Raw genomic sequence first — 57,671 nt, forward strand, 5'->3', positions numbered from 1 at the left:
AAGTTAAGTCCCTCATGGCCAATGGTACTTGGGCCTTGTCCCTGGGAGAGTAGGTAGCTGCCGTATTTATCTTAAAGAGGCTGTATCAAAAGCGATTTTGATGCAGCCTTTTAATTTTGGGGTATTGGGTTCAGGATTTTTTATTTTCTATGATTTTGGAGGGAGATTTATTTAAGACAGGCTTTTTATGCTGCCATTTTAAAAGTATTTTCTTTGTTTTTGCCCTTTGTGAACTTTTGAAGGTTGTGTGTCATAGCTATCAGGCCTATTTCGATGGATACTTTTTGATTGCCACGCAGTCTGAACCGCCGGAAGCCTTTATTCTGCTTCCAGTTGGCAAATACTGGTTCCACATCTGCACACCGCTTTTTGCGTTTTGTATTCCTTCTTCACTTCGCAGCCGTTGTGCTGCCTGTTGTTTTAACCAGCGAAGAAGTTGTCAATGCTCCTTTTCTTCGCCTGTGCATTTCTCCCAAATTTCAACTTTAGTACAACCTGTTGAAATTAACTCCTGTATGACTTTCTGTTTCTCTTCTTCAGTAAAATATTTACCTGCTTTTTTTATGATTTTTTTGTCCATGTTTTACACTTTTTGGTGTAAACCTATTTTAGGAAAAGACAAATTAATTTGTTTCATTTAATAAAACAAGCATCTACTCTTTTTCCCCATTATATCCATTGTAAATTAGCTTTGTTTTTTGGGGAAATATAATTCAGGTCATTTTTTTGTAAAAAATCTGCAATTATGGAAGGATGGAACTTTACTACTTCTCCAACAACGATTATAGAAGGATTTGTAAGTCCTGCATATTGTGATTTTAAGTAAATATCCTTTACTTTTCCAATAATAATTTTTTCGCTTTCAGTAGTGCCATCTTGAATAATTGCAACAGGAGTTTCGTTTTTTCCATAACTTGAAAAAATTTGCATGATCTTTTCCAGTTTACTCATTGCCATTAAAATAACGACGGTTGCAGTTGACTGTGCAGCCAATTTTAAATCGGGCGAAATTTTTCCTGCTTTATTTGTACCGGTAGTTACCCAAAAGCTTTCATTAATACCCCGGCTCGTGAGTGGTATCATTTGTGATGCAGGTACAGCAAGTGCACTGGATATGCCTGGAATCACCTCTACCTGAATGCCTGCATTGCGGGCAGCATCAATCTCCTCTTGTGCACGACCAAAAACAAAAGGATCTCCCCCTTTAAGTCTTACTACCTTTCCATGTGAAAATGCATATTCAATAATGAGATGATTAATTTCTTGTTGAGAAAGAGAATGGCATCCATATCGCTTGCCAACAAATTTTTTGACGGTATTTGATTTTGCATATTGCAACAATGTTTCATTTGCAAGCGCATCATATAATATAACGTCTGCAGACTTAAGTGCATTGATTGCTTTTAATGTAATTAGTTCAGGATCTCCAGGCCCCGCCCCAACTAATAATAAATAAGGATTAGGCATAAAAATAACATTGTAAATAAAAATATATAATATTTTTTATCAAAAATAACTAATTATTTAATCATTTTGATTATTTTTATCTACTAAATGATAATTTTTTTGATAAAATAATCATCTTTGATAATATTCTATCACATAAAATTACAAATAATACGATTGTTGCCATTTTTATAAGTTCCTTTTTAATGACCTAAAATCGTTTAAAATGAAAATAATAATTATTGGCAATGGTATGGTTGGTTATAAATTCTGTGAAAAGCTGCTGAAAAAAGCAAAACAAAATCAATTTGAATTAACAGTATTCGGAGAAGAACCAAGACCTGCTTATGATCGCGTTCATCTAACTGATTATTTTTCCGGCACGTCTGCGGCAAATTTATACTTAGCGCCATCTGACTGGTACAGAGAGAATAATATCCAACTGCACTTAGCTGACCCCATAAAAAGCATAGACAGAAAAAACCAAATCGTGTATTCGCATAAGGGTATCAAGAGCTCTTACGATTATCTGGTTATTGCTACGGGATCATCGCCCTTTATTCCAGACATTCCCGGTATAGAAAAAAAGGGGGTATTCATGTATCGAACGATAGAAGATCTGGAATTAATGAAGGATTTTGCAAAAAAGGCAAAAAATGGTGCAGTAATTGGCGGGGGACTGCTTGGTCTTGAAGCAGCAAAAGCAATGATTGACCTCGGCATAGCACATACACAGGTAATTGAATTTGCACCCCGACTTATGCCACGACAAATTGATGATATCGGTTCAAAAATTCTTCAATCAAAATTAGAAGCAATTGGTTTGAAAATTCAAACGAATAAAAATACAAAAGAAATTATTGGCGATGATTGTATACAAGGAATGATCTTCTCAGATAATTCAAAAATTGACGTGGATATGCTGGTAATTTCTGCCGGAATAAAGCCAAGAGATGAACTTGCCAAACAGGCAGGTCTTGAAATTGGTTTACGTGGAGGGATTGTTGTGAATAATAATTTACAAACCAGTGACGCTCGAATCTTTGCTATCGGTGAATGTGCTTTATATAACAATATGATTTACGGTTTAGTTGCACCTGGTTATGAAATGGCAGATGTTGTAGTATCATACCTTACCAATGGTAATAAAATATTTAATGGCTATGACATGAGCACCAAATTAAAATTAATTGGCATTGATGTTGCCAGCTTTGGTGATCCTTTTATTCAATCTACTGATTGTTGTTCGCTTGTATATGAAGATACCCTAAAAGGTATATATAAAAAAATAAATATAACTGCAGATGGTAAATACCTTTTAGGTGGTATATTAATTGGAGAGGCAGAAACATATAACATGTTGTTGCAAACAACAAAAAACAAACTTGTATTGCCTAAAAATCCTCAAGATATACTTTTAGGGCCGGGCAGAAGTGAACCTGGAGCCGGACCAGGTGTTTCAGGCCTTCCAGATGAAGCTTTAATATGCAGTTGCGAAAGTGTTACCAAAAAAGATATACGCCATTCAGTATTGCAGGGATGTGAAACGATAGACGCAATAAAACAATGTACAAAAGCAGGTACCGGCTGTGGAGGATGTATGCCAATGGTAAAAGACTTGATGCTCCATGAAATGAAAACACAAGGCAAGTATATTCGAAATGTTATATGCGAACATTTTAATTATTCGCGTCAGGAATTATATGATTTAATCAAACTAAAAAACCTTAAATCATTCGACGAAGTATTGGATGTTTTGGGTAAGGGTGATGGATGCGAATTATGCAAACCGCCTGTAGCTTCAATATTAGCAAGTTTATGGAATGAAATGATATTAAAAAAAGGAAATGACACTGCGCAGGATTCTAACGACCGTTATCTTGCGAATATTCAAAAAGGCGGTACTTATTCAGTAGTGCCAAGAATTCCGGGTGGAGAAATTACACCAGATAAATTAATTGTGATTGGTGAAATTGCAAAAAAATACAATCTCTATACAAAAATAACGGGTGGGCAGCGAATTGATATGTTTGGTGCCCATTTAAATGACTTACCAGAAATATGGAAGGAACTGATTGAAGCGGGTTTTGAAAGTGGTCATGCATATGGGAAAGCACTTCGAACAGTAAAAAGCTGCGTTGGTTCAACTTGGTGCAGATTTGGCCTGCATGACAGTGTAAGTTTTGCAATTGAAATTGAAGAAAGGTATCGTGGATTACGTTCACCGCATAAACTGAAAGGTGGTGTAAGCGGCTGTATCCGTGAATGTGCTGAAGCACAATCAAAAGATTTTGGCATTATTGCTACAGAAAAAGACTGGAATCTATTTATTTGTGGCAATGGCGGCTCTAAACCCCAGCATGCATTACTCCTTGCAACTGACATTGATAAAGAAACATGCATAAAATATCTTGACAGGTTTCTTATGTTTTATATAAAAACAGCTGATCCATTAACACGAACTGCAACCTGGCTTAATAAAATGGAAGGTGGAATTGATTATTTACGTAATGTAATAATTAATGATAGTCTTGGTATTAATCAGCAATTAGAGCAAGAAATGAGCGTACTGATCAACAGCTATAAATGCGAATGGAAAGAGGTGGTCGAATCACCTGAATTGCGTAAACGCTTCTCGCATTTCGTGAATGCACCTTCTGAAAAAGATCCTACTGTTCAATTCGAAAATTTGAGAGAGCAGAAAAAAGCAGCAAATTGGAAATATTAAAAACAAATAAATATTAAAATATGAATGTAACAACTACAGAAATTTCACATCCTCAAACAGAGCTGGAGGAAAATAGTGTTATATGGCTACCCGCTTGTCATAAAAATGACGTCCCTTTAAATGGCGGTGTATGTGTTAAATATGAAAATGAACAAATTGCATTGTTCCATTTCAGCAGACGTGGTGAATGGTATGCAACACAAAATCTATGCCCACACAAACACCAAATGGCATTAAGCAGAGGAATAATTGGAACTCAAAACGATGAACCAAAAGTGGCTTGTCCTTTTCATAAAAAAACATTTTCGCTGATTGATGGGCGTAGTATGAACCAAAGCGAAGATTGTAATATTAGAACTTTCCCTGTTAAACTGGAAAACGATTTTGTATACATAGGTTTCATCAATAAACACAAGGAAAATATTATATGAAAGCATTCAAAATATAAAGCCTGGTAGATTGCACCCTGCCCAGGCTCTATGTTTTAAATAAATACGTTCACTTAAAACCAAACGAATTTACATGAAAAAAAAATTAATTGCTGTGGGAATTTTTGGTATAATCTTTTTGTTTGATTTCTTACCATTACAAGCCCAATTTTCGCTTTCTGGTCAAATAAGGCCAAGATCTGAGTTCAGAGATGGTCAGGGTGCGCCTTTGTCTAATGGTTTAGCTCCTGCTTTCTTCATTTCGCAACGCACACGACTTATTGCCGGTTTTAAATCTTATCGGTTAAAATTTGGGTTGTCTTTACAGGATGTTAGGCTATGGGGGCAGGATGTATCAACAATTAACCAAACGACCACACAAAACAACAATGGATTAATGCTGCATGAAGCATGGGCTGAAATACTACTTACTGACACTACCCTAAAAAACAAAGCACTAAGCTTAAAGATAGGCAGACAGGAATTAGTGTATGATGACCAACGCCTCATTGGAAATCTCGATTGGCTTCAACAGGCCAGAACACATGACGCTGCTGTTTTGAAATATGAAACATACCAATGGATGATACATTTAGCTGGTGCATTTAATCAAAATACTTCAAATTCTTCAGGTACAATTTACTACAGCACCCCGCCGGGTAATTATGCTGCTAACACCAATGGCGGCAGCATGTATAAAAGTATGGAATTCTTATACATAGGTAAAAAATTGGCAAATGGAAATGTTTCGTTCCTGTTTTTTACAGACCAATTCAATAAGTATACTACAGATAGTAATGCAACAAAAATATTCCAAACTGGTGTATGGGGAAGAGCCACTACCGGCCTCTATTTTAATGACCTCTTTTTAAATAGTGTTGCTGTAACTGCTTCTACCTATTATCAATTTGGTAAAAATGCAACAGGCCAACCATTGAGTTCTTATTTACTCAGTGGTTTTGCAAAATATATTTTTAATAAAAAGATTAACACTGGAATTGGAATTGATTATACATCCGGTGGTAAAAGCGGTAATACAAGCAATACTTTTGATCCTTTGTATGGAACCCCCCATAAATTCTGGGGTCTCATGGATTATTATTATGCAGCAAGTCCATTTGGTAAAGGTGGATTGGTTGATGTTTATTTAAAAACTAAATACACGCCCTCAGAAAAGTTTTGGATTACAGCAGATTTACATTCATTCTCAAGTGCAACGAGTATTGTTAACCCTAATAACCTGAGTAGTAATAAAAAGGGATTGGGCACTGAGTTTGACTTTGTAGGTTCTTATAGTATTACAAAACAAGTTAATATAGAGTCAGGTTATTCTCATTATTTTAGCACGGCTTTACTTACCTCACCTAATGTAAAAAATATAGCAAATGCCAGATCAGGAGCAAACTGGGCTTATCTTATGTTAGATATAAAACCTGAATTCTTTTTCAAATAAAAACCCAACGCTTCCTAATTACTATTATCTATTTTAAGCAACTAAAATATTATTTATTATGCAAGTTTCTCCAAATACAAAACCACTTAATCGATTAAATATATTCAGTATCAGGGGTGTTCAAATGCGCAGTTTTCACATTACCTGGCTAATGTTCTTTGTTTGTTTCTTTGGCTGGTTCGGTCTTGCACCTTTAATGCCAACCATTCGTACTGACCTACACCTTACAAAATCACAGATTGGCAATCTGGTTATTATTTCTGTCTCTTCTACTATCATTGCCCGATTAATTATAGGAAAATTATGCGATATATGGGGCCCCCGATTAACAGCTGTCTTTTTACTCATATTTGGATCCATACCGGTTTTCCTTGTTGGTTTATCAAAAGATTATACCAGTTTTTTATTATTTAGAGCAGCAATCGGGATAATAGGCGCTTCGTTTGTAATTACCCAATTCCATACTTCCCTTATGTTCGCTGGTAACATCAAAGGTACCGCTAATGCTATAGCGGGAGGATGGGGAAATTTAGGAGGTGGGGTAACAAATATGTTAATGCCTCTGATTTTTGCTGCAATAGTTGCTGCTGGTTTTACAAAACATGAAGCATGGCGATATGCCATGATAATTCCGGGAACCATGATGCTGTTAGTAGCCATACTCTATTACCGATATACTAAAGACACTCCGGAAGGAAATTTTTCTGAACTCAACAAAGCTAAAAATTCGAGAAAAAAAACAGATTGGTCAGTGATTCGAGATTGGCGGATATGGACACTTGCATTGGCTTATGCTATGAGCTTTGGTATGGAAATAACTTTCGACAATGTGGCTTCCCTGCACTTTGTTGATACATTTAAATTATCACAATCTTCTGCCGGTTTTTGGGCAGGTATCTTTGGCTTTATGAATTTGTTTGCCCGTGCGCTGGGAGGAGTTGCGTCTGATAAAATAGGAAAAAAGTTCGGAATGAAAGGGAAAGGGTGGCTTTTAGCCATGATGCTTTTGCTGGAGGGTATAGGCATTATCATTTTTGCGCATGCAGGCACTTTATTTTTTGCAATTATTTCCATGCTTTCATTTGCATTATTCCTAAAAATGGCAAATGGTGCAACCTATGGTATTGTTCCTTTTGTCAATGAAAAAAATGTAGGACTTATTAGTGGTATTGTTGGAGCCGGAGGCAATGTAGGAGGTATGTTATTTGGATTTTTATTTAAATCAACGAATATTTCTTATGTACAGGCTTTTACCTATATCGGATATATGGTAATTACAGTTGCAGTTGTAGTTTTTATAACTCGTTTTTATAAGGTGGTAAAGTCTGAATCTATTCATCCAAATACAGAATTAGCTATAGCATAAAATTGTATTATAAACAAGGCAAGTTAAAAAAAACAGAAAGAAATAAGGACAATTCATGCCTGAACAAAAAGACATAAAAACAAATTATAGCTTATTGAATAAGTCAGCAATGAAAACAACATGTTGCTATTGTGGCGTGGGGTGTGGTATTGTAATAAATAATGACCAACATGGAAACATAATTGTTGAAGGCGATAAAGAACATCCGGTGAACAAAGGTATGCTTTGCAGTAAAGGTATGAATCTGCATTATACAGTAATGGATCAGAGTGACAGACTTTTATATCCTGAAATGCGGTATAATAAAAACCAATTACGACAGCGAGTATCGTGGGAGCAGGCCTTAAACAGGGCCGCCGCAGTTTTTACATCAATTATTGAAAAATATGGACCGGACTCAGTTGCTTTTTATGCCTCCGGACAATGCCTCACAGAAGAATATTATGTAATCAATAAATTGATGAAAGGATTTATTGGCAGCAATAATATTGATACCAATTCCAGGTTGTGCATGAGTAGTGCAGTAACCGGGTATAAAATGAGTTTGGGGCAAGACAGTATGCCTATTAGTTATGATGATATTGAAATTGCTGATTGTATTTTTATTGCCGGTGCAAATCCTGCATGGTGTCATCCTATCTTATGGCGAAGAATCGAGGCAGCTCTTGAAACAAATCCTAATTTGAAAATTATTGTTAGTGATCCGAGAAAAACTCAAACTGCAACTAAAGCAAGTTTATACCTGCAATTAAATCCCGGAACAGATGTAGTATTGCATCATGCCATAGGTAGGGCTTTAATTGAACAAGGAGATATCGATATCAATTTTATAGAATGTAGTACGGAGGGTTTTGAACAATACCGAAATAACGTAATGCAAAGAACAATTGCTGAAGCTGCAATTATCTGTGGTCTGGAAGAAAAAGAAATTTATTTGGCAGCTTCATTTATTGGTAATGCAAAAGGATTTATTTCAATGTGGGCGATGGGACTGAACCAAAGCGTTATTGGGGTTAACAAAAACCTAAGTCTAATTAACCTTAATCTTATTACAGGCCATATTGGGAAGCCGGGTTCCGGACCATTTTCGCTAACCGGCCAACCTAATGCAATGGGAGGAAGGGAAGTTGGTGGCATGGCCAATCTGTTACCCGCACACCGGGATTTAGCCAATGCAGCACACAGAATTTATGTACAGAATTTTTGGAAAGGAAAGCAAATATCTCCTAAACCCGGGTACACAGCAACGGAAATGTTCGAAGCATTAAACGATGGCAGACTGAAGGCAATATGGATTGTATCCACCAATCCATTGGTTAGCCTGCCTAATGTTCGATTGGCAGAAGATACACTAAAAAAAGCAAAATTCGTTGTAGTTCAGGAAGCGTCTAATAAACCGGAAACTTTACTATATGCAGATATTGTGCTTCCTGCAGCCACATGGGCTGAAAAAGAAGGAACAATGACCAACTCTGAAAGACGAATTTCTTACTTGAACAAAATTGTAGATGCCCCGGGAGAAGCCTTACCAGATGCTGAAATTATTTGCAGGTTTGCGCAAAAAATGGGTTATAAACAGTTTAACTATAAAACATCATCAGAAATTTTTGATGAGCATTGTGCACTTACTAAAAATACAAAAATTGACATTAGTGGTTTAAGTTATAATATATTAAAAATACAAAATGGGGTACAATGGCCCTACCCCTCTGGTGAAAAAGGGAGTGGTACTAAACGATTGTTTACAAACCATCAGTTTGATACACCTTCTAAAAGGGCAATTATACATACCATTAATGATCATATTGAACTGGAGAAGCCGGATGAAATTTTTCCTTTAATACTTACTACCGGGCGTATCAGAGATCAATGGCATACCATGAGTAAAACAGGAAAAGTAAATAAACTCAAACTTCACATTCCTGAATCATTTTTAGAAATACATCCTGATGATGCATCTCAAAGAAATATCAAAGAAAATGATTTGGTAGAAATTAACAGTAAAAACGGACAAGTGCGGGTGAAAGCAAGAATATCATCAAACATAAAACAAGGAGTCGTTTTTTTACCAATGCATTGGGGAAAAATTTTAAAAAGCGATCTAAACAGGGCAAACAACCTTACTAATAATTTAGTTGACCCAAAATCAAAAGAACCTGATTTTAAATATACTGCCGTTCAGATACAGGGATATAAAAAAGCAAAAGAAAAAATTATTATAATAGGTGCAGGAGCAGGCGCGTTTGGGTTCATAAAGAGTTATCGTGATCGAAATAAAGCAGACGAAATTATTGTTTTTAGCAAAGAAGCCTTTCCTTTTTATAATCGGGTTATGCTGCCAGATTACATTAGTGGTTGGCAAAACTGGCAACACTTAGTAAAAATGACAGATGATGATGAAGATCAATTAAACATTAAATTACACAGAGGTACAAGTATTGAGCAAATTGACAGATTAAATCAAACAGTAACTGATAGCAATGGGGAAATACATCACTATAATAAATTGGTGATAGCAACCGGTAGCCGGGCTGCTAAGCTCCGGGATGTACCTCCATTGAAAGGCATATTCACTATGAGGAACAGAAACGATGCGGATAGTTTTAAAAATCATATTGACCCTGCCAAAGGAAAAGTAATTATAATTGGTGGTGGTATATTAGGAATAGAATTAGCAGCTTCGCTTCGTGAAGTAAACTTGAATGTAACCATTGTTCATCGTAATTCAAGATTAATGGACAAGCAATTAGACCAGCTGGGTAGTCAACTATTGCACGAAGAGTTGCATAGTAAAAATATAGAAATTTATTATAATGATGAAATTGAGCGCTTAATTGGCAATAATTCTGTTGAAGGAATCAAATTAAAAAGTGGTGCAATAATTGATTGCCAGGCAATTATAATTGCTATAGGTACAGTACCGAATATTAAACTTGCAAAAGATTGCGGGTTGAATTGTAAACGAGGCGTGATAGTAAATGAATATTTGCAAACCAGTGATCCAAATATTTTTTCAGTAGGGGAAATTGCAGAGTTTAAAGGATTTTTGTATGGGATTACAGTTGCAGCAGAACAACAGGCTGACATAGCAGCACGATATATTTCAGGCGATATTTCAAAATATTATGAAGGCTCAATATTTATGAATATTTTAAAGATGCGTGGAACAGATTTTGTTTCCATAGGCACTATTGAATCTCCTGACAATAAAGAGTATGAAGAGGTAGTTTTTATAGATAAGGCCAAACGCTATTATAAAAAATGCCTCATTCACAATGACCGATTAATAGGGGCAATCTTAATCGGAGATAAAACTGAGTTCCTTGATTTTAAAGATCTAATCGAGAACAAAACAGAGCTTTCAGAAAAACGTCTGTTATTATTGCGTTCAGGCAATAAAACAGAGCCGCTATTGGGTAAATTGATTTGCAGTTGCGGCAACATCGGTGAAGGTAATATTATTAACAAAATTAAACAGGGATATAATGATTTAAAATCATTATGCGAGTCCAGCGGTGCGGGTATGGGTTGCGGCAGCTGCAGGCCTGAAGTACAGACCATTTTAGAGAAAAAAATGTCAGAATGTATGAATTTAACAGAAGAAAAAAAAATAATGACTGTATAGATTTAATTACAAATCGAAAAGTGATGAAAATAAAAAAACATATTAACTTAAATAAGTTACATTATTTTTTTAAACATACAAAAAAAATAGAATATTTTCAATTTGAAGAAGATTTTGTTGAGGAAAATGTTCGTTGTATTCCAATGATTGTAAGATTTAAAATGGATGAAGTAGGAATAAAATTAAAATTAAAAGAATGGGCAATGATGAGTTTAAACGAAAAGAAAAAACTGGCATCAATCAATATTACAACTAAAAAAGAGAAAAAAAAATATTATAATTATACAAAAATTATTATAAAAAAATACACCGGTTTAGACCCAACAAATTTGCAAATTGAAGATGACCCTGAATGGTCAAATATAGAAAAAATTCCAGAAAAATTTTTAACAAAAGCCAGTGAATTCAACTTACCAATTAATCTTAATCAATGGAAAAATTTGAGCGATTTACAACGTTTTGCCTTACTAAAATTGTGCAGACCAGGACATGAGAATAAAAATTTTATAAAAGCAATAAGAGAATTCAAATTATCCTAAAGAAATTATATGAGACATGCATTTAAATTTAAAATTAATTTCACAGGAGGGATTATCTCGCCGGGATATCTGCATAATATTTTAGAAGCTTTAGAGGTTGCCGGAATTGATAATGTTCGTTTTGGTTTGAGGCAGCAATTACTGATTGATGTATCGCACAAAGAATATGAGAAAGTAGTGGCATCATTAAATTTACATAACATTCAATATGAAAATAAAATAGATTCTTATCCCAACATCCTCAGTTCATATCCTGCTGAAGAAATATTTATCAGAGATTCATGGGTAAAGGAAGGGGTATATAAAGATATTTTTGATCTGTTTGATTACAGACCTGCAATCAAAATAAACATCGCTGATAACAACCAAACGTTTACTCCTTTTTTTACAGGTAATATTAACTGGATTGCCTCAAAAAATATTCATTTTTGGTATTTGTATATTCGATTCCCAAAAACAAATATAATTTATCAATGGAAAGATTTAATATATACCAACGAAATTCCACGTTTATCTAAATTTATTGAAAAAATTATTTTTGAAAATCCTGAACTATATTATGATAACAACCTTGCTTATGGCGACATTATTTACGAACAAGTTCATTCAAGCATCAGTATTATATCAAAACCAGTGGAAGAAAACCTGTTTCTGCCAGAATTTAAACTTCCTTATTATGAAGGATTTAATAATTATGGTACTAAATCCTGGTTAGGACTATATCAGCGCAACGAATTATTTAAAGTTTCGTTCCTAAAAGATATTTGTAAACTATGCCTGGAAACCAAGATAGGACAGTTATATACAACACCATGGAAATCTTTGATTATAAAAAATATTGATGAAAAGCATAGACATTTGTGGAGTTTTATTTTGAACAGGCATCGAATTAATGTTCGACATGCCTCCAATGAATTGAACTGGCAGGTAGAAGATACCAACGAAGAAGGTCTTAGTATCAAACAGCATATCATTAGGCAATTAGATAAAGATGATGTTCGTACCTATGGATTATGCATTGCAGTAAAAACTCAACCAAAGTCAGGTGTGTTTGGCTCTATAATTATTAAAAAACAATATAATGTAATAAGAGATACATTAAAACCTTCAAGCAAGTTTGATATTTTATATAGTTCAGGTTTCAATCCAAACTCAAATGAATTGATTGTATTCAGAAACAATGTAAGTAAAGAACATTTGGCCACTTATCTTATTTCATTATGTAAATATTATTATGAAAATTTCTGTAAAAATGATTTATTAAAAGAAACCGCTATAAAAGAAGAATATTTTGAATCAAATTTATCAATACCAACTATGGTTTACCAGTGCCGGAAATGTTTAACAGTGTACGATGAAGAAATTGGAGAACCAGAAAATAAAATAGCTCCAGGCACTTTATTTAACCAATTAGACAGTGCTTATAAATGTACGGTATGTGATGCAACAAAAGAAAATTTTGTATTAGTGAGTAAGGCTTCATTGGGATTACAAGCCATTTAAATCTGCATGAGCATTCATATTTCGAAAACATATTTTTTTATCAGCAGATACAGGTATTTTATAAACACTTAAATGTTCTAGTATAAATTTCATACTATGTTTTAATAGTTGCCCGGTGTAATACATTTGCATTACGAACTCCAATGCCTTTGCAGTATAAATTCCGCATAAGGGTTCAGCTTCACCCTCAATTGTATAGATATATGCATCAAATGTATTTGTACTGTTTTGTTGATATTGACAATATAGATTTTTGATTAATGAAAACTCCATAAAAGGCATATCGCAGGCAAATACAAAAAAATCATCTGAAGGTCTTTGCAAATGAACGCTTAACAGTCCTAAAAGCGGGCCTTTGACTAATAAAGAATTATTGTCGGTAATAAGCCTTTCAGATGAAAAATATATTTTATATTTTTCTTGCTGCGATTTGTTCACTGAAATAAGTACAGGAATACCAAGTAGCGATAACTTTTCAGAAGCGGCCTGAACCCATGTACGATCATCTATTGAAATCATTCCTTTATCATTCCCCATACGAGTGCTTTGTCCACCACATAAAATAACGCCATTCATTAGTCTAAATTTTGTTATTTATAAATATTAATTATTAATTCATATCTATATGTCCTAAATTTTTTTCCGGATTCACAATATTCCTGATAATTCTTTTAATAATTTTTATTTCAGGAAATCCTCCATATTCTTTTCTGTTAAATACTATATCATCATTAATATAAATGTAATAAGCACCTGGCTGCTCACTGGGTTGCAACGAAACAGCTTTTATATCTTCTGAAAAACTGATTAATATTTCTTGTGCCATATAAGCAGCCCGTAGCAACCAGCCACACTTAGGGCAATATTCAATTGTGATAACTGGCTTCATGTTCTATTTTACTTTTTTATTTTGTTTTATCAAAGTTTCTGTTAACTTATTCAATTGTGCAACTTTTTCAGAAAAATCACCGGTTAAATATTTTCTAATCTGTTGCAGATTATTCAATGTTGTTTCAATATCATCAGGAAGGCTATTGTGTAATATTTCTTTGATTCGCTTTGCCATTGTTGGTGAAACACCGTTTGTAGAGATAGCTATTTTAAGGTTTTGTTTTTGCACCACTGATGAGAGATAGAAATCACAAATATCAGGGGTATCTGCTACGTTGCACAATAACCTTTTCCGCTTCGCTAAATCGCATATACGTTTATTTTCAGATTGATTTTCGGTAGCAATAATCACAATATCCTTATCCTTCAAATCTTTAACCATAAATTTTCGATATATAAGGCTTACTAATGAGTTATTTTCAGTTAACTGTTTAATTTCATTCCTGATTTCAGGAGCAATTAATGTTACTCTTGCGTTTGGTGAATTAGACAGCACCGCTGTAATTTTTTCAAGTCCCACATTGCCACCTCCAACAATCAGTGTATGAAGTTCTTCTAATTTAAGAAATACAGGGAAAAGATGGTTCATCAAATTGTCATTAAAATGATACAAGAGAATCAGAATAAAATTAAGGTCATCTCTAAAAACCTAAGATACGAAGTAATATTTTATTATAAAAAGTTGTCTGTTATAAAAACAGTTACCAAGTCAAAAGCAAGCGGATTAATTAACGAGCAAATACGGTTAGAAAAGTTGAGCAAACAACAAAACCCGTTAGAGCCCCCCTATACGGGCAGCCGTTTCTCTTTTTTAAGTTGCATAGGTTTTTTTTAGTCGTTACCAAGGTAAATTGATACACAAAATTATTGCCGGCCATAAATACCGTTTTATTGGTTTCTAAACGCTATTTTTAAACATTTTTGTTGCTACAAAAAACAGTGTACTATTTGGCCATGCTTATTCAACATAAAACATTTATAATTAGATAGCTATAAAAAAATAATTATTTTTAATTCATAATTATTTATTGGAAAAATCATTCATACTCAATACAATCAAGCCTCTATGTTGCGTACCATAGAGCAAATATTGGGTTTACCGCCCATGAATGTAATAGATGCCACGGCCTTGCCCATATTTGATTGTTTTATAATCGAGAAACATATATATCAATATGCCTATATTCCCAATAATATACCGTTAGATGAACGCAATAAACCCACGTCACAATTAACCGGTTTAGCCAAACAATACATTCGTTTATTTGAAAAAGTATTTGTAGCTGTTGATGGCGGCAATGATGCCGTAATGAATAAAATTTTATGGTTCGATGCTAAAGGTATGACACCTTATCCGGTAATAAGAGTGCAGAAAATATTTTAGTAACAGTGCCTGTTTTGATTAAGGAATTACAAATGACAATCCGCTTAAATTTTATAAAAGGTAAGTGAATTGATAATAATCAATTGTTTTTCTTATCTAACATCATTTTACAGGCACTAAGCTAAGCGTAACTTTGTGTAATCAATTTAAATTATGGCAAAATTTACTAATATACAGCAAATGATGCAAACTTTTCCTGAGCAGGAAACCTTAATGCCTGTTTTATTTATTGGGCATGGTTCACCCATGAATGGCATTGAAAATAATGTTTTTAGTAACCAATGGGCAGCCATAGCTAAAAACATTCCCATACCTAAAGCAGTTATCGTTATATCGGCGCATTGGCAAACCAGAGGCACACAAATTACGGCAATGGATTTACCGCCTACTATACACGACTTTGGCGGTTTTCCTGAAGCATTGTATCAGGTGCAATATCCAGCACCCGGTCAACCACAGTTGGCAGAAGTTACAAAACATCTTGTAAAAAGTACCGAAATTGGTTTAGACCATGAATGGGGTTTAGATCATGGTGCATGGACGGTGGTGCGGCACATGTATCCGCAGGCCAATATTCCCGTGCTACAGTTAAGTATTGATTACACTAAAGATGCCCGATATCATTTTGAATTAGCGAAAGAATTACAAGCATTACGCAAAAGAGGTGTATTAATGATAGGCAGTGGCAATATGGTACATAACCTGCGTATGGTAAACTGGCAAAAGTTGAATGAGCCTGGTTTTGCCTATGACTGGGCAACAGAAATAAATGAAACTTTTAAAACACTGATTGTACAAAACAATGCACCCGCATTAATTCGTTATGAACAATTGGGAACAGCTGCACAATTAGCCATACCTACACCCGAACATTATATTCCGCTGATGTATACCATGGGTTTGCGCAATAAAAAAGATGAAGCCATGCTATTCAATGATCTGGCTATTGGCGGCTCATTAACCATGACGTCTGTAAAATTGGGGTAATTTCCTCCCTGTATTTTAGTTCCGGTTGATTTTTTTATGATTGAATTTTAAAAAAAAAATTTGGAAACGCATGTTAAATGTTGTATATTTATTAGCGGCAAATCGGTTATTCTTCATTAAAGTTTACTTTGCTTTAAGTTTTTTACATGGAAAATTCCATTAACGTTATCATTACCGGTGCAACAGGCATGGTGGGCGAAGGGGTTTTACACGAATGTTTACAATCTGAACAAGTTGCCAAAGTGCTCATTATTAACCGGCGCACAACCGGAATAAAGCATCCTAAGTTAACTGAAATATTGCATGAAAATTTTATGGATGTAAGTCCATTAATGCCCGCAGTAAGTGGCTATGATGCTTGTTTTTTCTGTTTGGGTGTTTCATCGGTAGGAATGAAAGAAGCCGAATTCAGCCGATTGACGTATGATTTAACCATTGGTTTTGCGCGGTTACTCAGTAGCCAAAATCCCGCAATGACTTTCTGTTATGTTTCCGGTGCAGGTACAGATTCTTCAGAAAAAGGCAGACTGATGTGGGCCAGAGTAAAAGGGAAAACAGAAAACACGTTGATGCAACTACCTTTTAAAGCCGTGTTTTTGTTTCGCCCGGCTATAATTATTCCAACGCCCGGTTTAAAAAACACGTTAAAGCTGTACCATTATTTTGGTTGGCTAATACCGCTATTTAAAGTGCTGATACCCAATAGTATTTGTTCATTAAAAGAAATGGGGGAGGCAATGATTCAGGTGGCTTTAACCGGAAATGAAAAAAAGATATTGGAAGTGAAGGATATAAAACAGTTGCAAGTAGCCTTCAATAAATGTTGTTATTAATTCAATTCATATGAAAACTTTAGTATTTTCTATTTTGATATTTCTTACAATAAATGTTCATTCTCAAAAAAAAGAATTCATTCGCGTTTATATCTTAGAGGGAAAGAAAATAATGCGTGGTAGAGATTATCAAATTACTGACTCGACAATTGAGTTTAAAAAAAAGAATAAAATAATCCATTACGCTCAAATCGGTTTCATTAAAACAAAGCATTCTTTTGGACATAATATTGGGGTTGGTAGTCTCTTAGGGCTTGCATCTTTGGGTTTATTTACCCTGACCCTTCCCTATGATAAAAAAATTAACCTTTTTGATAAAGGTACAACGGTAGGTTTAGTTTCAACTTTAATCGGTGCGCCTTCCGGTGCTCTTATTGGTACAATTTCTAATGTTTTTAAGAAGCCAAAAAAAATTGAGATTGATAGAGATTTTGAAAAATGGGAAAAATTCAAAACTTTATTTCAAAAAATATCAAAATCAGATTAACTAAGGCTACCTGCAACAAAAATATTTGCAAAAGCAGGGATGGACAATGTAATCCCGAAGCTTCGAGATGGAAGCTTCAGCAACAGTTCGGGCCCGACGTTCAATTTTCTGCTTTAGTTGATAATTTCAACTTCAAATTTTGCATAATAGTGTCTTCAATCACTTTTGGAAAATGGGCATATTCTAAAACATGCACTTTTTGCGCAATTTGTTCGGGCGTATCAGTTGGCACAACCGCACAGGTAGCTTGAAAAATAGGAGGACCATCATCATAATTTTCATTCACAAAATGAATTGTGATACCTGTTACCGATTCGCCAGCATTGGCAATAGCCTGGTGTACTTTAATGCCATACATGCCTTTACCGCCATATTTGGGTAATAAGGCAGGGTGAATGTTGATGATATGATGGGGGAAAGCTTCAATTAGAGTAGGGGGCACTTTCCATAAAAAACCGGCCAAAATAATCCAGTTTATACCGTAGATCTGCATTTCAGGAACATAGCCGTCTGTTTTTTGGAATTTTTCTTTTTCAATGATTAAAACAGGAATTTGGTGTTGGTGGGCAATTTGAATAACACCGGCATTGGAATTATTGGTAACAATTAATTGTATGGTAATAAAAGGATGCTGCTGAAAATAGTGTATTAAATTAACCGTATTAGAACCAGTACCGGAAGCAAAAATAGCCAGGCGTTGTTGAGGGTAAGATGGGTTCATTCGGAGTATTTATATTTAAAACGTATCGGTTATGTGTAAAACAAATAGTATGAAATTGGGTACCGGATGGCAAAAATCTGATTAATTTTTCAAATGCAGCCTACCATATTTGGTAAACAAATTTGTTGATTAAAGCTTGTATTAAAAAGAAATAAAAATGGAACAATTCTTTGAAACCCGCGCCATTACTGACTAAAATTTTTTTTTAAACATTGAGTTTTTGTCAGCCCCGTGTCATATTTTTGCACTCGTTCAAGGATATTTTTCCACATTAGACCAACCAGATTGTGAATATGATACCTCATCGCATGATAATCCGAACTGTTGTCGCAGGAATTTTTGTTGTTTTTTCGTTTGCATTCGTCGGTAATTTAAAAGCCCAGGATGGCAAATCATTATTCAGTCAAAATTGTGCATCCTGCCATGCCATTGATAAAAAGTTAGTAGGCCCTGCATTGATGGGTGTAGAAGACAGGTGGCCCAACAAGAAAAATCTATATTCTTGGATTCGGAATAATCAGGCATTCTTAAAAACAGGCGATCCTTATGCCAATAAGTTGTATAATGAATACAACAAAACAGCTATGAACCTGTTTCCGCAATTAACCGATGCTGAAATTGGTGCTATCTTAAAATATATATCCGATTATAAACCGGCTACTCCACAAGCCGCTGGTGGCACTGCCACACAGCCTGCTGCCGATAGCGATAATACCTTATTATTTGGTATTTTAACCCTGATATTGGCTGTTATTGCCTTTACCTTAATGCAGGTAAACAGCAACCTCAAAAAATTAACCGACAATAAAGAAGGTATTGAATCGCCAGAGCCAGTGCCTTTCTGGAAAAACAGAACTTATATTGCTTTTGTAACTATCCTGCTCTTTTTGGTAGGTGGATATTTAACTACCAAAGGGGCTATTGGGTTAGGCCGTAACATTAATTATGAACCCAAGCAACCTATTTTCTATTCACACAAAGTGCATGCAGGCATTAACCAAATTAACTGTTTGTATTGCCATAGTGGAGCATTAGACAGTAAATATTCTAATGTGCCTTCTGTAAATGTTTGTATGAACTGCCACATGGCCATTAATGAATACAAAGGCGAAAAATTATATACTGCCGATGGCGATGAAGTAAACGGTACGGAAGAAATTAAAAAATTATACGAATACGCCAACTTTACACCCGGCCAGCCTTGGGATGCCAGCAAAGCAAAACCCATTGAATGGACCAAAATACACATGTTGCCTGCACACGTTTATTTCAATCACTCACAACATACCCGTGTAGGTAAAGTACAATGTCAAATTTGTCATGGTGAAATCAATAAAATGGATGAAGTAAAACAGGTTTCTGAATTGAGCATGGGCTGGTGTATTAACTGTCACCGCACCACACAGGTTCAGTTTAAAGACAATGGATTTTACAGCATTTATGAAAAATACCATCAGGATTTAAAAGATGGTAAATTAGATAGTACCAAGGGCGTAACTGTAGAAATGATTGGTGGTACCGAATGTCAAAAATGTCACTATTAAAATAAAGTTTCAAAAGTATTGTTGGCTGTATTGATACGAAAGTTTGATATAGTTAAACCGCATCAACGAAAAAATGTAGAGTGCCTGTTTTAGGCAATTTTACACCTAACAAAACAAATTATGGAGCAAAAAAAACACTGGCAAAGTTTTGGAGAGTTGAATAATTCTGAAGGTTATCAGCAATCAGCAAAAGACGAGTTCCGGGAAGATTTACCCGTGTGGGAAGATGATAAAGGTTTGTTTGATGCTACCACTCCCCGTAGAGATTTCTTAAAATATTTGGGTTTTAGTACGGCCGCTGCCATGGTAGCTGCCAGTTGTGAGGTGCCCGTTAAAAAAATTATTCCTTTTGCCAATAAACCGGAAGATGTAATACCCGGAGTAGCCAACTATTATGCTACTACCTATTTACAGGATGGGGAAGCGGTAAGTGTGGTGGCAAAAGTTAGAGATGGTCGTCCTATTAAGTTGGAGGGGAATGAATTAAGCCCCATTACCAAAGGCGGAACTTCTGCCAGGGTACAATCATCTGTACTGGATTTGTATGATACTGCCCGTTTACGTTTCCCAACCATTGATGGTAAAGAAACAACTTTCGAAAATATAGATGGTGCTATTGCCAATGCAATGGGTTCGTTGGGTGGTGCACCCGTGGTTATTTTAACCAGTTCGGTGGTGTCTCCTTCTTCAAAAGAAGTGATTAACCAATTCATTGCCAGGCATCCGGGTTCTCGTCAGGTAACTTACGATGCTATTTCATACAGTGGTATGTTACTGGCCAATGAAGCTACTTATGGCAAAAAAGCCATTCCTTCTTATCGTTTCGATAATGCCAAAGTAATTGTAAGTCTGGGTGCAGATTTTTTGGGTACCTGGTTAAGCTCCATTGAATTTGCAAAACAATACTCAAAAAATAAAAAAATCAATGAAAAGGCACCGGCCATGAGCAAACATTTTCATTTTGAAAGTGTGGCTAGTTTAACCGGTTCTAATGCCGATGAGCGTTACCTGCATCGTCCATCTGAAACAGGTGCCGTTGCGGTAGCTTTACTCAATGCCATCAATGGTCAGGCAGTAAATTTGAGTGACACTGCTTTAAAAGAAGGAATTAAAAACGCAGCAGCAGCGCTGATAGCCAATAAAGGCAATGCCCTTGTGGTAAGCGGCAGTAACGATGTAAACGTACAAATAGTAGTAAACGCCATTAATGAGGCATTACAATCGGGAGGTAAAACCATCGATTGGTCCAGTACCTATAATACCTATCAGGGTGTTGATACCGATTTTGCCCGTTTGGTAGAAGATATGAATGCCGGAAGTGTAGGTGCGTTATTGATTATTGGCCCCAACCCTGCGTATACCTGGTTCGATAGCAGCCGCTTTGTGGCCGGTATGAAGAAAGTAAAATTTGCCGTTTCATTCAGTCCTAAAAATGATGAAACTACTCAATTGTGTAAATATGTAATTCCCAATCACCACTTCTTGGAAAGTTGGGGCGATGCGGAACCCAAAACAGGTTATTATTCTTTATTACAACCTACTATTTATCCATTATTCAAAACCCGCCAATGGCAGGATAGCCTGTTAAAATGGAGTGGCGCAACTACCGATTATTTAGGCTTTTTGAAAACTTACTGGAGTGCTAAAGCCGGTGGTGAAAATGGGTGGAATAAGGCCTTGCAGGATGGTGTACTGAATCCGGTTACAGAACCCGTTATGTTGGGTGCCGCATTTAACAGTGGTGCCGTAAGTGGTGCATTGGCAGCCATTGCTGCGAACAAAAAAGGTGGAAAAGTAGAAGTAGTATTGTACCAAAAAGTGAGCATAGGTGCCGGACAAACCGCCTCTAACCCCTGGTTACAGGAAATGCCCGATCCAATTACCCGTGCTACCTGGGATAATTATGTAATGATGTCTCCGGCCATGGCCAGAACATTGTTAAATATTGATTTGAATATTGCCCGTGAAGCCGATAATTATGAAGTAACCCCTGAAAAACCGGTGGTAAAAGTAACGGCTAACGGAAAAAGCGTAACATTACCCGTTTTAATTATACCGGGAGTGCATCCTGATACCATTGGTATTGCTGTAGGTTACGGCCGTACCAAAGAAATTGGTAAAGCTGCTGAAGGAATCGGACAAAATGTATTTCCATTTACCAACATGAGCGGCACTACTTTAAGTTATGCTGTGATAGATGCTACGGTTGAAAAAACCGGTAATACTTATCCAGTAGCTTTAATGCAAACGCACAATGTGTACGATACCCCACAGGGAAAACGTACCGAAGTGATGAAAGAATTAACTTTAAGTGCATTTAAAAAAGATCCGGAAGAAATTATTAATGACCGCGAAAAAGAATTAGCTCCATTTGGCGGATTAAAAGATTACGAAAAAGAAGGAACCATTTATCCTTATTTCGATAAGCCTGGTATTCACTGGGGCATGAGTGTGGATTTAAATTCTTGTACCGGTTGTGGCGCCTGTGTAATTGCCTGCCATGCAGAAAACAATGTACCGGTGGTAGGCAAGCCGGAGGTATTGCGTTTTCATGATATGCACTGGTTAAGAATTGACCGTTATTACAGTGGCAATCCCGATAATCCGAAAGTGGTATTCCAACCTTTAATGTGCCAACAGTGCGATAATGCGCCTTGCGAAAATGTGTGCCCGGTAGGTGCTACCAACCATAGCAGTGAAGGATTGAACCAAATGGCTTATAACAGATGTATTGGAACCAGGTATTGCGCCAATAACTGTCCTTATAAAGTGCGCCGTTTTAACTGGGCCGATTACACCGGTTCAGACAGTTTCCCCGACAATCAGAAGGGCATTGTGAATGATGTGGTATTGATGATGAATGACGGTTTGTCTCGTATGGTATTGAATCCGGATGTAACCGTTCGTGCCCGTGGTGTAATGGAAAAATGTACTTTCTGCGTACAAAGGTTGCAGGAAGGAAAATTAAAAGCCAAGAAAGAAAGCAGGCCTTTAATTACCGGGGAAGACAATAAATGGGATGTAAAAACTGCTTGTCAACAGGCTTGCCCTACTGATGCTATTGTATTTGGTAATATAAACGATTCACACAGTGCCATTACCATTACCCGTCAGGAGAATAAGTTACGACTCTTCAAATCATTAGAGCAATTGCACGTATTACCGAACGTAAATTATTTGGCGAAAGTGCGCAATGTTGAAGAAGAGGCCACTGAAAAAGCAGAAGGATAAGATGGATTGTTTCAGCAAATTGAAATAAAGTATACTTTGAAAATGTAAACACAGTTCTCAGAAATTAATTTCCGGAACACTAAACAGTAAGAAGAAATGCATTTAAAGTACGAATCACAATTAAGAGAGCCGTTGGTATATGGCAGGAAAACCTACCATGATGTTACGGAAGAAATTATTCGCCCCATTGAGGCAAAGCCGGGTAAGCTTTGGTATGTTGGATTTTATACTGCCGTGGCATTACTGCTGTTTGGGGTATATAGCGTATACCGGGATGTTACATATGGTATTGGCCAATGGAACCTGAATAAAACCGTAGGTTGGGGTTGGGATATTACCAACTTCGTATGGTGGGTAGGTATTGGTCATGCCGGTACATTGATTTCTGCCATCCTATTACTGTTTCGTCAGGGCTGGCGTACGGGTGTAAACCGTGCTGCGGAAGCAATGACCATCTTTGCGGTAATGTGTGCCGGACAGTTCCCCATCTTCCACATGGGTCGTGTATGGTTGGCGTTCTTCATTATGCCTTATCCCAATACAAGAGGTCCGGTTTGGGTAAACTTCAACTCTCCTTTGTTGTGGGACGTATTTGCGATTTCTACTTATTTCACCGTATCTGTTTTATTCTGGTACAGTGGTTTAATACCTGATATGGCAACCGTACGCGACAGGGCTAAAACAAAATTGCGTAAATATTTATATGGCGTTGCTGCCTTTGGCTGGACAGGTTCTACCAAACACTGGCAAAGAATCGAATCTTTATCATTGGTATTGGCCGGCTTGGCTACACCGCTGGTACTTTCAGTACACACCATTGTATCTATGGACTTTGCCACCTCTGTTATTCCAGGCTGGCATACCACCATCTTCCCGCCCTATTTTGTGGCCGGTGCTGTATTCTCGGGTTTTGCCATGACACAATCGCTGCTGCTGGTGGTAAGAAAAGTATATCATTTAGAAGATTATATTACCATTGGCCACATTGAGGCCATGAATAAAATTATTGTATTAACCGGCTCTATTGTAGGGGTGGCCTATTTAACAGAATTGTTCATGGGCTGGTACAGCCAAAGTAAATATGAAGGTTATACCTTCTGGTATAGCAGGGCTAATTTGTTTAGTCCTTATGGTTGGAGTTACTGGGGTATGATGACCTGTAACGTTATGGTGCCACAAATATTTTGGTTGCGTAAAGCAAGAAGAAACCTCTTTATCACCTTCTTCATTTCTGTTCTGGTGAACGTGGGTATGTGGTTTGAGCGTTTTGTAATTATTGTTACTTCTATTTATAGAGACTATTTGCCTTCTTCCTGGTCTGTTTATTACAGCCCAACTATTTGGGAAATTGGTTTCTATCTGGGAACATTTGGCTTGTTCTTTACCTGCTTCTTCTTATTTAGCAAGTATGCACCGGTTATTGCGGTACATGAAATTAAATATGTATTGAAGACCAGCGGAGAAAGCTACAAAAACACAATGGGTGCTATTGAAAAAGAACCGGTGGAAGAATTTGCACATGAATATGCACATTAATTCTAATTCCGGAATTAGCAGATAGCAATTGTGTGAATACAATTATTGAAGACCTAAATTAAACATATGGCAAAAAAGAAATTTGTTGTAGGCTGTTTTGATAATGAGGAAGTGTTATTCCCTGCTGTAAAAAAAGTACGTACAGCCGGTTATAAAATCAGAGATGTGTACACCCCTTTTCCGGTACATGGCTTAGACCATGCCTTGGGTTTAAGAGAAACCAGTTTGCATACTGCCGGTTTTATTTACGGAATTACCGGAACTGCCACAGCTTTGGGTGGTATTAGTTGGATATTAACATACGACTGGCCATTGAATATTGGCGGAAAGCCCCATTTTGCGTTACCGGCATGGATACCCATTACTTTTGAGTTAACGGTATTATTTGCTGCAGTAGGCATGGTATATACTTTCTGTTATTTATGCCAGTTGGCTCCATTTGTAAAAAAGCACCATTTCCATCCCCGGGCAACCGACGACTTATTTGTGATGGTAATTGAGTGCACAGATAAAACCAATATAGATGATTTAAGAGGATTCTTAACTAATAATGGCGCTGTTGAAACAGATGTACAGGTGGCTGAAGAAGGCTGGTGGTGGGGTCGTTATGATAAAGACGACGAAAAAACATTAGAAAAAGAAATTATTGCTGCTTAACTTAATTTGAATTGATTTACAATGAAAAAACTATCTATTTTAATCGTTTTATTCTCTGCAACCGCTGTTTTATTCAGTTGCAGTGATATTAAGCGCAAACCCAGCCGCATTTATATGCCCGATATGTTTTACAGCCGGGCTTATCAAACATATACTGATCATAGTAATTTAACCAAAGAAGGGGTTTTTTACAATGAAAAGCCCGTAGTTGGAACCATTGCCCGCGGCGAAGATATGCCTTTCCCTTTGGCCAAAGATGTGCCGGGCGATACCACCAACTATGCTGCTTCCAAACTGATTAAAAGCCCCATTGATTCTTTAACACCGGCACAGTATGTAGAAACAGAAAGACTTTTCTTGGTGAATTGCGCCATTTGTCACGGACCAAAATTAGATGGAAATGGCCCACTCTATAAAGGTGGTGAAGGCCCATATCCTGCTAAGCCGGCTCAATTGGTAGGCGATGCTAAATATGAAGCTATGCCAGAAGGGCAAATGTTTTATTCCGTTGAATATGGTAAGAACTTAATGGGTAGCTATGCTTCTCAGTTAAGCAGGCAACAACGTTGGCAAATTATTCGTTACATTAAAATGAAGCAGGCCGAAGGCAAAGCAAATACTGCTACGGCAAGTAAATAATTAAATTGGTACTGCATCCATCAAAATAATAAATGTGTTTTACAATGGCAGAACAAACTTTAGATTTTAAAGAGCAATTCGAGGTTCCTTCAAAAATGAAAACATGGTCCTATGCCTTAATAGGAATAGGCCTGCTGGCTTTTATTATCGGATTGTTTACAAAAGGCACCGGAACCAATGAAGAAAAAGCCATATTCATGGGTACCATTATGTACAATACCATTTTCTGGACCATGGTATGTAATGCCGCTATGTTTTTTATTTGTGCTACTACTTTGGCCATGGGCGGTTGGCAAATGACTTTTAGAAGAGTGGCTGAAGCTATTTCAACCCTTGTACCTGTATTTGGTATTATTACTTTAGTGGTATTGTTTTATATTGTATTTACCGGCAACCACGAAATTTATCATTGGTTAGATGCCAAACAAGTAGCTGCTGATGAAATATTAAAAGGAAAATCAGGTTTTTTAAATGTAAAATTCTTCGTAATCTGGTCTATACTCACTGTTGGTTTATGGAGCTTATTGGGTTGGAGAATGCGTAAAATTAGCAGCGAGGCTGATATTGAACCCATGGATTATAATACCGGCAACACTTATGTTTGGAAAAATACGGTAACTGCCGGATTATTTATTGTATGGTTTGCATTAACGGTAGGTTCTACTTTACCCTGGTTGTGGTTAATGAGTATTGATGCACATTGGTACAGTACCATGTATAGCTGGTACGTTTTTGCAAGCACTTTTGTATCGGGTGTAGCATTAATTACATTGTGGGTAATCTATTTAAAAAACAAGGGCTATTTGGAATATACCAATCAGGAGCACTTGCACGATTTGGGTAAATTTATTTTTGCATTTTCTATTTTTTGGACTTATTTATGGTTCTCACAATACATGCTGATTTGGTACTCTAACCAACCGGAAGAAACCGTTTACTTTAAGGGAAGAGTACAAGGTCCCTATAAAGGCATCTTTTTCTTAAACATTATTATCAATTTCATTTGTCCGCTCTTAATTTTGATGAAGCGTTCTGCAAAAAGAAACTATACTTTAATGACTTTTATGGCGGTATTGATTCTTTTTGGACACTGGATAGATTTTTACCAAATTGTAATGCCCGGCATTAGCAAAGACCATGTTTCTTTAGGCTGGTTCGATTTTGGTATCCTGGCTTTGTTTATTGGCTTAATGATTCATTTTGTTGGGAAAGCACTGGCTTCAAAACCATTGATTGCAAAATACAATCCCTTCCTAAAAGAAAGTATTGTACATCATACGTAGAAAGACATTAATAATATTGAAACTGAATTGAAATTTTAATTGTAGTGTTATGACAATCTTTTTAACGATAGCAGTAATTGTGTTGGTGTTCCTGGTAATTTTTCAAATTGCCAAAGCCAGTGAGTATGTGGGCATTTTAAAAGGCGAAAAAGAAACACGCCAACAAGCCAATAAAATCAATGGTTTTTTGATGGTGGGGTTTTTAGTATTGGGGTTAATAGGTTTATACTGGTGTAATGAATTGTTGTTCAAAAAAACATTATTAGAGCATCCCTCTGCCAGTGTGCAGGGCGAAAAAGTAGACTCCATTTTATGGATTACTTTAATTATAACAGGTGTGGTTTTCTTAATTACTCAAATTTTATTATTCTGGTTCTCATTCCGTTACCAGGAAAAAGAAAACAATAAACCTTTCTTTTTTCCGCATAATAATAAATTAGAGTTGTTATGGACAGTGGTACCTGCCATTGTTTTAACCATATTGGTAATTATAGGCTTAAGAGATTGGTTTTATTTTACAGGTGATGCCCCTAAAAATGCAATGGTAGTTGAAATTACCGGCAAACAATTTGGCTGGATTTTTCGCTATCCGGGCGAAGATGGCATTTTAGGTAAAAAATATTACAAAGAAATAGATCCTGCTACCAATTCATTAGGGTTAGTTTGGAAAAATGACAGCACCTTGCATTTGAAAGATGACCCGGCTACCCATGATGATGTTGTGATGGAACAAACGTTATATCTGGTGAAAGGTAAACCGGTTAAGTTTATTATTGGCTCAAGAGATGTGATTCATGATGTAGGATTACCTCAGTTCCGTTTAAAAATGGATGCAGTTCCCGGTATACCCACTACCATGTGGTTAACACCTAAATATACTACGGAAGAAATGCGTAAAATAACTGATAATCCTAATTTTGATTACGAAATTGCCTGTGATCAGTTGTGTGGTAACGGCCATTATTCCATGAAAGGAATTATTAAAGTGGTAAGTCAGGAAGATTTTGATGTTTGGATGGCGAAACAAAAACCGTATTATTACCTTGCTTTCCCAGACAAAGATCCGGATAATAAAAAAACCGACAGCACTGCTAAGCCTACCATGGCTGCCGGGCAACTAATGATTAAAGCAGTGGCTAAAAATTAATGTTTATAGAACCGAATTGTTTGAATTGTTGTTAAAGAAGAACTTTTAAAACTGTAAAGTTATGAGTAACGAAATTGCACTGGGAGCCGGCGCCGGACTTAGCACCGAATTAGCATCCGAGCATCATGAACATCATGAACACCATCAGTCGTTTATTACAAAGTACATTTTTAGTACCGACCATAAAATGATTTCTAAACAGTTCCTGATTACAGGTATTATTTGGGCATTCCTGGGTGGATTAATGAGCGTATTATTCCGATTGCAATTGGGTTATCCTGATTCACATTTTTACTGGTTGCAGGATGTTTTGGGAAAATTTTGGGTAGAAGATGGTCGTATTACCCCACAGGCTTACTATGCTTTGGTTACCATACATGGAACCGTGATGGTTTTCTTTGTATTAACTGCCGGTCTTAGCGGTACTTTTGCCAACTTTTTAATACCACTGCAAATTGGTGCCCGGGATATGGCTTCGCCCTTTATGAATATGTTGTCTTATTGGTTCTTTTTTAGTGCAGGGTTGGTGATGTTATCTTCATTGTTTGTTGAAACGGGGCCGTTTAGTGGCGGTTGGGTGGCCTATGCGCCATTGAGTGCTTTGCGCGATGCATCACCCGGTTCTAAATCTGGTATGGATCTGTGGCTAATTTCAATTATTTTATTTGTGGTATCCTCACTTCTCGGTGGGCTAAATTATATAGCTACGATCTTAAACATGAGAACCAAAGGTATGAGCATGACTAGGTTGCCCTTAACTATCTGGGCATTATTTTTTACTGCTGTTATTGGCGTGCTTTCTTTTCCCGTTTTATTTTCCGGCTTCATATTATTGATTTTCGACAGAAACTTTGGTACCAGCTTTTATTTATCCGATATATTTATTAATGGGGTAGGTGCTTTGCCCAATGAGGGGGGTACCGCCATTTTATACCAGCATTTATTCTGGTTCCTGGGCCATCCTGAAGTATATATTGTATTATTACCTGCAATGGGTATGGCTTCTGAAATTATGTCGGTAAACGCAAGGAAACCCATTTTTGGCTACATGGCAATGATTGGTTCTTTGTTTGCCATATGTATACTTTCATTTTTAGTATGGGCGCACCACATGTTCGTATCCGGATTAAATCCTTTTGTGGGCTCTGTTTTCGTACTCTTAACTTTATTGATTGCGGTACCTTCTGCTATTAAAGTATTTAACTGGTTAACTACTTTGTGGCGTGGTAATATTCGCTTTACGCCTGGTATGTTGTTTACCATAGGTTTTGTTAGTTTGTTTATTTCAGGCGGATTAACCGGTATTTGGCTTGGCGATTCTGCATTAGATATTCACTTACACGATACTTATTTTGTAATTGCACACTTTCACTTAGTAATGGGCGTGGCTTCTATGTTTGGTATGTTTGCAGGTATTTACCACTGGTTCCCTAAAATGTATGGTCGTTACATGAACAATACATTGGCATATATCCATTTCTGGATTACATTGGCCGGTGCTTATCTGATTTTCTGGCCCATGCATTATGAAGGTTTAGCCGGTATGCCTCGTCGTTATTATGATTACAGCAGCTGGGAAAGTTTCAAACAATTTGCAGAATTAAACAGGTTTATCAGCACAGTTGTAATCATCACTTTTGCTACACAACTTTTATTCATCTTTAATTTCTTCTATTCTATTTTCAAAGGAAGAAAAGTAACCACTAAAAATCCATGGGGTGCCAATACATTGGAATGGACAACTCCAATTAATCCCGGACACGGTAACTGGGAAGGAGAAATTCCGGAAGTACACCGTTGGGCTTATGATTATAATAAAGATGGAAGAGAATATATTCCGCAAACAGAGCCTGTTGGTGCGGATGAAACGCAACACTAATTTTAATAATGTAGTGAAGTAATTATCTCGGCTTCACCTAAAATATGTGCAATGCCCTGAGATGTCAGGGCATTGGTTTTTACTAAAATGAACATGACAAAAACCATTGATACTTCTACTTCGGTTTCTTTTGCACTAGTGGCTAAAGTGAAGGATTATTTTCAGTTAATGAAATTTACCCTCAGCTTTACGGTAGTGTTCTCCTGCGTTATTTGTTACCTGATGGCGCCAAAAGTAGTAGCATACAATTGGGGTATGATTGTTTTATTGTTTGTTGCCGGGCTATTAATTACAGGAAGTGCAAATGCTATTAATCAGGCTGTTGAAAAAGATACCGATGCCTTAATGAAGCGTACTTTAAAAAGACCGGTTGCCAGTGGTAGAATGCGTGCAGAAGAAGCTTATATCTTCGCTTTCATCAGTGGGGTAATTGGAGTGGCTATGATGTGGTATTTTTTTAATTTGTCATCTGCATTGTTATCTGCTTTCAGCTTGTTTTTATATGCCTTTATTTATACGCCATTAAAAAAAGTGAATTCCATTGCAGTTTTAATTGGCGGTTTTCCGGGTGCATTGCCCTGTTTAATTGGATGGGTAGCCGGCCAGGATGCTTTTACCGCCGGAGGATGGGTTTTATTTGCCATTCAGTTTTTGTGGCAGTTCCCGCATTTTTGGGCCATTGCCTGGGTAGCACATAACGATTATTCAAAAGCCGGGTTTAAACTGTTGCCCAATGAAAAAGGACCTACAAAATATACAGCGCTTCAAACTATCATGTACAGTGTGCTCATGATTCCGGTGGGTTTATTGCCGGCATATTTAAATATGTCGGGCCAGGTGAGTATGTGGATTTTATTAGCCTGCAACCTGTTCATGGTGTTTCAGTCGGTTCGGTTGTACAGAGAAATGACTGTAAAAGCAGCACGTAGAGTAATGTTTAGTAGTTATATTTATTTACCGATTGTATTATTTGCATTATTAGCCGATAAAATACCCGGCGCATAAAATTTTTTATTGTATACCTAAATTGAATATGTGATGATGGCAGTAACAGAAACTTCTAACCGTAGTAAAAAAATACATCCCCATAAATTTTTAATGTGGATGGGCATTGGCAGCATTTGTATGATGTTTGCCGGATTAACCAGTGCATATATCGTAAAAAGAAATCAGGCCAATTGGGAAGATGTGCAACTGTCGCCTGTTTTCCTCTATTCTACAATGGTGATCGTTAGTAGTAGTATTACCATGTATCTGGCTTTAAAGGCCTTTAAAGCCAGGCAAATGCTGCAATACAAAAACTTAATAACCATTACGGTTATATTGGGGCTGGTATTTGCTTATTTGCAGTATATAGGTTTTAAGGCAATGGCCAATCATGGGGTTTTATTAATAGGTCCGGGGAGTAATGCAGCAGCTTCCTTTCTGGTAGTAATTATTGGATTACATGTGCTGCATGTGTTGGGTGGGGTGGTTGCATTACTCATCACCTTCTTCAGGGCATTCAGAACAAAAGTAAAATCTTATAGCCCGGTACCCATTGAAATAGTAAGCACTTACTGGCATTTTGTAGATATACTTTGGATTTATTTGTATATATTTCTGTATGTAGCCAGATAAGTGGTTTAAAAAATATGCAATTTGTGCACGATTTTTAAACATTAGCCAATAAATTTGCGAACGTAATTTAAGAAACCAACATGTCAACAACAACAGCAACTGCAACAACCAAGTGGTGGAGCGGCGGTAAAAGCCCCTTCAACGTAGAGTATGGTAAAATTATGATGTGGTATTTTTTAATGAGTGACACATTTACGTTTGGTGCCTTACTCATTTCTTATGGAACCACCCGTTTTGCAACCCAGGGATGGCCTGACCCCAATCATGTGTTTAATTCTTTTCCCGGCTTAGGTAGTGGTTACCCATTGCTGTTTGTTAGTTTAATGACATTTATTTTGATTCTAAGTTCCGTTACCATGGTATTGGCGGTACAGGCAGGACAAAACATGAATAAAAAAGGTGTTGTCATTAATTTAATATTTACCATTATTGGCGGTTTGGCATTTTTAAGTTGTCAGGCATGGGAGTGGACACACTTATTTCACGAAGGTGCCTGGTGGGGTCGTAATCCATTCTTAAATGCAGATGGAACCCAATCAACTACCAACTTCACCAATTTCTTTTTTACCATTACCGGGTTCCATGGATTCCATGTATTTAGCGGTGTTGTGATTAATGTGATTATGCTTATTATGGCATTAAATAATACATTTGAAAAGAAAGGCCATTATTTAATGATTGAAAAAGCTGGTTTATACTGGCACTTTGTAGATTTGGTTTGGGTATTTGTATTTACCTGTTTTTATCTGGTATAATCAATTGAATTCATTATCAAAAAATAATTATATGGAAGATTTAAGAATATTAGATGATGCTCATGCAGTAGCAGCCCGCAAAGAAGTGTACAGGGTAACTATTATTTTGAGTGTGCTTACCATTATTGAATTAGCATTGGGTTATTCAATGGTAAATATGTCTGAGCAAAGTTTCTCACGGCACTTGATCAAAGGAATAATTTTGATTTTGATGCTGGCAAAAGCTTTTTACATTGTAGCTTATTTCATGCACTTAAAACATGAAATAAGAAATTTAATCATGACCATTGTATTGCCTTTGGGCTTGTTCATTTGGTTTATCATTGCTTTTTTGGCCGATGGTAACTCTTTCAGAGAATTACGCAATAAATATGCACCTTACGATCAGGAGAGCAATATTCCGGTACAACAAAAAGTACATGGTGAACACGAAAAAGGAACCATTGAATTGAAAAAAGCGGTAGAGTAAATTGAAGCGATAGAATAAATAAGATTGTAATATTTTTTTAACATCTATTTTAGCAACCATTGTCTACCAGCAATGGTTGTTTCATTTATACAACATTACCTTTGCACCATGAATAAAAAAGCCGTTTTGGCACTGCTAATAGCTATACTCATTCCGTTGGTTAGCTATTTAATGTTGAAATCTTTCAGCGATAAGTCAGTAGTAATGCCCGGAAAATTATTGTTAGACAGTGTTGCTACCCGAATTGTGAATGGGAAAGAGGTTACTGACAGTTTTTGGCATCACACGGCCAATATTACATTAGTCAATCAGTTGGGCGATACCGTGAGTTTGTACGATAAACCCGGTAAAATAACGGTATTGGATTTCTTTTTTACCAGATGTCCATATCCCTGTCCGGTATTAACCCGTAACATGCGCAAATTACAACAGTCATTTTCTAATTATGAAGAAGGCAGAAAGGTGGTAGACTCTTCGATTGTACAGTTTATTTCTTTTTCAGTAGATCCGGAAAGAGATAGTGTACAGGCATTAAAAGCCTATGCCAATCAATATGGCGTAAATCCGGATAACTGGTGGATGCTAACCGGTCCGAAAAAGAAAATTTATGATTTTGCTTTCGATGAATTAAAGATAGGATTAATTGACGGGCATAATGTAGATACTGCTTTTTTACATACACCCTCTTTTATTTTATTAGATAAAAATTATATTGTTCGTGGTTTATATGATGGAAGAGATACGGTGGCATTGGGTAAACTGGCTAAAGATATTGGGTTATTAATGTTAGAAAAAGACAAATCGCAAAAAAGTGAGGTGTTTGCTTCTATTATTGCATTAAAATGGCTTTGGGTAATTATAGTGTTGATGATCATCATCTTTGTATATGCTTTAACCAAAAAACCCGGTATTCCCAAACAAAACACCTGATTTTTTCGTTTATATCTGAAAATTCAATTTAAAAATGTTAAGTGCAATTATCAAAAAAAATGATAAACAGGCAAAACTGCTGATTGGTGTATTTTCCTTTGTAGTATTTGCTGCAGTAGTATTGCTGAGTAATTTTAAATTAACGGTTAACCTTGGTTTTAATGTTCACTTATTTGCTGCTTTTAATGCCATAGTCAATACCATTATTGCAATATTGCTTATTGCAGCATTGGTAGCAGTAAAAACAAAACATTATTTATTACACAAGAAATTAATGATCACAGCACTTATACTCTCTGTGTTGTTTTTGGTTAGTTATATTGCGCATCATCTGTTGGCCGGCGAAACAAAATTTGAAGGCACCGGTTCTATTAAGGTTATATATCTTTTTATTTTATTTACCCATATTTTTCTGGCTGCCATTATATTGCCCTTCATTTTATTTACCGCTTACCGGGCTTTAACAGCAGAGTTTCTCTTGCATAAAAAACTGGCACGTTATACCTGGCCGCTTTGGTTGTATGTTGCTGTTACGGGCCCTGTTGTGTATCTGTTTATCAGTCCTTATTATCAATAATATCCAAAGCAATGGAGGGATCCCAGAAATGGGTTTTAAAATCAACAATGGTATCATTCTTTACGGCAATGCCCTCCCGTTCTAATAAGATTTGCATTTGTGTAGGTGTTTCAAAATGGGCTTTCCCGCTTAAAGCGCCATTGCGGTTTACTACCCTGTGTGCAGGCACATTTGGTAAATGATGTGCATTGTTTAGTGCCCATCCTACCATTCTTGCACTCATTTTGGTGCCTAAAAAATTAGCAATGGCACCATAACTGGTTACCTGCCCTTTGGGTATTAATGCCACTACTGCATATACCTGCTCAAAAAAAGAGTGGTCTTTTTTACCGCTGGGTAAAATAGTTTTAATGGGAATTGATTTTTGTAATTTAGCCAATGCCTTTTTTGTTTAAGGTTCGGGTGATGCATTTTTTATAGATGCAACTGCCTGTTCAGTTAAAGCCGATCGTTTGGGTTCGGGAACATTTTCATACTGGTAAGGGCAATGTCTGCAGCCATACCCACAGCAATAACCTTTTTCTAAATGGTATTTTTCTGTCAATACCATATAACCTTGCACATCATAATAAAAATCAGTTCCTTCAATTAGCGACATGTTCAAGAATTAATTTTTTTAGTATTGCATCTTTTTCTACATCCAATGGCTTGTTTAACCGGAAAGCCAAATAATGAATGCGGTTACTTTTGGCAATATCTAACAATTCATAATGGGTTTGAATGGTATGTTCCGGTAATAATTGTTGTTCTGCATACAGGTTATCATAATCTTGTAACAATTCCAAGTCAAATAAGTTGATAACAGCTTTGGTGAAATAATACAGATCCGGACTGTCTGTTTTTAAATGTACAATGCCATTGGGTTGTAATACTTGTTGGTATAACCGTAAAAATCGTGGATGGGTTAATCTTTTTTTGGCTTTTGATAAGCGCAGTTGCGGGTCGGGAAATGTTATCCAAATGGCTTCAACTGTATGGGGGGTAAAATATTGGTGTATACCCTCAATTGGCGTTCTTAAAAAAGCAACATTGGGTAAGTTTTCTTCTATGGCTGTTAAAGCACCCCGCCAAATGCGATTGCCCTTTATATCAACACCAATATAATTTTTTTGTGGATACAGCCTTGCTAAACCTATTGTATATTCTCCTTTACCACAGGCTAATTCCAAAACCAATGGGTGTTGATTTTTGAAGAAAACCGTCCACTGTTCCTCCATGTTTTGGGGCAATTCAAAAACATTGGGAAAAGATTTAATTGCCTCGAACCGAATTAATTTTTTATGTGCCATGGTAAACAGCAAAAATAGGGTTACAATATTGAAATTGAATTAAACCTAATAAAAAAATAAAAGTCTGATTAAAACTTATAGGCAGTTAGCCTACATTAACCGGTCGTTTCAATAAACTAAGTGTGCATGCAGCAAAGTTTTACTTCACACCAAAAACAATCTTTTTTATACACTGAAAGCTCATCAATTCATCGGGTGGTTAGCATAGCAAAGCCTTTCGTAGTTTGGTTAACCGGATTAAGTGGTGCAGGTAAAACAACCTTAGGAAACCAATTATTCAATGAATTAAAGGAAGCCAATGCGCCTGTCATTTTATTAGATGGAGATATTATCCGCCAGGGTTTATGTAGCGATTTGGGTTTTACACAGCAGGATCGTGATGAAAACATAAGAAGGGTTGCCGAGGTAAGTAAATTAATGACTGCTGCAGGGTTAATTGTAATTGTTGCTTTTATTTCACCAACAATAATAGAAAGAGATGTTGCCAAACATATTATTGGCAGACAAAATTTTGTTGAGGTGCATGTAAGTGCCTCTATAAAAGCTTGTATAGAAAGAGACCCAAAGGGGCTTTATAAAAAAGCATTGGCCGGCCAAATAAAAAATTTTACAGGGATTGATGCACCTTATGAAATACCCATAGCTCCTGAAATAAGAATAGATACCGAACAGGTATCTGTTGAAACGGCTACTGCTGAAATATTGTACTATCTGAAAACAAATAAATTTATTTAATCATTTTATTGATTCGTGTGGGCAAAAAAATTTCGATTCGCTGGTTGTTATTAATAGTATTTGCAGGCATAATGATTATGTTGTTATTTGGGGCTGCGGTAAGGCACCAGCTTTTAGGAGGTAAAAAATTAGGGAAAGCAGGCGAATGGGCAGTTGCTGTAGCAGCATACCCAAAAATGGTGCGTGATGCGCTGGGAGAGGTATTGGGATTCAATCAGCAAATTATTCCCAATAAAAATACAGCAATCAATGGGTTAACTTATTTTAATACATCTAAAAAAGATACCGGCGCTGTTTTAACAACCGTGTATGACCTTACCTATCATCAAACAACAGTGAAATTAGTATCCTTACAAAATGGACAGATTTTAAAAGTATGGATACCGCCATTGGATAAAATTCGTAATCTTACACATACCAACAATCCTTTTTTTCATAATAGTGTTTTACATACTAATGAGGCTCGTGCCTTGCATCCATTACTGCTTTCAGATGGTGCTATAGTAGTAAAAATAAATGACGGCCCCCTATTTAAATTAGATAGCAACAGCAACATTGTTTGGCTAATTGATGGTGTATTTCATCATTCTACCGAAATAGATACAAATGGTAATTTCTGGTCGCCCACTGTTTTAGATACCTCATTTATTCAGGAAGATTTAGTTGGGAAAAACAGAAATGATGCCATTGCATGCATTTCACCACAGGGTAAAATCATTTCTATTCAATCTGTTGCACAAATTCTGGTTGACAATGGTTACAAAGGCCTTTTGTTAGGCACCGGATTAATTGACGAAGACCCCCTGCATTTAAATGAAGTAAGGCCGGCTTTATATAGCAGCAGGTATTGGCAAAAAGGAGATTTATTGGTGAGTTTACGACATAAAAGCACTGTTTTCTTATATCGGCCTTCTACAAATAAAATTATTTGGCTAAAAACAGGCCCCTGGCTCAACCAACATTGTCCTGATTTTGTGGATAGTACACATATCAGCATTTTTGGTAACAACGTTGTACGAACATTTGCTTTAGGTGGTGATAAGTTATATCAAAATACAAATCAGGTGTATTTATACAATTTTGCAAATGATTCTGTAACAAAACCATTTGCAAAGGTTTTTCAACAGAAAAAAATTGGCACAATAACAGAGGGTAGGGTAAAAATATTGAAAGATGGAACTGCGTTTGTAGAGGAATCTAACTTTGGGAGAGCCTTTCGGCTATCGGCAGATGCTGTGTTATGGGAATATAAATGCCCGATAGATGCAAAGCATCTCAGCATTCTATCGTGGGGGCGTTATTTATTAAAAACAGGAGATGAAAAATTTGATTACAGTGAAAATTAAAGCTTAAAAATATGTTGAATTATATTGGTCCGGGAATGGATGGCGGTGTACTTTCAGTTGTTTTTGGCATTTTACTATCTTTTTTTATAGCAGTATTTGCAATTGTATGGTATCCATTTAAACGATTTCTGAAAAAATTTAAGAAAAACCGATTACACAACAGGAAGATGAACAGTTGATATGATAGCAAATATCATGTTGTTTGTTTTGTTTTTTCTCCTGTTTCTTGCAGGGGATGCTTTGCCATTTACAAGATACATCAATGCTTCGTGGGTTTGTTATCGGAAATTGTACACTGTTTTTGTACGATATAAAAAAGCTTCAGATCAATACAAAGAAAAATTTATATTAGGTTATTCTATCCTTTTGCTCAATAATAGTTTGCGTTTGATTGAATTATTAATAATTGTAATAACTATATTTTTATTAATCGTATTCTGCCTAAGTTTTTTATACTGGCGTAATTCATATTTATTTCAATACCTGCTTACATGGCGTGTTTTTTGGCTTTCAGTTTTTACATTTATTGTATATTTTATTGTGAAAAAAATATATGAGCGAATTTGATTACTCATTATTATCTAAAATGCTGCATTCCATTGCTTTGGGCAACAGAAGTGTTTTAGAATTTAGTTTTGATATGGAAACTGCTTTACAAAAAAATAAACCTGTAGCTATAGGTTCTCCTGTTTTTGTGAGTGGTTTAGCCAGAAGCGGAACTACCATTATAATGCGTACACTTTATGAAACCGGGGCATTCCGATGTATTACTTACCGCGATATGCCTTTTGTTTTAATGCCCGGCATTTGGAAAAAATTTAGGGGAAAAACAATCACTAAGCCAGAAGAAAAAGAGCGTGCACATGCCGATGGAATTATGGTGAATTTTGATAGTCCGGAGGCATTTGAAGAAATATTTTGGCGATGTTTTTGTGCAGATGATTATATTAAAACAAGCAGTGTTATTCCCCACAAACTTTCAAATGAGGTAATCCAAAAGTTTCAGCTTTTTATGCAGCATACGGTAGCAAGTGCTGAAAATTCAACCGGAGGGATACGTTATTTGTCTAAAAATAATAATAATATATTAAGGTTCCCACAACTTATGCAACAACTGCCTCAGGCTGTTTTTATCATACCTTTTCGGCATCCACTGCAGCATGCTTATTCATTAATGAAACAGCACAAACATTTTTCCAGCATGCAAAAAAACAATCCGTTTGTATTAAAATACATGAATTGGTTGGGGCATTTTGAGTTTGGCTTGGGGCACAAACCTTTTATTTGGAAGCAGGAAGATGAAGCCATTTTGCAACAGTTTTCCATTAATGAAATAAACTATTGGTTACAATGTTGGAAAAATTATTATGAAAAAATTCTGGCATTCAATGAGGCTAACTGTATTTGTATTTGTTATGAAGATTTAGGAACAAAAGGTGCTGATATTTTCAGCAATTTATTAAAGCGATTGCAAATACAAAATACAAGGGCAATACCACCCTTTAAAGTACCTGCTTTTCAACAAATAGAAAATTTTGACCACAGTTTATTAAAAGCATGTATGTTTGTCTATGAAGCACTGCGGGTAAAAAGCAATGCAGACATAGAACGTAAATAAAACGGATAGACTTGGTGCAACAAAAAAGCCTTCAAAGTAAAAACTCCGAAGGCCCAAATGCACATGAGAATTAGAGAGAGCTGTAGGGGTAGGAGTCGAACCTACACGAGGAAGTTAGCTGTAACACAAAGTCCGGTGGTCAACCCCGGTCTTTCTTGCGAAAGGCTCTATGCTACGTTTATCCTTTTGTCCTCACCCCCGAGACGAGAGGGCATGTCTGCCAAATGTTTCATCACCCCACAGTATAAAGAGCTGTTTTTTATTATGACAGCACAATATTAAACATTATGTAACATTATTTAAAAATAAATCAATAATTTTTTTAAAAATTTAGAAATTGTTCATTATTTTTATAATTTAATTAAATTTATTTAAAAATAAACTGCAATATGAGCCTTAAATTAAATCTTGACAAACTGGATTTGCAAATTATTCAGGCCATGATGGAAGATGCCGAAATTTCTTATGCCGATTTAGGTAAGCAATTGTTTGTGTCGGGCGGCACCATACATGTTCGCATTAAAAAATTAGAGGAACAAAAAATAGTAAAAGGCCGAAAATTGGCAGTAGATTTAAAAGCGCTGGGCTATGATGTGATTGCGTTTATTGGCATTTATTTAGAAAAAAGCTCTTTATATGATACGGTTGCCAGCGAACTAAAATCTATTCCGGAAATTGTACGCCTGAATTACACAACAGGCAATTACAGCATGTTTGCTGAAATTGTTACGAAAGATATTCAGCAACTTCGTTTTGTTTTACACGATAAATTACAAAACATTAAGGGTATTGAACGAACAGAAACCTTTATTTCGCTGGAAGAAAGTTTTAGCAGAAATGTGGTGGTTGATCAGCAGGATTAAAATCATCAATTCGTTAATCTTCTAACCAATTTTTTATGCCCACTGCATTGAATTTATCAGATGTGTTGCATACACTTCAGCAACACCGAAGAAAAATTATTGGGGTAGTTGTGGTTGCCTGCGTAATTGCCGCTATTACGCTTTTTTTTGTTCCCAGATATTATAAGTCAACCGCTTATGTATTGCCTTCAAATCCTGAGTTGGCAGATAAGGAGTTGGCAGCTTATAATAACTTACAAAGGCTCTATTCCTATTTTGGCAATGGAGATGATTTGGATTTATTGTTTGGGATGACACGCTTAGATACGCTGTACTATCAGTTAACAGATAGTTTTCATTTAGTGAATAACTACGCTATTACAGGAACGAATGCTGCGTTGAACCGTTGGAAGGCCATGAAGGCGCTTCGGGAAAATTTGCAATTTAAAAAAACTGAAAACAATCAATTGTCCATTAGTGTGTGGGATAAAGATCCTGTATTGGCTGCCCAAATGGCCAATGGGGCTGTAACAGTTTTGAAAAATTCAGAAGAAAGCCTATGGATGCGGAACTATCAAAATGCAATGCAAACCTTGCAAAATCAAATACAATTATTGCAGCAAAAAATAAATGAAACTGAACAACAGTTGTCCGTATCAGGAAGCACAAATGTTAATACAATGATTTTGCAAACACAAAAAATACAGGATCTTCAGCAATTGGGGCAATACCGGAAAAATATGGCAGATTTACAATTAGCCATACAAAACGTGCCTGCAGGATTATATATCGTAGAAAGTGCTGCCCCTGCTGTAAAGCCCGATCAACCCAAGCCAATACTGGTAATGATAGCAGTAGGTATCATTAGCTTTGTTTTTGCGGCTTGTGCTGTCTTAATATATAATCGTAACCGGCCAACTTAATGCGCATTATTCATTTTTTTTATAAAAAACCATTTTTAACCGCAGCCATAGTTTTGATGATGGCTATTGTGTTAGGCATTGTACTCCATCAACCTTTGTTTTTTGCATTGCCATTTATAGGGATATTCCTTCCTCTGCTTTATAATGGAACAGTACACTATACTTCCTATTTATTTTGGATTTTACTGTGTGCATTACCCCTTTCTACCGAATGGCAGGTAACTGATACGCTATCACTCAATTTCCCGGATGAAGCTATTATGATGCTGCTAACGGGCTTGTTTTTTTTAAAATGGCTGCTAAAACCTGAATTCATTCCTTCTTATGTTTTAAAACACCCTTTGTTTTTTTTAATTGTATTACATATCATTTGGGTAGCGATTACTTGTATCTATTCTGAAAACCCCATTCTTTCCATAAAATTCTTATTGGCTAAAAGCTGGTTTATTGTTCCTTTTGTGTTGCTACCTGCGCTGCTTATACAATCGCAGAAAGATTTTAAAACATTGGCTTTATGTTTCATTGTGCCTATGTTATTGGTGGTTGTGCAGGCGCTGGTTCGCCATACGTTCTATCATTTTTCATTTGAAGGCATAAAAAAAACACTGTCTCCTTTTTTTCGTAATCATGTTAATTACTCTGCCATGTTGGTGTGTGTTTTGGCTATGTTAGTTGCCATGTTGGTGCTTACCCCTTCCACTCATTCATCCAGGAAATGGTTATATGGTATAATGATGGTTTTTATTGCCGGATTAATATTGTCGTATTCAAGAGGTGCCTGGCTGGCATTGATTGTGGGGATGGGCATTGCTTTTATTTTATATAAAAAATGGCTGTGGCAATTTGTTATTGGTAGTTTTGTTTTGATAAGTCTGATTGTATATGGGCTTGTGCAGCAAAATAAGTATTTAAAGTTGGAGCCCGATTTTCAGCATACTATTTTCCACACTAATTTTAAAGACCATTTGGAAGCCACTGTTGCCATGAAGGATGTATCGAATGCGGAACGTATTTACCGTTGGGTGGCAGGGGTAAACATGGTGATTGATAAACCTGTTACCGGCTTTGGACCTAATAATTTTTATAATTATTATAAAGCTTATACCAATAGTGGATTTAAAACCTGGGTGAGCAGCAATCCTGATCATTCATCGGTTCATAATTATTTTTTGTTAACAGCTTTAGAGCAGGGCTTACCGGGTTTACTATTCTTTTGTACTTTATTTATCGCCATGTTGGGCTATGCACAATATTTATTCCACCATTTACAAGGTCGCTTTTATGCTATGGTTGCATTAACAACCGGTGCTGTTGTAGCTATGGTTGGCACTTTGAATTTTTTGAGTGATTTAATTGAAACCGATAAAATTGGAAGTCTTTTCTGGCTTTCTGCCGGTATACTCATTGTATTATCTCATCGCTTAAAAATTGAACAACAATCAATTGCCGGGTTTAAATGAGCCTGGAATATTGAGTATATCACTTAATCCGTTCCCCAATAAATTAAAGCCTACCACCAACAGCATAATGGCAATACCCGGTGCCAATGCCAATACAGGCTGATGTGTAATGATAAAATTATAGTTTTCTTTAATCATCAATCCCCAACTGGGTTGCGGTGGTTGAACACCGATTCCTAAAAAACTTAGTCCTGCCTCAATTACAATGGCGCCTGCAAAATTATTGGCTGCAATAACTATAACTGGCGCTGCAATATTGGGTAAAATATGTTTGAAGAGAATACGAAGGTTGCCAAACCCTAAAACCTTTGCTGCAGTTACATAATCCAATGTTTTGGCGGCAAGGGTCTGCCCCCGAACCATACGGGCAACATTTACCCACATGGTCAGTCCCACTGCTATAAAAACCTGCCAAAAACCCTTACCCAATAAAAGGGTTACTGCAAAAACCAGTAATAAAGTTGGAATACTCCAAATTACATTAATACACCACATAATAATGGCATCTGTTTTTCCACCAAAATAACCCGCAAATAAGCCTAAAACAATGCCAATAGTGAGTGATATGGCTACTGCAATGAATCCCACTGCTAAACTAATACGGGTTCCAATTAGGAGTCTGCTTAAAATATCACGCCCAAATGTATCAGTACCAAGATAAAAATGCCGGTGCATAGCAAATGGTTGCCCTAAGGTTTTAAGTGGCACTTGAATTGAAGCGGTAATGCCATCATCAATATATTTTTTTGCAAAAACAGTGTCATGATGCAGATAATAAGCAGTAACAGGGATGTAACGATACCGATCGGGCTTGCCATTGTATAAAACATGAAAAAAGTGCAAAATGCCTTTCTCTCCATTTAGTGGTATAGTATCTGTAGGCATGCGAAGTAACGAAATACTAAAACCCGGTGGTTTACTGCCAATTTCGGGGATCATTCGGTTGGCATTGGTAGTGGTATCGGGTGCAATAATATATGCAAATAGCGCAATGAATATGGCCATTGTAACAATGCCAATACCTACAGCAAGACTTTTATTTTGAAAAATCAGTTTGCCGAAATTTTTTATGTGTTTACCGAATTGAGCAGGCATTTGCAGAAATCTGTCTGAAATTTAAAAAACAAAAAAATGAAAGTTAAACATTTTTAGTTTTTGCAGGTCATAATTGTAGAGAAAGCCCTTAATGTCATATTTAAACTCATTTTATCATCATTAAAATATAATTGTATGCTACATGTGTTTAAAAATATTGTTTTGCTGCCTTTTGTGTTGCTAACATTTATTTGCCTGTTATTGTATGTTGGATTTCCGGAAAAAAAGATTGCCTGAATGAACTACGAAAGGTAAAGCATTACACTACCCTTCTTCCTTTCCATTGATAATGCCCGAATTTTCCCAACCAGCCCACTATAACGGTATAGGCTATATGAATGGGTTGTAAAAATGGGAACCAATGCAAATGGTTTTCACCAAAAAAACGACTAACCGGTTTCATAAATCTGAGTTCAGTAAGGGTTTTAATCAAAAGCAGTAACATCCAATATATTAGTATCCGCCAATCAAAAAATGCAAGAAAAGGCATTATGAATAAAACCAAATTATACAGATAAACAAATAGCAATACCCCAAAAATACTTTTGTCCTCATACTTATCCGCCTTACTGGCCCATCTGATGCGTTGATGAAGCAATTCATACCAGCTAAAAACAGGTTGCGTTAATACAATGGCGTTAGGATGAAATAAGTAAGTTGTTTTTCCCGGATATTGTTGCTTTATTTTATTCATGAGCAGCATATCATCGCCGCTGGCAATATGATTAATGCCGGTAAACCCATTCACAGAAAAAAAAGCTGCTTTTTGATAAGCCAGATTAGCACCGTTGCACATGCTGTGCCACCCTGCAGAAACAGAAGCGGCAGTAATACCCTGCAGACTTAAAAAATCTAAATATTGAAAAGCGCCTAACAATGTAGGATAATAAATAAATCTTACCGGTGCGGCAATCAATATGGGTTGTTCTTTTTCAATACATTTTGCAAAACTGCTGATCCAGTTTTTCCCCGCTACACAATCGGCATCTGTTGTAACTATCCATTCGCTACGGGCATAATGAATGGCTCTTTCAATAGCCCATTTTTTATAAGAATTAGTAGTAGCATCTCTGCTTTCTTTCGATAAATCTATTAATTGAATATTGGTATATTGTTGTTGCCATTGCTGTACAATAGCTGCAGTGTTATCGGTGGAGTAATCATCAATTACAATAATTTCTATTAAATGTGAAGGGTAATTTTGTGCAGTAATACTTTTTAAACATGCACCAATATTGGCCGCTTCATTTCTGGCAGGTATTATGATGCTGAAAGAAACAGCAGGCTGTGTTTCAATTGCATCAACAAAAGGTTTTAACCGCACAAACCATCTTCTGTACAACAAAATCAGCCATACATAAAATAGGGTTAATAAAATTGCAATAATCAGAATGAATGGAATGAACATGGTATTGCAAAGAAACAATATTACTTAGAAATGGCTGCGGCAATTACAGCTGCATTTTTTTCTTTTAATAACTGATGCCCTGCAGCAATGATATCAATACTTACCCATGATGCTATTCCTTTTTTAAACTGAAAACCATATTTTGGCGTGATTACACGATCAAATTGACCAAAAATTAAATGTATTGGAACATAATATTTGCGGATATTTTGTTTTAAAATTTTGTGATTGGGTTGAAATTTTTGCAGCGTTGTCCATCTTTCATACAGTAATTTTCTGGCGTTGGCATCGTCTAAATAAAAATGTGCAAAATTGAATACGCTTTTATTGAATAAACCAATTTTACAAGAGGCCTCCATACATACAAAAAGCGGTTTGGGATGTTGCATGGCCCATTTAAATAATCGATTACCTACACGGGTTTGAGTAGACAGATAATGCCATTTGTTATGGTGTAAGCCATCTGGTGCAATTAAAATAGTTTTTTGTATTTGTTCGGGAAAATATTGCAATAGCTGCAGAGCCATTCTACCACCCATACTATAACCCAAAATAATGAGCGGTTGTGTATATCCATTTGCAATGGTTGTAATTATTTGCCATAAGTCAGTTGCTGTAAAATGAAAACCTTCCCGCCAAACTGTTCCGCCATGAAAAGGCAAATCAATGGCAATAATGGTATAATTGGTGCACAGCTTGTTTTCTAAAAAAGAAAAGCTACGACCATCTTCTCCATACCCATGTAGGGCAATAATCAAAGTGGGTCCATTCCCCATTCTGTAATATTGAACATACGAGTTTCGAAAGGGTAATTTTTCTTGAAGCACTGCCATTATAGTTTTAAAACTTACAAAAATTTCGGAAATATTACTTGGTAATTTGATAAAGATACACCAATTTTGAAAATAGTTGCATAACTAACTATATGCCAAACAACCAATTTAAGCGAGGCGAATTATACAGTGTAATCAATGGCATGGCATCAATTGCAGTTGCAAGGCGATTGCAAAAAAATTTCAGACAGGCAGGATTGGAAATTACCATTGAGCAGTGGAGTATTTTGTACCATTTATGGAAAGAAGACTGTTTGAGCCAGCAGGAATTGTGCAATAGAACTTTTAGAGATAAGCCCAGCATTACCCGGCTAATAGATAATTTAGAAAAACAGGGATTGGTAAATCGCCATCCATCACCGACCGACAGAAGAATTAATCTGGTTTGTTTAACTGAAGCTGCAAGAGGATTACAGGAACTTACCTTGCAATTAGCCAATCAAACCATGGAAGAGGCACTAACGGGTATTGCAAAACAAGATGTTGAAATTGTAAAAAAAGTGTTGCAGCAGGTGTACGATAATTTAAAATAGCCGGCAGTTTTTACAGATATTTTCATTATTCAATAATAAAATTTACTGATATGTCAACCGATACAATAACAACGCTGCTGAAAGGCGGCGAGTGGTTAATCGAAGAAAGCGATCCACAACAAACCTTTATTCCTGAAGATTTTAATGAAGAACAGCAAATGGTGATGGATATGTGCCATCAATTCATTGCTACAGAAATTGAACCGATTATTGATCGTATTGATCAATTAGAGCCCGGATTAATGCCTTCGCTTTTGCAAAAAGCGGGAGAACAGGGATTACTCTCCACCTCATTCCCCGAAGAATTTGGCGGATTGGGGAAAGATTTTATTACCGCCACAATCGTGAATGAAGGATTGGGTGGCGGCTTTTCATTTTCAGTGGCAATTGCAGCCCATACAGGCATTGGTTCATTACCCATTTTATATTTCGGCACACCGGCGCAAAAACAAAAATACATTCCCAAATTAGCATCCGGTGAATGGAAGGGCGCTTATGGTCTTACAGAACCCAACAGTGGTAGTGATGCTTTGAGTGCCAAAACAACGGCCACATTAAGCAGTGATGGGAAATATTATTTATTAAACGGCCAGAAATGCTGGATTACCAACGGTGGTTTTGCAGATGTGTATACTGTTTTTGCCAAAATTGATGGCGATAAGTTTACAGCTTTTATTGTAGAACGAGGTTTTGAAGGCTTTACACAAGGTCCGGAAGAACATAAAATGGGGATTAAAGGATCATCTACCGTTCAATTGTATTTTCAAGATTGTAAAGTGCCGGTAGAAAATGTATTGGGCGAAGTTGGCCGTGGCCATATTATTGCTTTCAATATTTTAAATATTGGCCGTTTAAAATTAGATGCTGCAGCTTTAGGTGCCAGTAAAAAAGCAGCCGGTATTTCTGTACAATATGCCAATACCCGCGAACAGTTTAAAGTGCCTATTGCCAGCTTTGGTGCCATTCAGCATAAATTGGCCGAAATGTGTACCCGTATTTGGGTAGCAGAATCAGCTTTATATAGAACCGCCAAATGGATTGATTTAAAAGAAGCAGAATTAATGCAAAGTGGTGCCGGGTTTGATACATCTTTACTAGGCGCAGCAGAAGAATTTGCCATTGAATGTGCCATGCTGAAAGTATTTGGTAGCGAGTTGCTGGATTATGTAGTAGATGAAGGGGTGCAAATACATGGCGGTAATGGTTTTAGTGATGAATACATTATCAGTAAAGCTTATCGCGATTCTCGGATTAATCGTATTTATGAAGGTACAAACGAAATAAACCGGTTGCTTACAGTAGATATGATGCTGAAACGTGCCATGAAAGGTAAATTAGATTTAATGGGGCCGGCAATGGCTGTTTCTAAAGAATTGATGAGTATTCCTGATTTTGGATCTGAAACAGAAGGTTTATTTACCAAAGAATTAAAGTATGTATCTAATTTTAAAAAGGCCATACTGTTAGTTGCCGGTGCTGCTGTTCAAAAGTTAATGATGCAATTAGAAAAAGAACAGGAGCTGTTGATGAATATTGCGGATATGGCTATTGAAGTGTATCATGTAGAAAGTGCCCTGCTTCGTTTAATAAAACTGGCGCAAACAAAAGGCGAAGCTGCTGTAAGTTTGCAGGCAGATATGGTGCGTACTTATTTGTATGATGCGGCTGAACGTATCAATAAATCAGGCAAAGATGCGCTGAATAGTTTTGCAGAGGGCGATGAATTACGCATGATGCACATAGGTTTAAAAAGGTTTACAAAAGTGGAGCCTTTTAATACAAAAGCCGCCAGAAGAACAATTGCAAAAACCATGATAGCAGCCAATCAATATCCATTTTAGCAGATAAATACAACAAAATTGTTGCTATAGATATAAAGAGTAAACAAATAAAAAACCCGGCATTGTTCATTTGCCGGGTTTTTTTTATATACAAAATTGAAACGTTTTATCTGGTTATGCCGCAACTGTCTAATTCAGCATTGGTTACAGTAGGAAAATGAGCCTGATGGTGTTTCATTTTATCAATTACCAAACGGGCAATGGTTGCTGCCTGTTCTTCAGAAATAAAGCCTTTTCTTCCCGATGCGCCGGGTATAATATTTTGGTGAAAGCGCAATTCATTGTTCACAAAAATATCATAGCCCCACTGCAAACTATCTGAGTAATAAGTTTTATAGGTTATTTGGGGCACTTTAGATTTTTTGTTTTTTTCCAAGATGCCTGTTACCACAAAAAGAAAAACAGCTATCCCAAATAAAATATATACCCAATACTTTTTAATCATTTGGGTTATAAGGTTGATAAGGTAACCATTCGTTTAAGTCGTCATAATAAGCTGAACCACCTGAACCTGTGGTAACAAAAGCCCTACCTGCAACAGAAAAACCGATGGCGCCTGAACGACCAGCTCTTTCAAAATTGGTTTTTTGGAACCATAAATCGTTTACAAAATCATAACCCCAGGTACTAATGTTATAGCCACCATTTTGTCCGGTTGTGATGTAAGCAGAATCGCCTAACACAAATCCTACACCGTGGTCGCGAATAATATTGGTATACAAATCATCATAAGTATCAGCACTTACATTGGTAATGGGGCGTAACTGATTCCATGGGTTAGCGGTGTTGGATGGGTCAAATACAGTAAAGTCGTTCACTTCTCCATTATTGTTTCCGGTTACAATATAAGCCTTGTTTTTATAAACAAACACAATACCGCCCTGGCGTTTGCTACCGGTAAACTGAGTAGCAGTTAAAGTCCAGGAATCAGCGTTAGGATTGTATTGCCAAGAATCTTTTTTATTAGAGCCACCATCATAACCACACAATAAATAACCTAAGTTGCCAATTGAAAAGGCCAGTGCATCAATACGGGGGGTGCCAGCAAAACTTGCTTTTTGAGCCCAGGTATTGGTGGTTGTATTGTATTGCCAGGTATCATTTAAAAAGTTATTGAAATTATCCTGACCGGTGGTAATATAACCATTGGTACCAACCGCAAAAGCAACGGCATTGCTTCTGGGGGTAAAATTAGCAGGAGCATTGGCCAATTGCGTCCAGCTACCATTGGCGCCTTTGGTAGGATCAAAAGAATATAAATCGGAATACCTAATGTTTTTGGCTAAGTTGTATCCGGTTCCAATATAAGCCACATTTCCAACAGTAAAGGAACAGGCAGCAGTGCGCTGGTCGCCCACAAAGTCGTTGGGAGATAATACCCAGTTACCACTACTTTGAGTGGGGTCTAATACGGTTCTGGCACAGGAAATAAGCAGTAATACCAAGCTGGCGGGTAAGAAAAAGAAATACTTAATTTGCTTCATTGACGTTTAATTTTTTCTAAAATTAAGGGTGAGTGTACTTTAAAAAGTTAAAACTGGTTTTCTTTAAGTTTTCAAAGATAAGTGAATAATACTGGTATGGTCAAGTTTTTGAATGGGCTTTTTTTAGTGTAAAATAATTGATTTAACAAGTCTTTTTGTTTTGGCTGCTCTTATGTTTTGTAACCTTGCGTTCTAAATGTTTTGATTATATGAGTTGTAAGCACGTTTGCAAATGTTGTAGCTGTATATTTGTAAATTATGCATGCTGCTAACAATTTTATAACAGGTTGCAGCTTATAATATATTGTATTCTAAAACCGGTTTCTAAAACCCTTTTTAATTGAGATAAGACCATACATAATGCTTAAGAAACTACTTATTTTATTCTTTACCCTTGCTTCTATTGTTTTATTGAATGCCTGCAAAAGGGCAGATATTAATTTTAGTAGTCAGTTATTAGACAATACACTTACCCAAATTATCATGACTGATACTTTTAATACTGAAATTTCGACTGTATATATCGATTCTTTTTCAACCGGCTCAACAGGTGTTACTGTTTTTGGGGGTTATACCGACCCTTATTTTGGCAGGTTAGATGCGCAAACTTTTTATGAAATTGCACCACCTACCACCAAAGCTACTGATTATGTAAAGTCCATTTATGATTCGTTGTATATTACCTTAAAACTGCGTAAAACATTTTATGGCGATACCACGCAGCCCATTCATATTCAGGTATCCCGCCTTTCAGAGCCTATTATCCCGCCCTCCTTTTATGGCGATCCGGGTAGTATATTATATAGTAAAAACAGTTTTGCGGTATTTCCAAAACCCTTAGGTACTACCGATGCCTATATTCGCCCAACTGTGGATGATTCCATTCATATAAAATTAGATGATGCCATGGGGCAGGAACTTTTTAATAAAATAAAAACAGCCAGTTTAGATTTACAGAGTACCTCTAATTTTCTCAGCTATTTTTATGGATTACGTATTGCCTCAAACAGTAACAGCCATGCAGTATATACCTGTGCAGATTCTGCTACTGTGTTTTTAGCCTATCACAATCCGAATTTAAATAAAGACAGTGCCCGATTGGCTTTTCCATTAGTGAACAGAAACTTGCATTTTATTCATGTTACAGCAGACAGAACCGGAACGGCATTGCAAAATTTGGGTGGATTGAATCAACCCGGAAAAGTAAATATTATTAAGAGTACTCAGGCAGGTAATATGGCTTTCTCCCAGCCTATTTCCAATACCATGATAAAAATTCGTTTCCCGAATATTCAGGATGTACAAAAACTGCCTTATTATGCTAAATTCTTAAAAGCGCAGCTCATTATTCGTCCGGTTGCAAACAGTTACAGTCCTTTATATTTTTTGCCACCACAATTAAGGCTTTCCACCACCACCATTTTAAACCAATTGGGGCAGGATTTAACACAGGTAGCAACGCCAGGAGCCGGCGCTGGTGTGCAGTATGGCAATCTGGTTACCGATTATTTTAGTGGTAAAAGTTATTATACCTACGATTTAACCAATTATGTTAAAAGTATCTTGGCGGATCCTGAATATCCCTATTATCAATCCGGATTATTGCTTACACCTCCCAATCCGGCATTTCAATCTCAATTTGCAAGATTAGTAGCAGGTGATAGGTTTTATCCAAATATTAACTGCCAAATTGAATTAGACCTTTATTACGCATCTGTAAAATCATACTAATTGTTTAGAATGAAGAAAATTGACCTTTATATATTACTACTTATTTTTACTTTTACAACCTTGTGTAGTAAAGCGGTTGCGCAAAACAACAATTCTCCTTACTCTATCATTGGTATTGGCGATTTGGAACAAAGTTATTTAGACCGTACATCCGGTATGGGGCATGCAGGTGTGGCGCTATCTGGTGGCAGAACCATGTATATGGCTAACCCGGCTTCATTAAGTATGTTGGATGAGCATTTTTTTAATTTTGAAATAGCTGCCCGCTACAGGGGTGTTTCTTATACCGGACAGCCTATTGATTTGGTGAACAATAACCAAAGTGCTGATATTCAATTTAAGAGAATTGCTATGGCTATAAAAGTAAGACCCAAATGGGCTATCGGCTTTGGGTTAACTCCATTTAGTACCGCTAACTACTCTTTTTATTCCAATAAAGTAATTCAGGGCACACAACAAACTTTCCCGGCTTATTATACTGGAACTGGAAGTACCAATTTATTTTATATTACCAACAGCTATAAATTTTCCGACCATTTTTCGGTTGGCTTACAAGCCTCTTATTTGTTTGGACAATTGGGCCAAACAGAAACAATTTCCGGAACTGGTTTAGATAGTAACCTAGTTACCACAAAAAATACCTATCTCAATAACCCATATTTAAAATTAGGGGTGCAATACCGAACCAAAATTGGCAAAAAATGGAAAGTGGCATTAGGTGCATCTGGTTCTATGCAAACCAAATTAAACAGTTTAACTTCATTGAATGTAACCGATGGCACCACAACACTAATAGATAATCCGCAATACAATATTGGTACTTTTACGCTTCCGGATATGTACACGGCTGGTATTGCCCTTACTTATAAAGACGATTACACTTTTGCTGCCGATTATACTTATCAGGATTGGCGTAAATTAAATTACAGTGGGCTTTCTTATAATCTGGTAAACAGCAATCGGGTAAATGTTGGTTTTGAATACAGCAAAAAAGCAAAATTCAGAGATATTACTGCAGAGAAAAGCTTTTTTCAGGCCGGCTTTTTCTATGGAAAATCTTATGTGAATATAGCCGGACAGCAAATTGATAATATTGGAGGTACCCTGGGTACCGGCTTTAATGCCTTACGTAGTACACTTTCTGTTCAGGTGAATTTAGAAGGTGGGGTTCGCGGAACTACCATTAACGGTTTAGTGAAAGAAAATTATCTTCAGGTAACCTTTATTCTGGGCTTCCGTGAATTTTGGCTTCCCCGCCACTTTAGAAGATATGATTAACCTAGAACTGACACCATCATTTCTATGCTGAATTATTGGTATTTTCATTTACGGAAAAAATCGTGAAATCTAAATTTTTACTATTTTCTCTTTGCTATAAATTACCGTAAGATGAAATATTGCCTGATTTGTCCCATTCTCTTTGTAGTATTTACTGCCTGTAGCCAATCCAATCATCAAAAAGCAGAACAATCCAATGTAATTGTTAAAAAAAATTCTATTTGGTGGGGCAAAACCACAGGTAAATTGCCTGCACTGTTGTATGGCGAAGGGGCCGACCGATTAGGAGGTGCCGTCATGGGCTATATTGATACTGGTGTGGTTTGTAAAATCATTGGCCGGTCTAAAAAATTTTATCAATTACAATTGTCGCAATTTCATACAGCATTGATTGATACTGCAATGATACAACGTGATACTGCATTGCAAACAGCTAAACCCGTGCTCAGCGGATCGTGGAAAGCCTGGGGTACTGATAGCTGTTATGATATCGTAACCATTCATTTAAATGAGAAAGTGCCTTATACTTCCTACATGGAAGTAAATCCTGCTGCCATAAAAATTAATCTGTATGGCGTGCAAAGCAATACCAACTGGATCACACAGATGCAATCGCTGAAGGAAATTAAAAATTTATATTACCATCAAATAGAAAATGATGTGCTGGAAGTTACCATACAGTTACAACATGCACAGCATTGGGGTTATACCATTGGGTATGAAGGAAATAAACTGATAATTAAAGTTAAACGTCAGCCCAATATCGTTGGTTTATCGCATTTAACTTTTGCTGTTGATGCCGGGCATGGCGGAACCAATGAAGGAGCCAGCGGAAATGTGTATGGGTTAGTAGAAAAAAATTATACATTGTTATTTGCCAAAGAATTAGGAAAACAGTTAAAACTGGCACATGCAAAAGTAATGATGACAAGAACCAACGATACTACCTTCGATAATAAAGACAGGGTATTGTTTTTGCAACAAAAAAATCCAGATGTGTTGATTAGTCTGCATTTAAATTCGGCAGATGATGCCAGTGTGAATGGCGCAAGCACCTATTATAAGCACATTGGTTTCAGACCACTCAGCCAATTCATTTTAAAACGGATTGCCGCTATTAAAATGAACGAGTTTGGCAATGTAGGCAGTTTTAATTTTGCTTTAAATGCCCCCACCGATTTTGTGAACTGTTTGGTTGAAATTGCCTTCTTAAGCAATAAAAGCGATGAGGCTAAAATTAAAAGCCCCGCCTTCCGAACTGCAGTAGCCAGACAAATTGTACTGGGTATAAAAGATTGGTTGCAATATGTTTCTACCGAAAAAAATTAAGCTTCCTACTTCCCAATCATTATTTCAATATGCATACAAACATAAAGTTTTGTGCTGTTTTTTGTGGGCAATTTATTGTAAGTCGTGGCTTTCTTTCATAAGAAAATGCAGTGCCTGCAAGTTTACTTTGTTATCAAAAGCATCAATCACACTTTTCTTTTCAGCAGCAGTGAGGTGAAAATTTAATGTAGCAGCCGCATCTTTTTTGGAAGCGAGGTATTGAAAAGAAACGGTATAAAAATGTGAACCGTATCCATCTGCAAAATAATTCAATGCATCGTGCTGATAATAATCCTGTAGCCTAAACCAGTTGTATTGAAGCAATAGCAAAGGTTTGGTGAGCATGCTTAACAAACTGGTATTATCGTATGGGTTTTCCCAATCATCAATACTTCTATCACGCAATTGTATAATTATCACCTTTCTGGTGTTTTCTTTTAACCAGTCTTTAAATACATTCAAAAAGCGGAGTGTTAATTCCTGTCCAAAATTATCGCGAAGGCCGGCATCCATTACATCAATAATAGGTTGAGAGGGCAACCATACATTCGGCAGAACAAATGGGAAGGTTGCATTCATTCTCAGTGCCGATAAAACGCGCAGGCTGTCGCTGTTTTGCTGTTTGAAAAAACTATTAAAATCAATAGCATCTGAATCGTAAGCCGTGAGGTGCGAAGAATCGGGCAGGGGGCGCATTAAAAATCGGGCAGGGTGGGTGGCCACTATCATGTTTCTTGCATCGCGGCTGATGGTGGAGTTAAAGAACATGATGGGAATAGTGGCAGAAGCTTCTGGGGCCGCATAAGCATGAATGTTTTTATCTAACAGTCCATGTGTGTTCTCGTTCAATTTTTCTTCAAAGGCGTAGCCGCGGTCTTTAATATATTCAAATCCTTCATATTTAAATTTTTGTACCGGCCCAATAATGTCACGTGTAACAAAAGAAGAAAAAAGCGGATTTAATAAATCTTTGGCAACATCATCTACATATTTTGTATCGTGCAAATGAATATTTTTATTGCCGATGGTTTTTTGATAATACAATTCTCTAAAATATGCTGCGCCCAATAATCCGCCGGAAGCTCCGTTAATGAATAAAGTATGCTGCATAAGATGGCCTTGTAAAACACTGTCTAGTTTTTGTAAGGTGTTCATGGTAAATACTGCACTTCTTAAACCCCCACCACTGGTATTGATGATATACATGATTGGTTTTTCCTCAGATTGCCGTGCTTTCCATTTATTTAAGATAGATAAATAATATGCTTTATCGGTCAGCATTGCACTATCAGATGCCAATTGTTTAACTGCAACTGCATCATATACCGGTCTTTCTGTTTTATTATCATAATTTAATCCATAAGCTTTGTTTCTGGGGTCAATAATACCGGCCTGGTAAAAATAATTCAAGATTAAATAAATAATAATAATGAGTGGAATACTCCAGCTTTTAAAAAAAAGCGACACTGCTCCCGAAACAGCAATTAATACGGCAAATAGTACTGAAATGCTGGCTGCAGCAGGTATTTGAAACAATCGGGTATCGGCACTAAAACCTAAAATAATTAAAAAAATAAAAGCAATGAGAATGGCAATTACAGCAGCAATATGGTGTTTGGAAAATACATCATCTAAAAACGATTCATTATAGTGCCTAATATCGCGAGGCCTGCGTAATTTAAAGCTGGCGCTCAAAAACCAATCAACCCGCATTTCTGATTTAGCCTGCGGCAATGGCTTGTCGTTGATAATAGAATTATACCGCTTGTTGGCATCTGATATACCTTTTTTAATGGTGTAATAAATGGTTTTGTCGGCACTAAAAAAATAAACAAATGCAAACAGAATAGATAAAAATAAACCACCGGTAAAACCGGCAACGGTAAATAGCGTATCGCCTAAACTTTGCAGTTGTTGTTGTTGGGCATATTGCAATCCTCTAATTAAATAAAACACTAAAAACAGCAATGGCAGCACAGCATTGTTGATGCAATATTTTAAAAATGGAGAGGCTGTAGTTGCTAAAAATTTAACATATCGGGCATTTAAAATAAATGTAGTAATATTCCAGCTCATAATAAAAATGCCAATAGCAAAACCCACAATAGCGGCGCTAACAGGATTTACTTTATCAAAATATTCAGGTGCCAGATAGAGTGAGTTAGCGCCAAAATTTTCCATGAAATAACCGGCTATGGTAGCAAAAAGAATATACCAGAATAGCAGCAAAATCTGGTACTTTCTAAAATGCAGTAAAAAAAGCTGTACAGGTAATGAATACCAAAAGCCTAAAAAATATTTTTTCATTCGGTTGTGTATAAGCTTTGTAAACCATATCAACCATGCAGCAATCTTTTCATTACACTAATATGGCTGCAATAAATTGGGATATTGCTTATAAAGTTAACTGCAATCAATAAAAATAAAAAATAGTTGAAGCTGTTATCTTATGTGTTGTTTGTTTTTTTAAACAGCAATAAATATGCATTAGTAATCATCGATAATAAAAGCAGCATGCCTACAACCTGATGTAATTCAGCCAGCCATTCAAACAAACCAAATTTGCCTAATACAATACCGGGGCTTGTTAAAATAGCTGCAATGCCTAACAATACTTGTAAGGCAACCAAAGCAATGGAAAGTTTTTTGGTTACATTCAACCAATCTGATTGTTTTACTTGCGAAGCTTTACGATACCAGATAATAAGCAGTATTAAAATAATATACGCTAATGTTCGGTGTATAAAATGGATGGTAATTTTATTGAAGAATAAATTTTGAGTTATACTTTCTTTCCAAAATGCATCGGGCAACCACATACCATTAATGGTTGGCCAGGTAGGTGCAGCGCTGGCTGCTTTTAAACCCGCCATAAAGGCACCATACATTATTTGTATAAACAATACTACAATAATCAAAACGGTGAACTTTTTTAGAGAAGGGTTGGCAACTTTTTGGGTTTGAGGTACCCGTATCATTAAAGCAAACAAAAGGGTATAAGCAATTAACACCATCGCTGCAACAAAATGAACAGCTAATTTTATATGGTTTACATATAAATTTTCATCGTTTAATCCACTTTTCACCATAATCCATCCAATTAATCCCTGCATGGCACCCAATAAAAACAAAACAATCAGTGGCTGAATCATCCAGGGTTTGATATGTTTTTTGATGATGAAATAAATGAAAGGAATTAAGAATACTACTCCAATACTTCTTGCCCAGAGCCGATGAAACCATTCCCAGAAAAAGATATGTTTGAAAT

The 57,671-nt window shown here is 36.5% G+C and carries 53 protein-coding genes and 1 pseudogene (1 of these 54 running past the window's edge); 37 read left to right on the top strand and 17 right to left on the bottom strand.

Features of this window, described 5'->3' with window-relative positions; all coding sequences use genetic code 11:
• Positions 1 to 185 precede the first annotated feature (185 nt).
• From JK139_RS06030 to cobA, 3 genes and pseudogenes are all read right to left on the bottom strand, one after another.
• Positions 186 to 368 (bottom strand): annotated as a pseudogene (locus JK139_RS06030) (transposase); the annotation flags it as partial.
• Between the two features lie 71 nt (positions 369 to 439).
• A complete protein-coding gene (locus tag JK139_RS06035) occupies positions 440 to 580 on the bottom strand; it encodes a hypothetical protein (protein WP_176712985.1) in 141 nt (46 codons plus the stop codon).
• Between the two features lie 89 nt (positions 581 to 669).
• Positions 670 to 1,467 carry a uroporphyrinogen-III C-methyltransferase gene (gene cobA / locus JK139_RS06040; protein ID WP_074417861.1) on the bottom strand — a complete coding sequence of 266 codons (798 nt, stop codon included), beginning with the start codon at positions 1,465 to 1,467 and terminating at the stop codon, positions 670 to 672.
• 205 nt (positions 1,468 to 1,672) lie between these two features.
• Between cobA and nirB the strand changes: the two genes are divergently transcribed.
• The 7 genes from nirB to JK139_RS06075 all read left to right on the top strand — a co-directional run bounded on the left by nirB (position 1,673) and on the right by JK139_RS06075 (position 13,088).
• Entirely contained in the window at positions 1,673 to 4,174 is a 2,502-nt protein-coding gene (gene nirB / locus JK139_RS06045) for a nitrite reductase large subunit NirB (protein WP_218330820.1), read from the top strand.
• Between the two features lie 20 nt (positions 4,175 to 4,194).
• Positions 4,195 to 4,605 (top strand): nitrite reductase small subunit NirD, encoded by a 411-nt coding sequence (nirD, locus tag JK139_RS06050; protein ID WP_074417859.1) that lies wholly within the window; start codon positions 4,195 to 4,197, stop codon positions 4,603 to 4,605.
• 91 nt (positions 4,606 to 4,696) lie between these two features.
• Entirely contained in the window at positions 4,697 to 6,055 is a 1,359-nt protein-coding gene (locus JK139_RS06055; protein ID WP_218330821.1) for an alginate export family protein, read from the top strand.
• A gap of 58 nt (positions 6,056 to 6,113) precedes the next feature.
• The gene (locus tag JK139_RS06060) at positions 6,114 to 7,421 is read left to right on the top strand and encodes a NarK family nitrate/nitrite MFS transporter (protein ID WP_218330822.1); all 1,308 of its coding nucleotides are present in this window, start codon (positions 6,114 to 6,116) and stop codon (positions 7,419 to 7,421) included.
• Positions 7,422 to 7,530: 109 nt separating this feature from the next.
• Entirely contained in the window at positions 7,531 to 11,046 is a 3,516-nt protein-coding gene (locus tag JK139_RS06065) for a nitrate reductase (protein ID WP_218330823.1), read from the top strand.
• A complete protein-coding gene (locus JK139_RS06070; protein WP_218330824.1) occupies positions 11,004 to 11,585 on the top strand; it encodes a nitrate reductase associated protein in 582 nt (193 codons plus the stop codon). Before JK139_RS06065 ends, JK139_RS06070 begins: the two co-directional genes overlap by 43 nt.
• Positions 11,586 to 11,594: 9 nt before the next feature.
• On the top strand, positions 11,595 to 13,088 hold the full coding sequence (locus JK139_RS06075; RefSeq protein WP_074418967.1) for a rubredoxin: 1,494 nt from the start codon (positions 11,595 to 11,597) through the stop codon (positions 13,086 to 13,088).
• Here JK139_RS06075 and JK139_RS06080 read toward each other — a convergent pair.
• Genes JK139_RS06080 through JK139_RS06090 form a run of 3 tightly spaced genes read right to left on the bottom strand, consistent with a single transcriptional unit; the run spans position 13,074 to position 14,592 of the window.
• A complete protein-coding gene (locus tag JK139_RS06080) occupies positions 13,074 to 13,664 on the bottom strand; it encodes a molybdenum cofactor guanylyltransferase (protein ID WP_074418966.1) in 591 nt (196 codons plus the stop codon). The two genes, JK139_RS06075 and JK139_RS06080, sit on opposite strands and share 15 nt — an antisense overlap.
• A gap of 34 nt (positions 13,665 to 13,698) precedes the next feature.
• The gene (locus tag JK139_RS06085; protein ID WP_074418965.1) at positions 13,699 to 13,977 is read right to left on the bottom strand and encodes a SelT/SelW/SelH family protein; all 279 of its coding nucleotides are present in this window, start codon (positions 13,975 to 13,977) and stop codon (positions 13,699 to 13,701) included.
• Between the two features lie 3 nt (positions 13,978 to 13,980).
• On the bottom strand, positions 13,981 to 14,592 hold the full coding sequence (locus tag JK139_RS06090) for a precorrin-2 dehydrogenase/sirohydrochlorin ferrochelatase family protein (protein ID WP_228733142.1): 612 nt from the start codon (positions 14,590 to 14,592) through the stop codon (positions 13,981 to 13,983).
• 453 nt (positions 14,593 to 15,045) lie between these two features.
• Here JK139_RS06090 and JK139_RS06095 point away from each other — a divergent pair, with 453 nt between their 5' ends.
• The 4 genes from JK139_RS06095 to JK139_RS06110 all read left to right on the top strand — a co-directional run bounded on the left by JK139_RS06095 (position 15,046) and on the right by JK139_RS06110 (position 17,670).
• Positions 15,046 to 15,363, top strand: a complete 318-nt coding sequence (locus JK139_RS06095) for a hypothetical protein (protein ID WP_074418962.1) — start codon at positions 15,046 to 15,048, stop codon at positions 15,361 to 15,363.
• Between the two features lie 153 nt (positions 15,364 to 15,516).
• A complete protein-coding gene (gene ygiD / locus JK139_RS06100) occupies positions 15,517 to 16,350 on the top strand; it encodes a 4,5-DOPA-extradiol-dioxygenase (protein WP_074418961.1) in 834 nt (277 codons plus the stop codon).
• A gap of 146 nt (positions 16,351 to 16,496) precedes the next feature.
• Positions 16,497 to 17,183, top strand: a complete 687-nt coding sequence (locus JK139_RS06105; RefSeq protein ID WP_074418960.1) for an NAD-dependent epimerase/dehydratase family protein — start codon at positions 16,497 to 16,499, stop codon at positions 17,181 to 17,183.
• Positions 17,184 to 17,193: 10 nt separating this feature from the next.
• On the top strand, positions 17,194 to 17,670 hold the full coding sequence (locus JK139_RS06110; RefSeq protein ID WP_074418959.1) for a hypothetical protein: 477 nt from the start codon (positions 17,194 to 17,196) through the stop codon (positions 17,668 to 17,670).
• Positions 17,671 to 17,770: 100 nt separating this feature from the next.
• Here JK139_RS06110 and purN read toward each other — a convergent pair whose 3' ends face one another.
• Positions 17,771 to 18,391: a phosphoribosylglycinamide formyltransferase gene (purN, locus tag JK139_RS06115; RefSeq protein ID WP_074418958.1), complete on the bottom strand. Its 621-nt coding sequence runs from the start codon at positions 18,389 to 18,391 to the stop codon at positions 17,771 to 17,773.
• Positions 18,392 to 18,699: 308 nt separating this feature from the next.
• On the opposite strand from purN, the gene JK139_RS06120 reads away from it, so the two are divergent.
• The 14 genes from JK139_RS06120 to JK139_RS06185 all read left to right on the top strand — a co-directional run bounded on the left by JK139_RS06120 (position 18,700) and on the right by JK139_RS06185 (position 34,658).
• Positions 18,700 to 19,935, top strand: coding sequence for a c-type cytochrome (locus tag JK139_RS06120; RefSeq protein ID WP_228733143.1), 1,236 nt, complete (start codon positions 18,700 to 18,702; stop codon positions 19,933 to 19,935).
• Between the two features lie 120 nt (positions 19,936 to 20,055).
• Positions 20,056 to 23,166, top strand: coding sequence for a TAT-variant-translocated molybdopterin oxidoreductase (locus JK139_RS06125; protein WP_081298613.1), 3,111 nt, complete (start codon positions 20,056 to 20,058; stop codon positions 23,164 to 23,166).
• A 96-nt stretch (positions 23,167 to 23,262) separates the two neighbouring features.
• On the top strand, positions 23,263 to 24,702 hold the full coding sequence (nrfD, locus tag JK139_RS06130) for an NrfD/PsrC family molybdoenzyme membrane anchor subunit (protein WP_074418955.1): 1,440 nt from the start codon (positions 23,263 to 23,265) through the stop codon (positions 24,700 to 24,702).
• A 66-nt stretch (positions 24,703 to 24,768) separates the two neighbouring features.
• On the top strand, positions 24,769 to 25,359 hold the full coding sequence (locus JK139_RS06135; RefSeq protein ID WP_074418954.1) for a DUF3341 domain-containing protein: 591 nt from the start codon (positions 24,769 to 24,771) through the stop codon (positions 25,357 to 25,359).
• A 21-nt stretch (positions 25,360 to 25,380) separates the two neighbouring features.
• Entirely contained in the window at positions 25,381 to 25,998 is a 618-nt protein-coding gene (locus JK139_RS06140; protein WP_074418953.1) for a c-type cytochrome, read from the top strand.
• A 44-nt stretch (positions 25,999 to 26,042) separates the two neighbouring features.
• Positions 26,043 to 27,281 (top strand): quinol:cytochrome C oxidoreductase, encoded by a 1,239-nt coding sequence (locus JK139_RS06145; protein WP_081298612.1) that lies wholly within the window; start codon positions 26,043 to 26,045, stop codon positions 27,279 to 27,281.
• A 49-nt stretch (positions 27,282 to 27,330) separates the two neighbouring features.
• Positions 27,331 to 28,428 (top strand): cytochrome c oxidase subunit II, encoded by a 1,098-nt coding sequence (locus tag JK139_RS06150; protein ID WP_074418952.1) that lies wholly within the window; start codon positions 27,331 to 27,333, stop codon positions 28,426 to 28,428.
• A 61-nt stretch (positions 28,429 to 28,489) separates the two neighbouring features.
• Positions 28,490 to 30,307, top strand: coding sequence for a cytochrome c oxidase subunit I (locus JK139_RS06155; RefSeq protein ID WP_074418951.1), 1,818 nt, complete (start codon positions 28,490 to 28,492; stop codon positions 30,305 to 30,307).
• Positions 30,308 to 30,400: 93 nt separating this feature from the next.
• Positions 30,401 to 31,312 (top strand): heme o synthase, encoded by a 912-nt coding sequence (gene cyoE, locus JK139_RS06160; protein ID WP_074418950.1) that lies wholly within the window; start codon positions 30,401 to 30,403, stop codon positions 31,310 to 31,312.
• 33 nt (positions 31,313 to 31,345) lie between these two features.
• A complete protein-coding gene (locus JK139_RS06165) occupies positions 31,346 to 31,927 on the top strand; it encodes a cytochrome c oxidase subunit 3 (protein WP_075051635.1) in 582 nt (193 codons plus the stop codon).
• Between the two features lie 80 nt (positions 31,928 to 32,007).
• Positions 32,008 to 32,682, top strand: a complete 675-nt coding sequence (locus tag JK139_RS06170) for a cytochrome c oxidase subunit 3 (RefSeq protein WP_074418948.1) — start codon at positions 32,008 to 32,010, stop codon at positions 32,680 to 32,682.
• A 31-nt stretch (positions 32,683 to 32,713) separates the two neighbouring features.
• Positions 32,714 to 33,151 (top strand): cytochrome C oxidase subunit IV family protein, encoded by a 438-nt coding sequence (locus JK139_RS06175; protein WP_068245402.1) that lies wholly within the window; start codon positions 32,714 to 32,716, stop codon positions 33,149 to 33,151.
• Positions 33,152 to 33,259: 108 nt separating this feature from the next.
• A complete protein-coding gene (locus tag JK139_RS06180) occupies positions 33,260 to 34,081 on the top strand; it encodes an SCO family protein (RefSeq protein WP_074418947.1) in 822 nt (273 codons plus the stop codon).
• 34 nt (positions 34,082 to 34,115) lie between these two features.
• Positions 34,116 to 34,658, top strand: a complete 543-nt coding sequence (locus JK139_RS06185; RefSeq protein ID WP_074418946.1) for a DUF420 domain-containing protein — start codon at positions 34,116 to 34,118, stop codon at positions 34,656 to 34,658.
• On the opposite strand, the gene JK139_RS06190 is transcribed toward JK139_RS06185, so the two are convergent.
• Genes JK139_RS06190 through trmB form a run of 3 tightly spaced genes read right to left on the bottom strand, consistent with a single transcriptional unit; the run spans position 34,639 to position 35,947 of the window.
• Complete coding sequence (locus tag JK139_RS06190; RefSeq protein WP_218330825.1) at positions 34,639 to 35,037, bottom strand: MGMT family protein; 399 nt, start codon at positions 35,035 to 35,037, stop codon at positions 34,639 to 34,641. The two genes, JK139_RS06185 and JK139_RS06190, sit on opposite strands and share 20 nt — an antisense overlap.
• A gap of 12 nt (positions 35,038 to 35,049) precedes the next feature.
• A complete protein-coding gene (locus tag JK139_RS06195) occupies positions 35,050 to 35,256 on the bottom strand; it encodes a DUF5522 domain-containing protein (protein WP_074418945.1) in 207 nt (68 codons plus the stop codon).
• Positions 35,243 to 35,947: a tRNA (guanosine(46)-N7)-methyltransferase TrmB gene (gene trmB / locus JK139_RS06200; protein ID WP_074418944.1), complete on the bottom strand. Its 705-nt coding sequence runs from the start codon at positions 35,945 to 35,947 to the stop codon at positions 35,243 to 35,245. The genes JK139_RS06195 and trmB overlap by 14 nt, the downstream gene beginning before the upstream one ends.
• A gap of 126 nt (positions 35,948 to 36,073) precedes the next feature.
• On the opposite strand from trmB, the gene cysC reads away from it, so the two are divergent.
• From cysC to JK139_RS06235, 7 genes are all read left to right on the top strand, one after another.
• Positions 36,074 to 36,682, top strand: coding sequence for an adenylyl-sulfate kinase (gene cysC, locus JK139_RS06205; protein WP_218330826.1), 609 nt, complete (start codon positions 36,074 to 36,076; stop codon positions 36,680 to 36,682).
• Positions 36,683 to 36,699: 17 nt separating this feature from the next.
• Complete coding sequence (locus JK139_RS06210; protein WP_074420337.1) at positions 36,700 to 38,028, top strand: arylsulfotransferase family protein; 1,329 nt, start codon at positions 36,700 to 36,702, stop codon at positions 38,026 to 38,028.
• 11 nt (positions 38,029 to 38,039) lie between these two features.
• The gene (locus JK139_RS06215; RefSeq protein ID WP_179853183.1) at positions 38,040 to 38,207 is read left to right on the top strand and encodes a hypothetical protein; all 168 of its coding nucleotides are present in this window, start codon (positions 38,040 to 38,042) and stop codon (positions 38,205 to 38,207) included.
• A 374-nt stretch (positions 38,208 to 38,581) separates the two neighbouring features.
• Positions 38,582 to 39,646 carry a sulfotransferase gene (locus JK139_RS06220; RefSeq protein ID WP_074418941.1) on the top strand — a complete coding sequence of 355 codons (1,065 nt, stop codon included), beginning with the start codon at positions 38,582 to 38,584 and terminating at the stop codon, positions 39,644 to 39,646.
• 389 nt (positions 39,647 to 40,035) lie between these two features.
• Positions 40,036 to 40,509, top strand: a complete 474-nt coding sequence (locus JK139_RS06225; RefSeq protein ID WP_074418940.1) for an Lrp/AsnC ligand binding domain-containing protein — start codon at positions 40,036 to 40,038, stop codon at positions 40,507 to 40,509.
• A 35-nt stretch (positions 40,510 to 40,544) separates the two neighbouring features.
• On the top strand, positions 40,545 to 41,411 hold the full coding sequence (locus JK139_RS06230; protein ID WP_074418939.1) for a Wzz/FepE/Etk N-terminal domain-containing protein: 867 nt from the start codon (positions 40,545 to 40,547) through the stop codon (positions 41,409 to 41,411).
• On the top strand, positions 41,411 to 42,871 hold the full coding sequence (locus JK139_RS06235; protein WP_074418938.1) for an O-antigen ligase family protein: 1,461 nt from the start codon (positions 41,411 to 41,413) through the stop codon (positions 42,869 to 42,871). The genes JK139_RS06230 and JK139_RS06235 overlap by 1 nt, the downstream gene beginning before the upstream one ends.
• Here JK139_RS06235 and JK139_RS06240 read toward each other — a convergent pair.
• From JK139_RS06240 to JK139_RS06250, 3 genes are all read right to left on the bottom strand, one after another.
• Positions 42,851 to 43,966, bottom strand: coding sequence for an ABC transporter permease (locus JK139_RS06240; RefSeq protein WP_074418937.1), 1,116 nt, complete (start codon positions 43,964 to 43,966; stop codon positions 42,851 to 42,853). The genes JK139_RS06235 and JK139_RS06240 overlap by 21 nt on opposite strands.
• 259 nt (positions 43,967 to 44,225) lie before the next feature.
• Positions 44,226 to 45,374: a glycosyltransferase gene (locus JK139_RS06245; protein WP_074418936.1), complete on the bottom strand. Its 1,149-nt coding sequence runs from the start codon at positions 45,372 to 45,374 to the stop codon at positions 44,226 to 44,228.
• Between the two features lie 20 nt (positions 45,375 to 45,394).
• Positions 45,395 to 46,207, bottom strand: coding sequence for an alpha/beta fold hydrolase (locus tag JK139_RS06250; protein ID WP_218330827.1), 813 nt, complete (start codon positions 46,205 to 46,207; stop codon positions 45,395 to 45,397).
• 92 nt (positions 46,208 to 46,299) lie between these two features.
• On the opposite strand from JK139_RS06250, the gene JK139_RS06255 reads away from it, so the two are divergent.
• Together JK139_RS06255 and JK139_RS06260 are read left to right on the top strand one after the other, a co-directional pair.
• Complete coding sequence (locus JK139_RS06255) at positions 46,300 to 46,740, top strand: MarR family winged helix-turn-helix transcriptional regulator (protein WP_218330828.1); 441 nt, start codon at positions 46,300 to 46,302, stop codon at positions 46,738 to 46,740.
• 50 nt (positions 46,741 to 46,790) lie between these two features.
• Positions 46,791 to 48,581: an acyl-CoA dehydrogenase family protein gene (locus tag JK139_RS06260; RefSeq protein WP_218330829.1), complete on the top strand. Its 1,791-nt coding sequence runs from the start codon at positions 46,791 to 46,793 to the stop codon at positions 48,579 to 48,581.
• A 106-nt stretch (positions 48,582 to 48,687) separates the two neighbouring features.
• On the opposite strand, the gene JK139_RS06265 is transcribed toward JK139_RS06260, so the two are convergent.
• Positions 48,688 to 49,026 carry a DUF4907 domain-containing protein gene (locus JK139_RS06265; RefSeq protein WP_074418932.1) on the bottom strand — a complete coding sequence of 113 codons (339 nt, stop codon included), beginning with the start codon at positions 49,024 to 49,026 and terminating at the stop codon, positions 48,688 to 48,690.
• Positions 49,019 to 50,065 carry a Kelch repeat-containing protein gene (locus JK139_RS06270; RefSeq protein ID WP_074418931.1) on the bottom strand — a complete coding sequence of 349 codons (1,047 nt, stop codon included), beginning with the start codon at positions 50,063 to 50,065 and terminating at the stop codon, positions 49,019 to 49,021. Before JK139_RS06270 ends, JK139_RS06265 begins: the two co-directional genes overlap by 8 nt.
• A gap of 360 nt (positions 50,066 to 50,425) precedes the next feature.
• On the opposite strand from JK139_RS06270, the gene JK139_RS06275 reads away from it, so the two are divergent.
• The 3 genes from JK139_RS06275 to JK139_RS06285 all read left to right on the top strand — a co-directional run bounded on the left by JK139_RS06275 (position 50,426) and on the right by JK139_RS06285 (position 54,403).
• Entirely contained in the window at positions 50,426 to 51,796 is a 1,371-nt protein-coding gene (locus JK139_RS06275; RefSeq protein ID WP_074418930.1) for a DUF4270 family protein, read from the top strand.
• A gap of 9 nt (positions 51,797 to 51,805) precedes the next feature.
• Positions 51,806 to 53,074: an OmpP1/FadL family transporter gene (locus tag JK139_RS06280; RefSeq protein WP_218330830.1), complete on the top strand. Its 1,269-nt coding sequence runs from the start codon at positions 51,806 to 51,808 to the stop codon at positions 53,072 to 53,074.
• Between the two features lie 111 nt (positions 53,075 to 53,185).
• A complete protein-coding gene (locus JK139_RS06285) occupies positions 53,186 to 54,403 on the top strand; it encodes an N-acetylmuramoyl-L-alanine amidase family protein (protein ID WP_218330831.1) in 1,218 nt (405 codons plus the stop codon).
• Between the two features lie 72 nt (positions 54,404 to 54,475).
• Here the strand turns inward: JK139_RS06285 and JK139_RS06290 are convergent, their stop codons facing one another.
• Both JK139_RS06290 and JK139_RS06295 read right to left on the bottom strand, forming a co-directional pair.
• Positions 54,476 to 56,710 (bottom strand): hypothetical protein, encoded by a 2,235-nt coding sequence (locus JK139_RS06290; RefSeq protein WP_218330832.1) that lies wholly within the window; start codon positions 56,708 to 56,710, stop codon positions 54,476 to 54,478.
• Positions 56,711 to 56,850: 140 nt separating this feature from the next.
• Positions 56,851 to 57,671 carry the 3' portion of a COX15/CtaA family protein gene (locus tag JK139_RS06295; protein ID WP_218330833.1) on the bottom strand. It continues 244 nt past the right edge of the window, so the window shows 821 of its 1,065 coding nt (coding positions 245–1,065); its start codon lies beyond the right edge, outside the window; it ends in the stop codon at positions 56,851 to 56,853.

The sequence above is a fragment of the Hydrotalea lipotrueae genome, from assembly GCF_019249625.1.
Classification (GTDB): Bacteria; Bacteroidota; Bacteroidia; order Chitinophagales; family Chitinophagaceae; genus Hydrotalea; species Hydrotalea flava.

Excerpts from the sequence above, each read along its gene's own strand:
- JK139_RS06220 (WP_074418941.1), top strand. The coding sequence starts at position 38,582 with ATGAGCGAATTTGATTACTCATTATTATCTAAAATGCTGCATTCCATT.
- JK139_RS06250 (WP_218330827.1), bottom strand. The coding sequence starts at position 46,207 with ATGGCAGTGCTTCAAGAAAAATTACCCTTTCGAAACTCGTATGTTCAA.
- JK139_RS06125 (WP_081298613.1), top strand. The coding sequence starts at position 20,056 with ATGGAGCAAAAAAAACACTGGCAAAGTTTTGGAGAGTTGAATAATTCT.
- JK139_RS06155 (WP_074418951.1), top strand. The coding sequence starts at position 28,490 with ATGAGTAACGAAATTGCACTGGGAGCCGGCGCCGGACTTAGCACCGAA.
- nrfD (WP_074418955.1), top strand. The coding sequence starts at position 23,263 with ATGCATTTAAAGTACGAATCACAATTAAGAGAGCCGTTGGTATATGGC.
- nirB (WP_218330820.1), top strand. The coding sequence starts at position 1,673 with ATGAAAATAATAATTATTGGCAATGGTATGGTTGGTTATAAATTCTGT.
- JK139_RS06215 (WP_179853183.1), top strand. The coding sequence starts at position 38,040 with ATGTTGAATTATATTGGTCCGGGAATGGATGGCGGTGTACTTTCAGTT.
- JK139_RS06070 (WP_218330824.1), top strand. The coding sequence starts at position 11,004 with ATGTATGAATTTAACAGAAGAAAAAAAAATAATGACTGTATAGATTTA.
- JK139_RS06095 (WP_074418962.1), top strand. The coding sequence starts at position 15,046 with ATGTTGCGTACCATAGAGCAAATATTGGGTTTACCGCCCATGAATGTA.
- JK139_RS06060 (WP_218330822.1), top strand. The coding sequence starts at position 6,114 with ATGCAAGTTTCTCCAAATACAAAACCACTTAATCGATTAAATATATTC.
- JK139_RS06170 (WP_074418948.1), top strand. The coding sequence starts at position 32,008 with ATGTCAACAACAACAGCAACTGCAACAACCAAGTGGTGGAGCGGCGGT.
- JK139_RS06275 (WP_074418930.1), top strand. The coding sequence starts at position 50,426 with ATGCTTAAGAAACTACTTATTTTATTCTTTACCCTTGCTTCTATTGTT.
- JK139_RS06230 (WP_074418939.1), top strand. The coding sequence starts at position 40,545 with ATGCCCACTGCATTGAATTTATCAGATGTGTTGCATACACTTCAGCAA.
- JK139_RS06075 (WP_074418967.1), top strand. The coding sequence starts at position 11,595 with ATGAGACATGCATTTAAATTTAAAATTAATTTCACAGGAGGGATTATC.
- JK139_RS06150 (WP_074418952.1), top strand. The coding sequence starts at position 27,331 with ATGACAATCTTTTTAACGATAGCAGTAATTGTGTTGGTGTTCCTGGTA.
- JK139_RS06105 (WP_074418960.1), top strand. The coding sequence starts at position 16,497 with ATGGAAAATTCCATTAACGTTATCATTACCGGTGCAACAGGCATGGTG.
- JK139_RS06260 (WP_218330829.1), top strand. The coding sequence starts at position 46,791 with ATGTCAACCGATACAATAACAACGCTGCTGAAAGGCGGCGAGTGGTTA.
- cysC (WP_218330826.1), top strand. The coding sequence starts at position 36,074 with ATGCAGCAAAGTTTTACTTCACACCAAAAACAATCTTTTTTATACACT.
- ygiD (WP_074418961.1), top strand. The coding sequence starts at position 15,517 with ATGGCAAAATTTACTAATATACAGCAAATGATGCAAACTTTTCCTGAG.
- JK139_RS06120 (WP_228733143.1), top strand. The coding sequence starts at position 18,700 with ATGATAATCCGAACTGTTGTCGCAGGAATTTTTGTTGTTTTTTCGTTT.
- JK139_RS06290 (WP_218330832.1), bottom strand. The coding sequence starts at position 56,710 with ATGAAAAAATATTTTTTAGGCTTTTGGTATTCATTACCTGTACAGCTT.
- JK139_RS06080 (WP_074418966.1), bottom strand. The coding sequence starts at position 13,664 with ATGAATGGCGTTATTTTATGTGGTGGACAAAGCACTCGTATGGGGAAT.
- JK139_RS06255 (WP_218330828.1), top strand. The coding sequence starts at position 46,300 with ATGCCAAACAACCAATTTAAGCGAGGCGAATTATACAGTGTAATCAAT.
- nirD (WP_074417859.1), top strand. The coding sequence starts at position 4,195 with ATGAATGTAACAACTACAGAAATTTCACATCCTCAAACAGAGCTGGAG.
- JK139_RS06175 (WP_068245402.1), top strand. The coding sequence starts at position 32,714 with ATGGAAGATTTAAGAATATTAGATGATGCTCATGCAGTAGCAGCCCGC.
- JK139_RS06165 (WP_075051635.1), top strand. The coding sequence starts at position 31,346 with ATGATGGCAGTAACAGAAACTTCTAACCGTAGTAAAAAAATACATCCC.
- JK139_RS06185 (WP_074418946.1), top strand. The coding sequence starts at position 34,116 with ATGTTAAGTGCAATTATCAAAAAAAATGATAAACAGGCAAAACTGCTG.
- JK139_RS06110 (WP_074418959.1), top strand. The coding sequence starts at position 17,194 with ATGAAAACTTTAGTATTTTCTATTTTGATATTTCTTACAATAAATGTT.
- JK139_RS06035 (WP_176712985.1), bottom strand. The coding sequence starts at position 580 with ATGGACAAAAAAATCATAAAAAAAGCAGGTAAATATTTTACTGAAGAA.
- JK139_RS06225 (WP_074418940.1), top strand. The coding sequence starts at position 40,036 with ATGAGCCTTAAATTAAATCTTGACAAACTGGATTTGCAAATTATTCAG.
- JK139_RS06240 (WP_074418937.1), bottom strand. The coding sequence starts at position 43,966 with ATGCCTGCTCAATTCGGTAAACACATAAAAAATTTCGGCAAACTGATT.
- trmB (WP_074418944.1), bottom strand. The coding sequence starts at position 35,947 with ATGGCACATAAAAAATTAATTCGGTTCGAGGCAATTAAATCTTTTCCC.
- JK139_RS06285 (WP_218330831.1), top strand. The coding sequence starts at position 53,186 with ATGAAATATTGCCTGATTTGTCCCATTCTCTTTGTAGTATTTACTGCC.
- JK139_RS06065 (WP_218330823.1), top strand. The coding sequence starts at position 7,531 with ATGAAAACAACATGTTGCTATTGTGGCGTGGGGTGTGGTATTGTAATA.
- cobA (WP_074417861.1), bottom strand. The coding sequence starts at position 1,467 with ATGCCTAATCCTTATTTATTATTAGTTGGGGCGGGGCCTGGAGATCCT.
- JK139_RS06245 (WP_074418936.1), bottom strand. The coding sequence starts at position 45,374 with ATGTTCATTCCATTCATTCTGATTATTGCAATTTTATTAACCCTATTT.
- JK139_RS06085 (WP_074418965.1), bottom strand. The coding sequence starts at position 13,977 with ATGAAGCCAGTTATCACAATTGAATATTGCCCTAAGTGTGGCTGGTTG.
- purN (WP_074418958.1), bottom strand. The coding sequence starts at position 18,391 with ATGAACCCATCTTACCCTCAACAACGCCTGGCTATTTTTGCTTCCGGT.
- JK139_RS06140 (WP_074418953.1), top strand. The coding sequence starts at position 25,381 with ATGAAAAAACTATCTATTTTAATCGTTTTATTCTCTGCAACCGCTGTT.
- JK139_RS06280 (WP_218330830.1), top strand. The coding sequence starts at position 51,806 with ATGAAGAAAATTGACCTTTATATATTACTACTTATTTTTACTTTTACA.
- JK139_RS06195 (WP_074418945.1), bottom strand. The coding sequence starts at position 35,256 with ATGTCGCTAATTGAAGGAACTGATTTTTATTATGATGTGCAAGGTTAT.
- JK139_RS06180 (WP_074418947.1), top strand. The coding sequence starts at position 33,260 with ATGAATAAAAAAGCCGTTTTGGCACTGCTAATAGCTATACTCATTCCG.
- JK139_RS06135 (WP_074418954.1), top strand. The coding sequence starts at position 24,769 with ATGGCAAAAAAGAAATTTGTTGTAGGCTGTTTTGATAATGAGGAAGTG.
- JK139_RS06270 (WP_074418931.1), bottom strand. The coding sequence starts at position 50,065 with ATGAAGCAAATTAAGTATTTCTTTTTCTTACCCGCCAGCTTGGTATTA.
- JK139_RS06235 (WP_074418938.1), top strand. The coding sequence starts at position 41,411 with ATGCGCATTATTCATTTTTTTTATAAAAAACCATTTTTAACCGCAGCC.
- JK139_RS06265 (WP_074418932.1), bottom strand. The coding sequence starts at position 49,026 with ATGATTAAAAAGTATTGGGTATATATTTTATTTGGGATAGCTGTTTTT.
- cyoE (WP_074418950.1), top strand. The coding sequence starts at position 30,401 with ATGACAAAAACCATTGATACTTCTACTTCGGTTTCTTTTGCACTAGTG.
- JK139_RS06145 (WP_081298612.1), top strand. The coding sequence starts at position 26,043 with ATGGCAGAACAAACTTTAGATTTTAAAGAGCAATTCGAGGTTCCTTCA.
- JK139_RS06055 (WP_218330821.1), top strand. The coding sequence starts at position 4,697 with ATGAAAAAAAAATTAATTGCTGTGGGAATTTTTGGTATAATCTTTTTG.